This is a genomic window from Bradyrhizobium vignae (genome assembly GCF_004114425.1).
In the GTDB taxonomy this organism is placed as follows: Bacteria; Pseudomonadota; Alphaproteobacteria; order Rhizobiales; family Xanthobacteraceae; genus Bradyrhizobium; species Bradyrhizobium vignae.
Window position 1 is genome coordinate 168,491 of the sequence record NZ_RDQF01000006.1, and the last position, 56,046, is coordinate 224,536.

Annotated in this window: 56 protein-coding genes (2 of these 56 only partly in view); 41 read left to right on the plus strand and 15 right to left on the minus strand. The window is 63.6% G+C overall.

Annotation, left to right across the window (positions count from 1 at the left end; genetic code table 11):
* Positions 1 to 229, plus strand: the 3' portion of a protein-coding gene (locus EAV90_RS07570) for a tripartite tricarboxylate transporter TctB family protein (protein WP_129143034.1). The gene continues 257 nt to the left of window position 1, outside the view; only the last 229 of its 486 coding nucleotides appear in the window; the start codon falls outside the window, past its left edge; it ends in the stop codon at positions 227 to 229.
* Positions 229 to 1,728: a tripartite tricarboxylate transporter permease gene (locus EAV90_RS07575; protein ID WP_129143035.1), complete on the plus strand. Its 1,500-nt coding sequence runs from the start codon at positions 229 to 231 to the stop codon at positions 1,726 to 1,728. Before EAV90_RS07570 ends, EAV90_RS07575 begins: the two co-directional genes overlap by 1 nt.
* A 22-nt stretch (positions 1,729 to 1,750) precedes the next feature.
* Here EAV90_RS07575 and EAV90_RS07580 read toward each other — a convergent pair whose 3' ends face one another.
* Together EAV90_RS07580 and EAV90_RS07585 are read right to left on the minus strand one after the other, a co-directional pair.
* Entirely contained in the window at positions 1,751 to 2,491 is a 741-nt protein-coding gene (locus tag EAV90_RS07580; protein WP_430644720.1) for a Crp/Fnr family transcriptional regulator, read from the minus strand.
* A gap of 108 nt (positions 2,492 to 2,599) precedes the next feature.
* Positions 2,600 to 2,866: a hypothetical protein gene (locus tag EAV90_RS07585; RefSeq protein ID WP_129143037.1), complete on the minus strand. Its 267-nt coding sequence runs from the start codon at positions 2,864 to 2,866 to the stop codon at positions 2,600 to 2,602.
* 61 nt (positions 2,867 to 2,927) lie between these two features.
* On the opposite strand from EAV90_RS07585, the gene EAV90_RS07590 reads away from it, so the two are divergent.
* The 6 genes from EAV90_RS07590 to EAV90_RS07615 all read left to right on the plus strand — a co-directional run bounded on the left by EAV90_RS07590 (position 2,928) and on the right by EAV90_RS07615 (position 9,325).
* On the plus strand, positions 2,928 to 3,161 hold the full coding sequence (locus EAV90_RS07590) for a hypothetical protein (RefSeq protein ID WP_129143038.1): 234 nt from the start codon (positions 2,928 to 2,930) through the stop codon (positions 3,159 to 3,161).
* 145 nt (positions 3,162 to 3,306) lie between these two features.
* Complete coding sequence (locus tag EAV90_RS07595) at positions 3,307 to 5,109, plus strand: adenine deaminase C-terminal domain-containing protein (RefSeq protein WP_129143039.1); 1,803 nt, start codon at positions 3,307 to 3,309, stop codon at positions 5,107 to 5,109.
* A 153-nt stretch (positions 5,110 to 5,262) separates the two neighbouring features.
* Positions 5,263 to 7,047, plus strand: coding sequence for a glyoxylate carboligase (gene gcl / locus EAV90_RS07600; RefSeq protein ID WP_129143040.1), 1,785 nt, complete (start codon positions 5,263 to 5,265; stop codon positions 7,045 to 7,047).
* A gap of 11 nt (positions 7,048 to 7,058) precedes the next feature.
* The gene (gene hyi / locus EAV90_RS07605) at positions 7,059 to 7,844 is read left to right on the plus strand and encodes a hydroxypyruvate isomerase (protein ID WP_129143041.1); all 786 of its coding nucleotides are present in this window, start codon (positions 7,059 to 7,061) and stop codon (positions 7,842 to 7,844) included.
* A gap of 57 nt (positions 7,845 to 7,901) precedes the next feature.
* Entirely contained in the window at positions 7,902 to 8,825 is a 924-nt protein-coding gene (locus EAV90_RS07610; protein WP_129143042.1) for a 2-hydroxy-3-oxopropionate reductase, read from the plus strand.
* 116 nt (positions 8,826 to 8,941) lie between these two features.
* On the plus strand, positions 8,942 to 9,325 hold the full coding sequence (locus EAV90_RS07615; protein ID WP_164936828.1) for a DUF1236 domain-containing protein: 384 nt from the start codon (positions 8,942 to 8,944) through the stop codon (positions 9,323 to 9,325).
* A 34-nt stretch (positions 9,326 to 9,359) separates the two neighbouring features.
* Here EAV90_RS07615 and EAV90_RS07620 read toward each other — a convergent pair whose 3' ends face one another.
* The 3 genes from EAV90_RS07620 to EAV90_RS07630 all read right to left on the minus strand — a co-directional run bounded on the left by EAV90_RS07620 (position 9,360) and on the right by EAV90_RS07630 (position 10,970).
* Positions 9,360 to 9,737, minus strand: coding sequence for a VanZ family protein (locus EAV90_RS07620; protein ID WP_129143044.1), 378 nt, complete (start codon positions 9,735 to 9,737; stop codon positions 9,360 to 9,362).
* 76 nt (positions 9,738 to 9,813) lie between these two features.
* Positions 9,814 to 10,410 carry a thiamine pyrophosphate-dependent enzyme gene (locus tag EAV90_RS07625; protein ID WP_164936822.1) on the minus strand — a complete coding sequence of 199 codons (597 nt, stop codon included), beginning with the start codon at positions 10,408 to 10,410 and terminating at the stop codon, positions 9,814 to 9,816.
* An 8-nt stretch (positions 10,411 to 10,418) separates the two neighbouring features.
* The gene (locus EAV90_RS07630; protein WP_164936823.1) at positions 10,419 to 10,970 is read right to left on the minus strand and encodes a thiamine pyrophosphate-binding protein; all 552 of its coding nucleotides are present in this window, start codon (positions 10,968 to 10,970) and stop codon (positions 10,419 to 10,421) included.
* 255 nt (positions 10,971 to 11,225) lie between these two features.
* Here EAV90_RS07630 and EAV90_RS07635 point away from each other — a divergent pair, with 255 nt between their 5' ends.
* The 3 genes from EAV90_RS07635 (at position 11,226) to EAV90_RS07645 (ending at position 13,323) form a co-directional block, all read left to right on the plus strand.
* Positions 11,226 to 12,275, plus strand: coding sequence for a hydroxyacid dehydrogenase (locus EAV90_RS07635; RefSeq protein ID WP_129143047.1), 1,050 nt, complete (start codon positions 11,226 to 11,228; stop codon positions 12,273 to 12,275).
* 181 nt (positions 12,276 to 12,456) lie between these two features.
* Positions 12,457 to 12,669: a hypothetical protein gene (locus EAV90_RS07640; RefSeq protein WP_122404053.1), complete on the plus strand. Its 213-nt coding sequence runs from the start codon at positions 12,457 to 12,459 to the stop codon at positions 12,667 to 12,669.
* Between the two features lie 201 nt (positions 12,670 to 12,870).
* Positions 12,871 to 13,323 carry a low affinity iron permease family protein gene (locus EAV90_RS07645; RefSeq protein ID WP_245509475.1) on the plus strand — a complete coding sequence of 151 codons (453 nt, stop codon included), beginning with the start codon at positions 12,871 to 12,873 and terminating at the stop codon, positions 13,321 to 13,323.
* 32 nt (positions 13,324 to 13,355) lie between these two features.
* On the opposite strand, the gene EAV90_RS07650 is transcribed toward EAV90_RS07645, so the two are convergent.
* The 4 genes from EAV90_RS07650 to EAV90_RS07665 form a co-directional block, all read right to left on the minus strand.
* On the minus strand, positions 13,356 to 15,545 hold the full coding sequence (locus tag EAV90_RS07650) for a xanthine dehydrogenase family protein molybdopterin-binding subunit (RefSeq protein WP_129143048.1): 2,190 nt from the start codon (positions 15,543 to 15,545) through the stop codon (positions 13,356 to 13,358).
* Between the two features lie 7 nt (positions 15,546 to 15,552).
* On the minus strand, positions 15,553 to 16,569 hold the full coding sequence (locus EAV90_RS07655; protein ID WP_129143049.1) for an FAD binding domain-containing protein: 1,017 nt from the start codon (positions 16,567 to 16,569) through the stop codon (positions 15,553 to 15,555).
* Positions 16,566 to 17,057 (minus strand): (2Fe-2S)-binding protein, encoded by a 492-nt coding sequence (locus tag EAV90_RS07660; RefSeq protein WP_129143050.1) that lies wholly within the window; start codon positions 17,055 to 17,057, stop codon positions 16,566 to 16,568. Before EAV90_RS07660 ends, EAV90_RS07655 begins: the two co-directional genes overlap by 4 nt.
* 136 nt (positions 17,058 to 17,193) lie before the next feature.
* On the minus strand, positions 17,194 to 17,670 hold the full coding sequence (locus EAV90_RS07665) for an Lrp/AsnC family transcriptional regulator (RefSeq protein ID WP_162500352.1): 477 nt from the start codon (positions 17,668 to 17,670) through the stop codon (positions 17,194 to 17,196).
* 143 nt (positions 17,671 to 17,813) lie between these two features.
* Here EAV90_RS07665 and ald point away from each other — a divergent pair, with 143 nt between their 5' ends.
* From ald to EAV90_RS07680, 3 genes are all read left to right on the plus strand, one after another.
* Positions 17,814 to 18,929: an alanine dehydrogenase gene (ald, locus tag EAV90_RS07670; RefSeq protein ID WP_129143051.1), complete on the plus strand. Its 1,116-nt coding sequence runs from the start codon at positions 17,814 to 17,816 to the stop codon at positions 18,927 to 18,929.
* A gap of 281 nt (positions 18,930 to 19,210) precedes the next feature.
* Positions 19,211 to 19,429: a hypothetical protein gene (locus EAV90_RS07675; protein WP_063195904.1), complete on the plus strand. Its 219-nt coding sequence runs from the start codon at positions 19,211 to 19,213 to the stop codon at positions 19,427 to 19,429.
* A gap of 130 nt (positions 19,430 to 19,559) precedes the next feature.
* Positions 19,560 to 20,618, plus strand: coding sequence for a YeiH family protein (locus EAV90_RS07680; RefSeq protein ID WP_129143052.1), 1,059 nt, complete (start codon positions 19,560 to 19,562; stop codon positions 20,616 to 20,618).
* A 214-nt stretch (positions 20,619 to 20,832) separates the two neighbouring features.
* Here the strand turns inward: EAV90_RS07680 and EAV90_RS07685 are convergent, their stop codons facing one another.
* The 4 genes from EAV90_RS07685 to EAV90_RS07700 form a co-directional block, all read right to left on the minus strand.
* Positions 20,833 to 21,705, minus strand: coding sequence for an ABC transporter ATP-binding protein (locus EAV90_RS07685; RefSeq protein WP_164936824.1), 873 nt, complete (start codon positions 21,703 to 21,705; stop codon positions 20,833 to 20,835).
* Positions 21,702 to 22,604, minus strand: coding sequence for an ABC transporter permease (locus EAV90_RS07690; protein ID WP_129143054.1), 903 nt, complete (start codon positions 22,602 to 22,604; stop codon positions 21,702 to 21,704). Before EAV90_RS07690 ends, EAV90_RS07685 begins: the two co-directional genes overlap by 4 nt.
* Positions 22,601 to 24,022 (minus strand): ABC transporter substrate-binding protein, encoded by a 1,422-nt coding sequence (locus EAV90_RS07695; RefSeq protein ID WP_164936825.1) that lies wholly within the window; start codon positions 24,020 to 24,022, stop codon positions 22,601 to 22,603. Before EAV90_RS07695 ends, EAV90_RS07690 begins: the two co-directional genes overlap by 4 nt.
* 183 nt (positions 24,023 to 24,205) lie before the next feature.
* Positions 24,206 to 24,979 (minus strand): Crp/Fnr family transcriptional regulator, encoded by a 774-nt coding sequence (locus EAV90_RS07700; protein WP_174221590.1) that lies wholly within the window; start codon positions 24,977 to 24,979, stop codon positions 24,206 to 24,208.
* 558 nt (positions 24,980 to 25,537) lie between these two features.
* On the opposite strand from EAV90_RS07700, the gene EAV90_RS07705 reads away from it, so the two are divergent.
* From EAV90_RS07705 to EAV90_RS07715, 3 genes are read left to right on the plus strand one after another with little or no spacing between them, the layout of a single operon-like run.
* Positions 25,538 to 26,725: a patatin-like phospholipase family protein gene (locus EAV90_RS07705; protein ID WP_122404042.1), complete on the plus strand. Its 1,188-nt coding sequence runs from the start codon at positions 25,538 to 25,540 to the stop codon at positions 26,723 to 26,725.
* 9 nt (positions 26,726 to 26,734) lie between these two features.
* Complete coding sequence (locus EAV90_RS07710; RefSeq protein WP_129143056.1) at positions 26,735 to 27,301, plus strand: hypothetical protein; 567 nt, start codon at positions 26,735 to 26,737, stop codon at positions 27,299 to 27,301.
* Positions 27,302 to 27,348: 47 nt separating this feature from the next.
* Positions 27,349 to 29,385: a tetratricopeptide repeat protein gene (locus EAV90_RS07715; RefSeq protein WP_129143057.1), complete on the plus strand. Its 2,037-nt coding sequence runs from the start codon at positions 27,349 to 27,351 to the stop codon at positions 29,383 to 29,385.
* A gap of 34 nt (positions 29,386 to 29,419) precedes the next feature.
* On the opposite strand, the gene EAV90_RS07720 is transcribed toward EAV90_RS07715, so the two are convergent.
* Positions 29,420 to 29,725 (minus strand): gamma-butyrobetaine hydroxylase-like domain-containing protein, encoded by a 306-nt coding sequence (locus EAV90_RS07720; RefSeq protein ID WP_122404039.1) that lies wholly within the window; start codon positions 29,723 to 29,725, stop codon positions 29,420 to 29,422.
* A gap of 209 nt (positions 29,726 to 29,934) precedes the next feature.
* Between EAV90_RS07720 and EAV90_RS07725 the strand changes: the two genes are divergently transcribed.
* From EAV90_RS07725 to mmsB, 16 genes are all read left to right on the plus strand, one after another.
* Positions 29,935 to 30,708 (plus strand): ferredoxin--NADP reductase, encoded by a 774-nt coding sequence (locus EAV90_RS07725; RefSeq protein ID WP_129143058.1) that lies wholly within the window; start codon positions 29,935 to 29,937, stop codon positions 30,706 to 30,708.
* A 100-nt stretch (positions 30,709 to 30,808) separates the two neighbouring features.
* Positions 30,809 to 32,551, plus strand: coding sequence for a fumarate reductase/succinate dehydrogenase flavoprotein subunit (locus tag EAV90_RS07730; protein WP_129143059.1), 1,743 nt, complete (start codon positions 30,809 to 30,811; stop codon positions 32,549 to 32,551).
* A gap of 32 nt (positions 32,552 to 32,583) precedes the next feature.
* Entirely contained in the window at positions 32,584 to 32,817 is a 234-nt protein-coding gene (locus tag EAV90_RS07735) for a 4Fe-4S dicluster domain-containing protein (RefSeq protein WP_011085981.1), read from the plus strand.
* A gap of 2 nt (positions 32,818 to 32,819) precedes the next feature.
* Complete coding sequence (locus tag EAV90_RS07740) at positions 32,820 to 33,797, plus strand: HEAT repeat domain-containing protein (protein WP_164936826.1); 978 nt, start codon at positions 32,820 to 32,822, stop codon at positions 33,795 to 33,797.
* Between the two features lie 134 nt (positions 33,798 to 33,931).
* A complete protein-coding gene (locus tag EAV90_RS07745) occupies positions 33,932 to 35,104 on the plus strand; it encodes a fumarylacetoacetate hydrolase family protein (protein WP_129143061.1) in 1,173 nt (390 codons plus the stop codon).
* 458 nt (positions 35,105 to 35,562) lie between these two features.
* Positions 35,563 to 36,528, plus strand: a complete 966-nt coding sequence (ytfQ, locus tag EAV90_RS07750) for a galactofuranose ABC transporter, galactofuranose-binding protein YtfQ (protein ID WP_129143062.1) — start codon at positions 35,563 to 35,565, stop codon at positions 36,526 to 36,528.
* A gap of 115 nt (positions 36,529 to 36,643) precedes the next feature.
* Positions 36,644 to 38,185: a sugar ABC transporter ATP-binding protein gene (locus EAV90_RS07755; RefSeq protein WP_129143063.1), complete on the plus strand. Its 1,542-nt coding sequence runs from the start codon at positions 36,644 to 36,646 to the stop codon at positions 38,183 to 38,185.
* Entirely contained in the window at positions 38,182 to 39,174 is a 993-nt protein-coding gene (locus EAV90_RS07760; protein WP_129143064.1) for an ABC transporter permease, read from the plus strand. The genes EAV90_RS07755 and EAV90_RS07760 overlap by 4 nt, the downstream gene beginning before the upstream one ends.
* Complete coding sequence (yjfF, locus tag EAV90_RS07765) at positions 39,171 to 40,151, plus strand: galactofuranose ABC transporter, permease protein YjfF (RefSeq protein ID WP_129143065.1); 981 nt, start codon at positions 39,171 to 39,173, stop codon at positions 40,149 to 40,151. Before EAV90_RS07760 ends, yjfF begins: the two co-directional genes overlap by 4 nt.
* Entirely contained in the window at positions 40,148 to 40,924 is a 777-nt protein-coding gene (locus EAV90_RS07770) for a FadR/GntR family transcriptional regulator (protein ID WP_122404032.1), read from the plus strand. The genes yjfF and EAV90_RS07770 overlap by 4 nt, the downstream gene beginning before the upstream one ends.
* Positions 40,921 to 41,847 carry a Gfo/Idh/MocA family protein gene (locus EAV90_RS07775; RefSeq protein ID WP_129143066.1) on the plus strand — a complete coding sequence of 309 codons (927 nt, stop codon included), beginning with the start codon at positions 40,921 to 40,923 and terminating at the stop codon, positions 41,845 to 41,847. The genes EAV90_RS07770 and EAV90_RS07775 overlap by 4 nt, the downstream gene beginning before the upstream one ends.
* Positions 41,848 to 41,849: 2 nt before the next feature.
* On the plus strand, positions 41,850 to 42,926 hold the full coding sequence (locus EAV90_RS07780; protein WP_129143067.1) for an aldose epimerase family protein: 1,077 nt from the start codon (positions 41,850 to 41,852) through the stop codon (positions 42,924 to 42,926).
* On the plus strand, positions 42,926 to 43,804 hold the full coding sequence (locus EAV90_RS07785) for an SMP-30/gluconolactonase/LRE family protein (RefSeq protein ID WP_164936830.1): 879 nt from the start codon (positions 42,926 to 42,928) through the stop codon (positions 43,802 to 43,804). Before EAV90_RS07780 ends, EAV90_RS07785 begins: the two co-directional genes overlap by 1 nt.
* Positions 43,805 to 43,875: 71 nt before the next feature.
* On the plus strand, positions 43,876 to 44,946 hold the full coding sequence (chvE, locus tag EAV90_RS07790; RefSeq protein WP_129143069.1) for a multiple monosaccharide ABC transporter substrate-binding protein: 1,071 nt from the start codon (positions 43,876 to 43,878) through the stop codon (positions 44,944 to 44,946).
* A gap of 238 nt (positions 44,947 to 45,184) precedes the next feature.
* Positions 45,185 to 46,762 (plus strand): multiple monosaccharide ABC transporter ATP-binding protein, encoded by a 1,578-nt coding sequence (mmsA, locus tag EAV90_RS07800; RefSeq protein WP_122404026.1) that lies wholly within the window; start codon positions 45,185 to 45,187, stop codon positions 46,760 to 46,762.
* Entirely contained in the window at positions 46,759 to 47,949 is a 1,191-nt protein-coding gene (gene mmsB, locus EAV90_RS07805) for a multiple monosaccharide ABC transporter permease (RefSeq protein WP_129143071.1), read from the plus strand. The genes mmsA and mmsB overlap by 4 nt, the downstream gene beginning before the upstream one ends.
* A gap of 114 nt (positions 47,950 to 48,063) precedes the next feature.
* Here mmsB and EAV90_RS07810 read toward each other — a convergent pair whose 3' ends face one another.
* Positions 48,064 to 48,489 (minus strand): cupin domain-containing protein, encoded by a 426-nt coding sequence (locus tag EAV90_RS07810; protein ID WP_122404024.1) that lies wholly within the window; start codon positions 48,487 to 48,489, stop codon positions 48,064 to 48,066.
* Positions 48,490 to 49,030: 541 nt separating this feature from the next.
* Here EAV90_RS07810 and EAV90_RS07820 point away from each other — a divergent pair.
* The 8 genes from EAV90_RS07820 to EAV90_RS07855 all read left to right on the plus strand — a co-directional run.
* A complete protein-coding gene (locus tag EAV90_RS07820; RefSeq protein WP_129143072.1) occupies positions 49,031 to 49,693 on the plus strand; it encodes an HAD family hydrolase in 663 nt (220 codons plus the stop codon).
* Between the two features lie 7 nt (positions 49,694 to 49,700).
* Complete coding sequence (locus EAV90_RS07825; protein ID WP_129143073.1) at positions 49,701 to 50,651, plus strand: sugar-binding transcriptional regulator; 951 nt, start codon at positions 49,701 to 49,703, stop codon at positions 50,649 to 50,651.
* Positions 50,652 to 50,966: 315 nt separating this feature from the next.
* Positions 50,967 to 52,280 carry an ABC transporter substrate-binding protein gene (locus EAV90_RS07830; RefSeq protein WP_122404021.1) on the plus strand — a complete coding sequence of 438 codons (1,314 nt, stop codon included), beginning with the start codon at positions 50,967 to 50,969 and terminating at the stop codon, positions 52,278 to 52,280.
* A 90-nt stretch (positions 52,281 to 52,370) separates the two neighbouring features.
* Complete coding sequence (locus EAV90_RS07835) at positions 52,371 to 53,243, plus strand: carbohydrate ABC transporter permease (protein WP_129143074.1); 873 nt, start codon at positions 52,371 to 52,373, stop codon at positions 53,241 to 53,243.
* Between the two features lies 1 nt (position 53,244).
* Positions 53,245 to 54,075, plus strand: a complete 831-nt coding sequence (locus EAV90_RS07840; protein WP_129143075.1) for a carbohydrate ABC transporter permease — start codon at positions 53,245 to 53,247, stop codon at positions 54,073 to 54,075.
* A gap of 9 nt (positions 54,076 to 54,084) precedes the next feature.
* Positions 54,085 to 55,092, plus strand: coding sequence for an ABC transporter ATP-binding protein (locus EAV90_RS07845; RefSeq protein WP_129143076.1), 1,008 nt, complete (start codon positions 54,085 to 54,087; stop codon positions 55,090 to 55,092).
* A gap of 31 nt (positions 55,093 to 55,123) precedes the next feature.
* Complete coding sequence (locus EAV90_RS07850; protein WP_129143077.1) at positions 55,124 to 55,897, plus strand: SDR family NAD(P)-dependent oxidoreductase; 774 nt, start codon at positions 55,124 to 55,126, stop codon at positions 55,895 to 55,897.
* Between the two features lie 37 nt (positions 55,898 to 55,934).
* A protein-coding gene (locus EAV90_RS07855) for an FGGY-family carbohydrate kinase (RefSeq protein WP_129143078.1) crosses the window boundary here: on the plus strand, positions 55,935 to 56,046 show its 5' portion. It continues 1,535 nt past the right edge of the window; only the first 112 of its 1,647 coding nucleotides appear in the window; it begins with the start codon at positions 55,935 to 55,937; its stop codon lies beyond the right edge, outside the window.

Consider the following 56,046-nt stretch of genomic DNA (forward strand, 5'->3'; position numbering starts at 1 on the left):
CTTTCTGATCCTCGTCGGCCTCGCGCTGCTGATTGCGATCATCGGCTTTGGCGGCGGCTTCATCCTGGCGACCTCGGCGCTGTTCGTGACGACGTCCGCTGCCTTCGGTCGCCGCGCGGTCCTCGTCGACAGCGCCATCGCTCTCGTGATGTCGACCCTGATCTATCTCGCCTTCGACCGGCTATTGACGCTGAGCCTGCCTGCGGGCCCGCTGGAGCGATTGCTGTGATGGATACTTTTGCCGCGCTGGCGCATGGCATGGCGGTCGCCGTCCAGCCGATGAACCTGCTTTACGCGCTGATCGGCGTGTTCCTCGGCACGGCCGTGGGCGTGCTGCCCGGCATCGGCCCGGCCCTGACGGTCGCGCTGCTGCTGCCGGTGACCTACAAGCTCGATCCCGGCGGCTCGCTGATCATGTTCGCCGGCATCTATTATGGCGGCATGTATGGCGGCTCGACCACCGCGATCCTCATCAACACGCCCGGAGAAAGCGCATCGATGGCGACCGCGCTCGAAGGCAACAAGATGGCCAAGGCCGGCCGCGGCGGGCCGGCGCTCGCGACCTCTGCGATCGGCTCCTTCGTCGCGGGCACCATCGCCACCATCGGGCTCGCTTTCCTCGCGCCCTGGCTGGTCGACTTCGCGGTGCGCTTCGGCCCCGAGGATTATTTTGCGCTGATGTGCGTCGCCTTCGTCACGGTGTCGGCCACCTTCGGCGATTCCCCGGTCCGCGGCCTGACCAGCCTGTTCGTCGGCCTGACGCTCGGCCTCGTCGGCATCGACAAGCTGACCGGCCAGGCCCGGCTTGCGTTCGGCGTGCCTGAATTGCTCGACGGGGTCGAGGTGACGACGCTCGCGGTCGGCTTGTTCGCGGTGGGCGAGGCGCTCTACGTCGCATCGCGCCGCCATCACACCGAGGAGAAGCTGGAGCCGGTGCGCGGCTCGCTGTGGATGACCAGGGAAGACTGGAAGCGGTCGTGGAAGCCGTGGCTGCGCGGCACCATGTTCGGCTTCCCGATCGGCGCGCTGCCCGCCGGCGGCGCCGAGATCCCGACCTTCCTGTCTTATTCGACCGAGAAGCGTCTCACGAAATATCCGGAAGAGTTCGGCAAGGGCGCGATCGAAGGCGTCGCGGGACCTGAGGCCGCCAACAACGCCTCCGCCGCCGGCACGCTGGTGCCGCTGTTGACGCTGGGACTTCCGACCTCGGCAACCGCCGCGATGATGTTGGCGGGCTTCCAGCAATACGGCCTCAACCCGGGCCCGCTGCTGTTCGCCGAACGGCCTGACCTCGTCTGGGGCCTGATCGCGAGCCTGTTCATCGCCAACATGATGCTGCTGGTGCTCAACTTGCCCCTGGTCGGCCTGTGGGTACGGCTGCTCGCGATCCCGCAGCCTTGGCTCTATGCCGGCATCCTCGTGTTCGCAACCATGGGCACGATCGCGGCCAAGCCCTCGGTCGTCGAATTGTCGATGCTGGCCGGCTTCGGCGTGCTCGGCTTCCTGATGCGCCGGTTCGATTTTCCGATTGCGCCGGTCGTCGTTGGCCTGATCCTCGGCCCGATCGCCGAGAGCCAGCTCCGCCGCGCACTCGCGATCAGCCTCGGCGATCCCATGACGCTGCTGCAGAGCCCGATCTCGGCGACGCTGCTCGGTATCGCGCTGATCGCGCTGCTGGCGCCGTTCGTGCTCAAGGGGCTGGGGCGGTTCAAGGCGAACGAGGACTAGCTAGGAGCATCGCCCGTTTCATCTACCGGATCGGCAGATCGAAAGCGCGAGATGGCGCTGTACTCATAGAGAAGATCTTCTCGAGTTCGAGCCGCATGGTGTCGCGGCATTCGCACGCCACCGCAGCGAGCCGCGATGAGTCGATCTCGATTTCGCCCCGCCGCTCAGATCTGATCGCTCCGGAAGCGCGCAGATTGCGCATCAGGAGCGTCACCGTCGTTCGTCGCACACCCAACATCTGCGAAAGCGCGTCCTGCGTGAGAGGCAGGACGTCTTGGTTGATGCGATCGTGAAGTTGAAGCAGCCAGCGTGCCATGCGGGCTTGGACCGGATGCAGTGCATTGCAAGCCCCGCCCAATTGAAACTGTATCAGCACCGCCTTGAAGTGAAGCTGGACTACGTGCCGGATCGCAGGACTCCGGCTGAAAGCGGCATGGAATCGCGCTGCGGGGATCCGCGAGGCCGTCCCCGCGGCACGAACGATGGTCGTAACGGCCGCAGGGGATGGTCCCAGCACGGACAGAGTGCCCACTGCCCCTTCGCGCCCTATTGCGGCGCTGGCGACCGTCTGCCCATTCGCCATATCGACCATCACCGAAACGGCGCCGCTGTGAGGGAAGAGGACGTGTTCGGTATGATCCCCCACTCGCGAGACGACCTCTTCCCGATCGAGAGTGACCGTCTGTAGATCGGGTGCCAAAAGATCGAGATCCGCGGTCGGCAGTGCTGACAGAAGCCGGTTACCAACTCCGCTTACAAGCATCACTGCAGCCCGATGCGGACAATCCGCCCCATCGCATTTCGAGCGGCAAACGACGACAACCTCAAACTTTGTTTGAACTCACATATGCTTTTCGCCTCGAAATCCAATTCAGATGCGAAAGCTCTCAACCGCAAAAGTGAAACTCCAAGCACATGCGAAGGCGAATTCTGCTGTTTCAATTAGATCCGAGCGCCGCGCGCAGACAATTGCAAAATGGGTATGGGTAACATCATAAGGGTTCCAATTTCGGCGCGTGGCAAACGCCACAACGAGTTGCGTAAATTGGTGCGACTGCGCCGCAAGCCGGTTCCCGATCTGAACGCGCTGTTCGTAATGGAACGACGATTTTCTGCATTGGTGTTCGCTCATCGTCACGAAACCAATCTCGAGCCCGATCGTTGGCCCAATGCTCCGTCACTTGCGAGAGGAGTGCCAAATGAAGCGAATGATCCTCGCGCTCGCCGCAGTGGCTGCTCTAGCTGCGGGAGCGGTAACAACAGCAAACGCTGTTGAGTTTGGCATCGGTTCCGGCGGCGTCTATGTTGGCCCGGACCGATACTACCGTGACTACGACGGTGACCAATACTACGGCGGTTGCCGCACCATCGTACAACACCGGGTCAACCGGTTCGGTGAGGATGTTGTGGTTCGCCGCCGCATCTGCGACTGACCTCAGTGGTAGTTTGGGCCCCGATGCCTCGATACGTCGGGGTCCTCTGCCCAATGCGTAAGCACGGGTGCTGTATTATTTGAGTTGCCCTCGCCGCCAACCGCGGCAACCATCGCGGGCTATCCATTCCCACGCGAGAGCCCCGATGAACAAGCTCACCCGCTTCTCCGTCGCGCCGCTGCACAGCATGACGCGACGTCTCGCCGATGTCGCATCCGCACGCGCCGCGCCGGATCTCGTCGTCACCGGGGCGCGGGTGCTCTCGACCTATTCGGAGCGGCTCCATCCGGGGCGGGAGGTCTGGATCACAGGCGGCCGTATCGCGGCGGTGAAGCCTTCCGGAACAGCACGGAAGGTATGGCGCGACGTCACGACCTACGACGCGGCTGGCGGCATCATCGCGCCGGGCCTGGTCGATCCGCACATCCACATCGAATCCTCGATGGTGACGGCCTGCGCGTATGCCGAGGCCGCGCTGCTCAACGGCACCACAACGATCTTCTGCGACAGCCACGAGATCGGCAATGTCATGGACGTTGCCGGTGTCGAGGCGATGCTGGAGGACGCGCGCGAGGCGCCGCTCTCGATCTTCCTGACGGTGCCGAGCACGGTGCCGGCGACATCGGCCGAGCTGGAGACTGCAGGCGGCGATCTGACGCCGGACAAGATCGCCGGCCTGTTCGACCGCTGGCCAGAAGCGGTCGCGCTCGGCGAGAAGATGGATTTCGTGCCGGTGACCATGGGCGACGATCGCAGTCATGCGATCCTCGCGGCTGCTTTGAAACGGGGACGTCCGGTATCCGGCCACGTCTATGGCCGCGAATTCGTCGCGGCCTATGCGGCATCCGGCATCACCGACACCCACGAGGCAATCGACCGCGACATCGCCGACGATCTGCTCGACGCCGGCGTCTGGGTGTTTTTGCGCGGCGGCCCGCCAACGACGCCCTGGCATTCGCTGCCGCAGGCGATCCGGACCATCACCGAGCTCGGGGCCTCGCACAAGCGCACCGCCGTGTGCACCGATGATCGCGACGCCGACGATCTGCTGCTGTTCGGTCTCGACTGGGTGGTCCGTGAAGCCGTGAAAGCAGGGATGTCGCCGGAGCAGGCCTGGTCGATGGGCTCGCTGCATGGCGCGACGCGCTTCAACATGGAGGGCGAAATCGGCGGCCTCGGCGGCGGCCGTCGCGCCGATCTCGTGCTGATGGACGACCAGCTCAAGCCGCAATGCACGTGGTATGGCGGCGAGCTCGTGGTCGAGCACGGCAAGATCACTGATAGCCTCGATCGGGTGTTGTCGCAGCGCTATCAATATCCGAAGGCGGCTTATGCCACCGTGAAGCTGCCGGAGAAGATGAAGTTGACGCCGGAACTGCCCGCGAAGGCCTGCACCATCAACGCCATCAAGACAGCATTGCCGGGCATCACCTTGATCCACGAGAAGGTGGCGATCGAGCCCGCAAAGGACTGGCCGTCGCTGTTCGCGCGTTACGGCCTCTGTTTCGTCACGGTGGTCGAGCGCCACGGCAAATCGGCCGGCAACGTCGCCTACGGCCTTTTGAAGGATTTCGGCCTGAAGCGCGGCGCGGTCGCCTCCAGTGTCGGGCACGACAGCCACAACATCATCGTCGCCGGCACCAACGAGGGCGATATGCAGGTCGCCATCGCCGCCATCAAGGACCGGCAGGGCGGCGTCTGCGTCGTGGCCGACGGCAAGGTGAGGGCGCTGGTCCCGCTGCCGATCGCAGGCCTGCTCTCGGACAAGCGCGTTACAGAAGTGGCCGAACAGGTCAAAGCGCTGAAGAAAGAGTGGGCCGAGGCCGGCTGCACCATCCCCTACATGGGCTTCAATTTGATTCCCCTATCGGTCATTCCGGAAATTCGCATCACCGACAAGGGCCTCGTGCTGGTGCCGCAGATGGAACTGGCGCCGCTGTTCGAGTGAAGCGGCTTTCACACATATCTCGATCTAACTGATTGAGACCGCCACGATTTTTCCGTGGCTGCCGCATCGTGGAAAATAAAATCGATCTCGTTGAGATCGGCTTGCGCGCATCTGATGATCTCGCTCGCTGACTTAACCTGAGCGAGGTCCGATATGGCGAAGATGCGAGCTGTCGATGCGGCCGTGCGTATCCTGGAGAAGGAAGGCATCTCGACTGCCTTTGGTGTTCCCGGGGCTGCGATCAATCCGCTCTATTCGGCGCTGAAGAAGCGCGGCTCGATCCGCCACATCCTGGCGCGGCATGTCGAGGGCGCCTCGCACATGGCCGAGGGCTATACAAGGGCAAAGGCTGGCAATATCGGCGTCTGCATAGGAACGTCAGGGCCGGCCGGCACCGACATGATCACCGGGCTCTATTCGGCGATCGCCGATTCCATCCCGATCCTCTGCATCACCGGGCAGGCGCCGCGGGCGCGGCTTTATAAGGAAGACTTCCAGGCCGTCGACATCGAGTCGATCGCAAAACCCGTGACCAAATGGGCGGTGACGGTGCGCGAGCCGGCATTGGTGCCGCGCGTATTCAGCCAGGCGTTTCATGTGATGCGGTCGGGCCGGCCGGGACCGGTGCTGATCGACATGCCGCTCGACGTGCAACTTGCCGAGATCGAGTTCGACGACGAGACCTATGAGCCGCTGCCGGTCTACAAGCCGACCGCGACGCGCAAGCAGGTCGAGAAGGCGCTGGAGATGCTCAACGCCGCCGAGCGGCCGCTGATCGTCGCCGGCGGCGGCATCATCAATGCCGATGCCTCCGAGCTTCTGGTCGAATTCGCCGAGATCGCCAACGTGCCTGTTGTCCCGACGCTGATGGGTTGGGGCGCGATCCCCGACGACCACGTGCTGATGGCCGGCATGGTCGGCCTTCAGACCAGCCACCGCTACGGCAACGCCACGCTGCTGGAATCCGACTTCGTCCTCGGCATCGGCAACCGCTGGGCCAACCGCCACACCGGTTCGGTCGAGACCTACACCAAGGGCCGCAAATTCGTCCACGTGGACATCGAGCCGACCCAGATCGGGCGTGTGTTCAATCCCGATCTCGGCATCGTCTCGGACGCCAAGGCCGCGCTCGAGCTCTTCGTCACCGTCGCCAGGGAGTGGCGGCGGTCAGGCAGGCTCCGCGAGCGCCAGGCGTGGCCTGCGGCCTGCCGCGATCGCAAGAAGACGATGCTGCGCAAGAGCCATTTCGACAACGTCCCGATCAAGCCGCAGCGCGTCTATGAAGAGATGAACAAGGCGTTCGGTCGTGATACCACCTATGTCACCGTGATCGGCCTGTCGCAGATTGCCGGCGCGCAATTTTTGGGCGTCTACAAGCCGCGCAACTGGATCAACGCCGGGCAGGCGGGTCCGCTCGGTTGGACGCTGCCGGCCGCGCTCGGCGTGCGCGCGGCGTGCCCGGATCGCGACATCGTCGCGCTCTCCGGAGACTACGACTTCCAGTTCCTGATCGAGGAGCTCGCGGTCGGCGCGCAGTTCAATCTGCCCTACATCCACGTCGTCGTGAACAATTCCTATCTCGGCCTGATCCGCCAGGCCCAGCGCGGCTTCGATATGGACTACCACGTCCAGCTCTCCTTCGAGAACATCAACGCGCCCGAGATCGGCGTCTACGGCGTCGACCACGTTGCGGTCGCCGAAGGTCTCGGCTGCAAGGCGATCCGCGTGACTGATCCGAAGGACACGCAGGCGGCGTTCGCCACCGCACGTGAACTGATGGCGAAGCACCGTGTGCCCGTGGTGGTCGAGTTCATTCTCGAACGCGTCACCAACATCGCGATGGGCACGGAGATCGACAACATCGTCGAGTTCGAGGAAGTGCTGGATCTTCCGCTCGACGAAGTCGGCGCCACCCGCGTGTTGCAGCCGGCGGAATAGGGAAGAGCATCATGCCGAAGTTTGCTGCCAACCTCACCATGCTCTTCAACGAGATGCCGTTCCTCGACCGCTTCGCCGCAGCGAAGGCGGCGGGCTTCTCCGGAGTCGAATATCTCTTCCCCTATGATTTCGACAAGGCGCAGCTGCGTGAGCAGCTCGAGGCCCATGGCCTCACGCAGGTGCTGCACAATCTCCCCGCAGGCAACTGGGCAGCGGGCGAACGCGGCATCGCGATCCTGCCCGACCGCAGTGCCGAGTTTCGCGACGGCGTGTTCCGCGCCATCGACTACGCCAAGGCGCTCGATTGCGACCAGCTCAACTGTCTCGTCGGTATTGCGCCTGTCGACGCTGATCCCCGCGAACTTCAGGAAACGTTGATCGGAAACCTGCGCTTCGCGGCCTCGACGCTGGCGCGCGAGAACATCAAGCTGCTGGTCGAGCCGATCAACACGCTCGACATTCCCGGCTTCTATCTCAATGGCACTGAGCAGGCGGTGCAGCTGATCTCGGAAGTGCGCTCGAACAACCTCTTCATCCAGTACGACATCTACCACATGCAGATCATGGAGGGCGATCTCGCCCGCACCATGCAGGAATATATGCCCCAGATCGCCCACATCCAGCTCGCCGACAATCCCGGCCGCCATGAGCCCGGCACCGGCGAGATCAACTATCCCTTCCTGTTCCGCCATCTCGACGCGGTCGGTTATCGCGGCTGGATCGGCTGCGAATACAAGCCGCGCACAACGACGCTGGAAGGCCTTTCGTGGCACGCGGCGCAGACGTTTGAGACCTGAGATTGAGGTCCAGATGCGGCCGCGATGACGGTGCGCTCCCGCGTGCGGGAAGCGTCGATGAACTTTGCTACTCCAACTGTGAGAAATCAAACCATGACCAATATCGGCTTCATCGGACTTGGCACCATGGGACGGCCGATGGCCGGCCATCTTCTGGCTGCGGGCCATCGCGTTCTCCTGCATGATCTCGCGCCGATCGCGCCGGAGCTGATTTCCGCCGGCGGTATCGCCTGCAAATCGGCCAAGCAGGTCGCGGAGGGGGCGGATGCCGTCATCATCATGGTGCCGGATACGCCGCATGTCGAAGCAGTGCTGTTCGGCAAGGACGGCGTCGCAAGCGGCATCTCCAAGGGCAAGATCGTGGTCGACATGAGCTCGATCTCCCCGCTGGCGACGAAAGAGTTCGCCAAGAAGATCGAGGCGCTCGGTGCGGACTATCTCGACGCACCTGTCTCGGGCGGAGAGGTCGGGGCGAAAGCTGCGAGCCTCACCATCATGGTCGGTGGGCCGGAGCGGGCTTTTGGCACCATGAAGCCGATCTTCGACAAGATGGGCAAGAACGTCACGCATGTCGGTGCCAATGGCGACGGTCAAACGACGAAAGTCGCCAACCAGATCATCGTCGCGCTGACGATCGAGGCGGTGAGCGAAGCGCTTCTGTTCGCATCCAAGGCTGGTGCGAACCCCGCGCTGGTGCGCAAGGCGCTGATGGGCGGCTTCGCCTCGTCGCGGATTCTCGAAGTTCATGGCGAGCGCATGGTGAAGCGCAATTTCGATCCGGGATTTCGCATCGAGCTGCACCAGAAGGATCTCAACCTTGCGCTCGAAGGCGCGCGGACGCTCGGCCTCTCGCTGCCGAGCACCGCAGTGGCGCAGCAATTGTTCTCGTCCTGCGCCGCGCATGGCGGCAAGGCCTGGGATCATTCGGCGATGGTGCGCGCGTTGGAACTGATGGCAGGGTACGAGATCGCTGCGGTCTGATCTGTTACCGGGTAACACTCTCCAGATGCGTGCTGCATCTTTGTCGCAGGGGAACCGGAACAATGCTCCGGCCCCGCGGGTTGAAGGTGCATAACAATCACTGGAGGCGTAAGGACATGAAAACCCGTCTGGCGATTACGTTGGCTGCTGCGTCGTTGCTGGCGTCGAGCGCGGCCTTTGCTCAATCGACCACCGCCCAAGGCGCTGCAGAAGGCGCGCGTGCGGGCGGCGACATCGGCGGCCCGGTCGGCGCGATGGTCGGCGGCACCGTCGGCGCGGCCGTTGGCGCAGGTTTGGAAATTCCGAATGCAATTCTGGGCGGCATTCCGCGCGATGATTCCGTGGTGATCCGCGAGCGCGTCGTGGTCGGCGAGCCGTTGCCGCCTACCGTGGTGCTGCGCCCGGTGCCGAACTACACCCAGTATCGCTACGCGGTCGTGAACGACCGCCGCGTGATCGTCGAACCGCGCACGCGCCGCGTCGTCAGGATCATCGACTGATCTGCGACGCCGATAATATCGGCCCTGCGGAGTGTCACTCTGCGGGGCCTTCGCTCGTCAGGACCGAATCGGCCCGAAGCCGGGCGACGGCCCAATCTGCGGCGGCCGCGAGCACGAAGCCGAGGCAAGCGGTGAGCACGTCGACCAGAAAATCCTCGAGCCGCGCGTGGCGGCCGGGTGCCCAAAGTTGCATCAGTTCGAGCACGCCGATCAGGACCACTGCAGCCGCTGCGGTCAGCAGGCGCCGCCGCCGGTAGGCAAGGCCGAAGGCCAGCCCCACCAGGATGAAGGCGAGCGCATGTTCGCCGTCCTGACCGAGGTCGGAATGGGGCCGCAGGCCCGGTGGACTAAGGGTTGCGAATGTGACGGCGGCCGCGAGCAGCCAGGCAAAGGAACGAACCAAAAGGGGCATCCGGCTCGCTTAGCACAGATTTGCAAGGCGCCGAATAGTCCCGCCATCAGATCGACATGTAGTTGATGACAAAATGTTAAAGTGGTTCGCGCACGCCGAGACCATGCATGAAGCGTTCCCGGATCTGCACGGGGTCGCGGCGGGTGGTACCCACGCCCGGCTTATCGTCGATTCTGACGGCGATCAGGTTGGGCTCGGAGGTAGCCATCGCATCGTCGACCAGCCGCTCGAAATCCTCCTCGTCTGCGGCCCAGGCGCTGTTGGTGAGACCGGAGCCAACGGCGATTGCGACGATGTCAGCGACATTCGCGGCGGGCGTCGGCTGCGCGCCGGTGATTTGGTAGATGCCGTTATCCATCACGATCATCGTGAGATTTTTCGGCTTCAGGGCTGCGATTGTCGACAGTGCACCGAGCTGCATCAGCAGTGAGCCGTCGCCTTCGAGCGCGAAGACGCGGCGGTCGGGTTGCGCCAGCGCCACGCCGAGCCCGATCGGGAAGGCGAGGCCCATGCTGCCAAGCATGTAGAAATTCTGCGGGCGGTGGCCGGCGGCCCAGAGATCGAAATTGGTGTTGCCGATGCCGCCGATCACGGCCTCTTCGTGCTGGAGCTTCGCGATCAGGCGCGAAGTCACATCGAAGCGGTTCATTATCTTGGTGTTGCGTGCGCTCATGGCCGGCCTCACTTGTCGAAGACCTTGCCGCCCGTGAGCAGCGGGTTGAGGATCAGCGCCACCGGCGCCTGCGTCGTGACGGCCTGCTTGATCGAGCGGTCGGCAATGAATTCGAGCTCGTCCAGCCGGGTGATGGTGTGGTGCTCCAGCGCCAGCGAGTCCAGCACCGGGCGCATGGTGCGGCAGACCAGCGACTGGCCGTAGTTGAACTCGCCGAGCGTCCCGCGCTCGGACACGAACATGATCAGCGGGATCTGGTAGGGCACTGCGAGGGAAGCGAGCACGTTGGCGAGCGTGGCGAAGCCGGAGGTCTGCATCAGCACCGCGCCGCGCCGTCCGCCCATCCACGCGCCTGAGACGATGCCGACCGCTTCCTCTTCGCGGGCGGTGGCAAAGGTGGTGAAGAAGGGATCGGCGTGCAGGTTCTTGATCAGCGGCGTCAGCACGCGGTCGGGCACGTAGGGGATGAGGCTGACCGCGTTCCTCTTCAGGGTTTGCAGGACGATGCCGTGCCAGCTTCTGTCGCTGGTCCCCTCCGTCTGTTGCTCCGCAATCGCCATTGCGTTCTCCCTAGGGCCGCGCATGCTTCTTGGTCGTGACCATTGTTCTGGTCGTCGCGGCGGTGAGCCGAACTTGACGCGGGCAGCGGGATTGTCAACATGTCCGAGCCAGCACCGTGATCTGCGCCAGAAGGCCTGCCGGGGAGGGCGCCGCCATGTCATAAGTGCGGCAACGAAGGAACGGGAGGAAGCACCGGATGGAGCGCGTCGCGCCGACCTGCCAAGCTCCCCCGCGAGCGAGCCGGAAGGGGCCTGATGTCCGTCAACAACAAGCGCGTGTTCTACGTCAAATACCTAGCCAATCCGATCTATATCGACATCCTAAAGGCGCGGCCCGACGTCCGGCTCGATCGGATCGAGAACGAAAGCCCTGAAGATTTCTATGCGCCCATCCTGAGCGCGGCCCATGTCTATCAGATCGGCGCGGCGCGCGATGAGCTGGCGCCGCATTTCCACGTCGATGCCGCCTTCCTGAAGCGGACGCCGAATTTGCTGCTGGTCTCCAGCAATGGCGCGGGCTTCGACCCCGTCGACGTCGAGGCCTGCACGGAGGCGGGCGTCGTCGTCGTCAATCAGTCCGGCGGCAACGCCCATTCGGTCGCCGAGCATGCGCTGGCGATGATGCTGACGCTATCCAAGCGCATCATCCAGTCGGATCGCCGTCTGCGCCGCGAACGCGACGTCAACCGCAACGAGCTCGTCGGCAACGAGGTCGAGGGCAAGACCGTCGGCATCATCGGCCTCGGTAATGTCGGCCGCCGCATCGCCGCGCTATGCAAGGGCCTGCTCGGCATGAAGGTGCTGGCCTATGATCCATATTTGTCGGCCGAAGTGATGGCTGAGCGGGGCGGGGAGAAGGTCGAGCTCGACGAGCTGCTGCGCCGAGCCGATTTCGTCTCGATCTCCTGCCCGCTGAACAAGAGCAGCCGCAACATGATCAGCGTGCGCGAATTTGCGCTGATGCAGCCGCATGCCTATTTCATCACCACGGCGCGTGGCTTCATCCACGACGAGGACGCTTTGCTGAAGGCGCTGCGCGACAAGCGCATCGCGGGAGCCGGCCTCGACGTCTGGTCCAAGGAGCCGCCGCCGCCGGAGCATCCGCTGCTCCAGTTCGATAACGTGCTGGCGAGCCCGCACACGGCCGGCGTCACCATCGAAGCGCGCCAGAACATGGGCCGCATCGCCGCCGAACAGGTGCTGGACGTGCTCGACGGCAAGCGCCCGCCGCGCATCATCAATCCCGAAGTCTGGCCGCGCTATGCGGAACGCTTCAAGCAGGCTTTTGGCGTGACGCCGGCATAGGGAAATGCGAGGAATCGAACCCGGGATCCCGAGATTCCGGGTTCGGCCCTGCGAGCCGCCCCGAAATGACGGCGCGAAGAAAACCGCATCCTGACCTTGATCCGCATCAAAATCTCTTTCCCCAGACCGGCCTAAATGGGATTAGAGTGCCGCCGGGGCTGACGGGGGTGTAGGAGGTCCCATGTCAACTTATGTCGTCAGGTTCATGAAGGACGTGCTCGGCGACTATGGCCGACAGATCGAGGTGTGTCAGGGCACGCTCGAGATCGACGCCTCCGATGAGGACGAAGCCAGAGAGCGGGCCAAAGCGAAGTTTTGCAAGGACCAGGCCTTGCATCACTGGTCCCTGCATGCCGACCGCATCCAGGTGAGACCGGCCGATTTCCCGTCGTGAAGGCCCAGCGGACGGGCACCCAGCGACCGCTGTGCCTTGACGTGTCGGACCAGCAGCCGTGGCGCTGGCGACACCGCATGATAGGCCGGCCAGGTCCGCAGTTCGCCACGCCGAGCATACCCACCCCGATTGCTTCAACCCCAGAGGCGTTTGAAACCTCTGCCGGGGGGACGTGTTCTACTCTCGATGGCGTCCGACACGATGGAGCCGATGGCCTCGCGGCAATTCACCGCCTCCATCACCAGGATCGTCGGCGCATCGGGCGACGGTGCGAATTTGGTGCAGCGACGAAAAGAGCACTGGTTTTCCAGGTTTGCGTCCGAAATTGCAACGCGGAGCGGCCGCCCCTGGCCGTTTGCATTGGCGGTCTGCACCGTGGCAGCGTGGCTCGTTAGCGGACCAATCTTCGGCTTCTCCGACACATGGCAGCTGATCATGAATACGGTCAGCAGCATCGTCACATTCCTGATGGTGTTCCTGATACAGAACACGCAGAACAGGGACAGTGCTGCACTCCAGTTGAAACTCGATGAGCTCATTCGGGCCACCGCGCCGCGGAAAGATCTCGTCGGGATCGAGGAGATGCCGCAGTCGGAACTCGAATCCAAGCGACGCGAGTTGGAGAACGGGACGGACACATCGTCAGATGCGTAAAGCGCCGGCCTGTTGTTTCGTTTAGCCCTGATTCAGTCAATCAGCTTGTCCAGCGTGATTGGGAAGCGCCGGATGCGCTTGCCGGTGGCGTGATAGACGGCGTTCGCAATCGCCGCAGGCACGCCGACGATGCCGATCTCACCGAGACCCTTGACGCCCAGCCTGTTGATCCGTTCGTCGGGCTCATCGACGAAGATGACGTCTATGTCGTGAACGTCGGCATTCACGGGAATGTGGTACTCGGCAATGTTCGCGTTCATGATGCGGCCGAAGCGGTGATCCATCACCGTCTCCTCGTGCAGCGCCATTCCGATGCCCCAGACAACGCCGCCCATGATCTGGCTGCGGCCGGTCTTGGTGTTCAGGATGCGTCCGGCCGCGACCGCGCTCACGACCCGCGTGACGCGGATCACGCCGAGCTCCTCGTCGACCTTCACCTCGGCGAAGACGGCCGAATGCGTGTTGCGGGCGTACGATTTGTCTTCTACGAACTGGTTGAGCTTCTGTTTTTCGATCCGCTCGACCTTGCTGTGGCGCATGACATCCGCAATCGAGACGGCGGCTCCGTTGCTGGCGATCATGCCGTCGACCAACGTGACATTGACGGGGTCAGCGAGCGGCGAGCCCGGCATCGCCTTGGCGAGCCGTGCCAGCTCCTGGCGAATGTCTTCGGCCGCTCCCAGCACCGCGTGCGCGCTGGACGCCGCCATCCAGGAGCCGCCCTCGACAGGGGCTTGCGGCAAGGTCGAATCGGCGAGCCGGACGCTGATGTTGTCGATCGGCAGCCCGAGGGCATCGGCCGCTACCTGTGCCACGATGGTGTACGTACCGGTGCCAATGTCGGATGCGGCGCAGGAGACCTCGGCATGGCCGTTGGCCGTCAGCACGATGCGGGCGGCGACGGGCATCTGCAGCGCCTCCCACACCCCTGTCGCCATGCCCCAGCCGACCAGCTCCTTGCCGTCGCGCATGGAGCGCGGCGCGGGGTTCCGCCGCCCCCAGCCGAAGGCTTCGGCGCCGCGGGCGTAGCATTCGCGCAACCGCTTGCTAGTGTAGGGCAGGTCTTCGCTTTGGTCGCGATCCGAGTAGCACTTCAGCCGCAGCTCGATCGGGTCGAGCTTGAGCGCGACGGCCAATTCGTCCATGGCGCATTCGAGCGCGCAGACGCCCGATGCCGCGCCCGGCGCGCGCATGTCACAGGGGGTGGCGACGTCGAGGTGGACGAGCTTGTGGGAGAGACGGCTGTTGGGGCTCTTGTAGAGCTGCTCCGCCCAGCCGGTATCGTTGCGCGAGAAATCCTCAAAGCGCGAGGTGACGGCAATGGCCTCGTGGCTGACGGCATCGAGCGTGCCGTCGGGCTTTGCGCCGAGCGCAACGTGCTCGATGGTCATCGGACGGTAGCCCAAGCTGTACATCTGCTGCCGTGTCAGGACGACGCGGACAGACCGCTTCAGCGCGAGCGCGCCAAGCGTTGCCAAGACCACCTGGTGCTGCGGCCGCAGGCCTGAGCCGAAGGCGCCTCCGACATAGGGCGAGAGCACGCGGATGTCGTCCGGCTTCTTGCCGAAAACGCTGCAGAGAAACTTCTGGACGTTCTGGACACCCTGCGTCTTGTCATAGACGGTAATGCTGCCGTTGCCGTCCCAGACGGCCGTCGTCGCATACAGCTCCATCGGGTTGTGATGCTCGCTCGGAATGACATAGTCCGCCTCGAGACGGACGGCCGCCCGCGTCAGCGCTGCTGGCGCGTCACCGCGCGGCTTGTGCGGCTGATCCACTTTGGCAGCCTTGCCGCGCTCGGATTCGAGATCGGTCGCAAACGCCTCCTGCTCGTATTCAACGCGGACGAGGGTTGCGGCGAACTTGGCGGTTTCCCAGTCTTCGGCCACGACCAGCGCGATCGGCTGGCCGTTGAACTTGATCCTGTCATCATAGAGCGGCCGGAACGGCGAGCCCTTCTCCGGAGCCACCTCGTCCTTCCAGGCGTCGTCCTTGTCGGCGAGGGGCGGACGATGCGCGTGGGTGAGCACGTCGACCACGCCCTTCACCTTCAGCGCCTCGCTGGTGTCGAGGCGGGCGATGCGCCCGCGCGGAATGGTGGCCGCGACGACGAAACCATGGAGGAGGTGGTCTGCCGCGAATTCGCCGGCATATTTGGCTGCCCCCGTGACTTTGGCCCGGCCGTCGACGCGTGACGTTGGTGTTCCGACATAGGCGTTCATCGAGCCCTCATGCGATCTTCTTGTGAGCTTGCGATTGCGGCGTGGCGCTTGCGGCCTGCATCAGCGTACGCACAACGGCGCGGCGCGCGAGCTCGATCTTGAAGCCGTTCTGCGAACGAGCGGTTGCCCCCTGCAGCAGCAGGTCGGCGGCGCGCCCAAAATGATCCGGCGTTGCCGCCTGGCCGTGCAAAGCCGCTTCGGCCTCGAGGCTTCGCCAGGGCTTGTGGGCCACGCCGCCAAGCGCCAGGCGGGCTTCGCTGATTGCGTTGCCCTCCAGTTCGAGCGCGGCCGCGACCGAGACCAAGGCAAAGGCGTAGGACAGTCGGTCGCGGATCTTCAGATAGCTGTAGTTCCGGGCGAAGCCGCGTGGCGGCAGCTCGATTGCGGTGATGATCTCGCCGCTACCGAGATTCGTATCGAGATGGGGCTTGTCGTCCGGCAGCCGATGGAAATCGGTCAGCGCGATGGTGCGCTGACCGGTGGGGCCTGCGATGTGCACGAGCGCGCCGAGCGCGGCCAGCGCCACGCTCATGTCGGACGGGTTGGTCGCGATGCAGGACTTGCTGGTGCCGAGGATTGCGTGGTTGCGGTTGAGGCCATCGAGAGCCGAGCAGCCAGTGCCGGGGCTTCGTTTGTTGCAAGGCGTCGCCGTGTCATAGAAGTAGGCGCAGCGCGTGCGCTGCATCAGATTGCCGCCGACTGAGGCCATGTTGCGCAGTTGCGCGGAGGCGCCGGCCAGGATGGCGCTGGAGAGCAGGGGATAGCGCTTTTCGATCAGCGGATGGTAGGCGAGATCCGAATTCGGCACCAAGGCGCCGATGCGCAGGCCGCCGTCCGCGGTGTCCTCGACGTCGCGGAGCGGCAGGCGGGAGATATCGATCAGCCGGGAGGGTCGTTCGACATTCTCCTTCATCAGGTCGATCAGGTTGGTGCCGCCGGCAATCAGCTTTGCGCCTGGATCGGCGGCGAGCAGGCGGATGGCGTCGGGCACGTCGCTTGCGCGGGAATATTGGACGTTGTTCATGACCGGCCCATTGCCTGCTCGATCGCAGCCACGATGTTGGGGTAGGCGCCGCAGCGGCAGAGATTTCCGCTCATCAGCTCCCGGATCTCGTCGGCATCCCGCGCACGACCTTCGGCCAACAGGCCCGCGGCAGAGCAAATCTGTCCGGGCGTGCAATAGCCGCATTGAAAGGCATCATGCTCGATAAAGGCCTGTTGCAGGGGATGCAGTGTGCCGTCACTGGCCAAGCCTTCGATCGTCGTGATCGCAGCGCCATCCTTCATCACGGCGAGCGTCAGGCAGGAGTTGACGCGTCTTCCGTCGACCAGGACGGTGCAGGCGCCGCATTGGCCGTGATCGCAGCCCTTCTTGGTGCCGGTCAACTCCAGACGGTCACGTAGGGCATCCAGCAGCGTGGTCCACGGCGCGACCTCGAGTGTGCGCCTTGCGCCATTGACGACAAGGTTGATCGGAATGCGTTCGGGGATCTGATCCGTGATATCGGCCATGTCCTGTTTCCCTGTGGAGAGGCCGAACTGGGCAAGGATGCTGACGCGAGGATGCGTTGCCGCCGCTGGCCAATAGCGCCCAACGGATGACAGGATGCTTAGTTCCCGGCCGGTTCTCGCGATGGTTGGGATGAGATCAGCGCTTTTCGCCGAACACCACGGTCGGCACCGCGCGGTTGACGATCTCGCGCAGCGCGAAGCTCGATTGCACCCGCGCGACGCGGGGCAGGCGGGACAGCTCGGTGCGGTGGATGCGCTCGAAATCCTGGATGTCGCGGGCGAGCACGATCAAGATGTAGTCGTCGGTCCCCGACATCAGGAAGCAGCGCACGACGGACGGACACTTCACCACCTCCGCCTCGAACGCCTTCAGTGCCTCGTCGCTCTGGCTCTCCAGCGCAATGCGAACCAGCACGGTGGTGGTGAGACCAAACTGGGCGAGGTCGAGCGCTGCCTGGTAGGCCTGGATGTAGCCTTCGTCCTCCAGCGCCTTCTGCCGCCGCGCTAGCGCCGTGCTCGACAGGCCGACCTTGTTGGCAAGCTCGGTGTGGCTGGCTCGCGCATTGGTCGTGAGCTCCGCGAGGATGGCAAGGTCTTTCCGGTCGAGGGCCAAAGTTTCGTTTCCAGCGTCAAAAGACGTTTCCGCGCCGGAAACCGGCACGGGCGCCGCCAAGGTAGCGGATATTTGCACGGAACCAAACCGGCCCTCTCGCTACGATCAACAATAGAATCAAAGGATTGGCGAGGGAGATCAAGATGCGCGTTGGAGTCCCGAAGGAGATCAAGGTGCAGGAATATCGCGTCGGGCTCACCCCAGGCGCGGTCCGTGAATATGTCGCTGCCGGACACCAGGTGACGGTCGAGAGCGGCGCCGGCAGCGGCATCGGCGCGTCCGACGAGGTGTACCGGCGGGCAGGGGCCTCCATTGCCGAGACCGCCCGCGAGATCTTTGCCAAATCCGACATGATCGTGAAGGTGAAAGAACCGCAGAAGAGCGAATGGGCTCAGCTCCGCGAAAACCAGATCCTGTTCACCTATCTTCATCTTGCGCCGGATCCGGATCAAGCTAAGGGCCTGCTCGCTTCCGGTTGTACCGCGATTGCATATGAAACCGTCACCGACGCGGCCGGCCACCTCCCGCTGCTCGCGCCGATGAGCGAAGTCGCCGGCCGCCTCGCCATCGAGGCCGCCGGCGCCGCGCTCAGGCGTTCGGCCGGAGGCCGCGGTGTGCTGCTTGGAGGCGTGCCCGGCGTGCAGCCGGCACGCGTCGTCGTGCTCGGCGGGGGCGTGGTCGGTAAGCAGGCTGCGCGCATGGCCGCGGGCCTCGGTACCGAAGTCACCGTGATCGACCGCTCGATTCCGCGCTTGCGCGAACTGGACGATCTCTTTGCCGGACGCATGCGCACCCGTTTCTCAACCATCGAGTCGGTCGAGGAAGAGGTGTTCGCCGCCGACGTGGTGATCGGTGCCGTGCTGGTGCCCGGCGCCAGTGCGCCGAAGCTCGTCACGCGCGCCATGCTGAAATCGATGCGGCCGGGGGCCGTTCTGGTCGACGTCGCGATCGACCAAGGCGGCTGCTTCGAGACCTCGCATCCGACCACGCATACCGATCCGACCTACGAGGTCGATGGTGTCGTACACTATTGCGTCGCCAACATGCCCGGCGCCGTGCCGGTGACCTCGAGCCAGGCCCTGAACAACGCGACGCTGCCGTTCGGCTTGATGCTCGCGAACAAGGGATTTGCCGCGGTGTTGGAGAACCCGCATTTGCGCAGCGGCCTCAACGTGCACCGCGGGCGGATCACCAACAAGGCGGTGGCGGAGAGTCTGGGACTGGACTTTGCGCCGGTGGGGAGTGGGTTGGCGGCGTAAAGACACGGCCTGCGCTCGCTTGCGAAGCGGTGCTGGCGTTGCCGCTCCAGTTCAATCCGCCTTCGTCGACGAGAAGGCGAACGAAGCGATCCGGCGGCGTTATCTGGCCCTATAGCTCCGGGCGCCGGTGTCGTGGTAAGCCAAAAGAAGAAAACTATTGTTCCGAGGTAATCCGGCGGAAGGAGATTTCCTCCTCGAGGGCAAAAACGCCAATCGCTTCCATTGCTGTTTGGGCCCGAAACGACGACATTCCCGTCAGATTTGACGGATTGGCTACGGTCATGGAACGCACTGGATTTGAGCCCTTCGGCGAGCAGCTGGTGTCCGCAACGGACGCCCAGCCGAAGTCGCGCGCCTCAAAGCTTCTGCTGCGAGCCGGCACCACGCTGTTCTGGTCGCTGGTCGCGGGCATCGTGCTGGCGCGTGCGGCCTTCTTCGAGCCGGGCATCTATGACGGCTTCAGCCGGGTCGCCTCGCTCGCCAAGAACCTGATCTTCTAAGTCTCGCCTGATCTTCCGAGCCTGATTATTCCGGGCCGAGGACAGAACTTCCCTCGGCCCTGATATGTCGAAAACTTATTTCCCAATCGGGTGGCGCTGCGTATAAATCCTTCTCCTCCGGGAGAGATTTGTGTCGCAGAATCAAGCATCCAGCCCGGCCGATACCAAGCCGGCCACCGCCGTCAGCCGCATTGCGGCGCTGATTCCGGGCATCCTCCTCTGCATTCTCGTCGCCGGCGTCTCGGCCCTGCTGGAGCAGGCGGAACTGGGTGTGTTCGAGCATCCCTATGTCGAGGCGCTCGTGATGGCGATCCTGCTCGGCATGGCGCTGCGCAGCTTCTGGAAGCCTGGCCCACGCTGGCAGGCTGGCATCGCCTTCAGCGCCAAGCAGCTCCTTGAAGTCGCGGTCATGCTGCTTGGCGCCTCCATCAGCTTTGCCGCCATCGCTGCGTCGGGCATCGCCCTGCTGGCTTCGATCGCGGCCGTCGTCGTGGTCGCGCTCTGTGTCTCCTTCGGCCTCAGCCGGCTGCTCGGCCTCTCGACGCGTCTCTCGATCCTGATCGCTTGTGGCAACTCGATCTGCGGCAATTCCGCGATTGCGGCCGTGGCGCCGATCATCGGCGCCAACAGTGACGAGATCGCGTCCTCGATCTCCTTCACCGCGATCCTCGGTGTGATGATGGTGCTGGGCCTGCCGCTGCTGATCCCGCTGCTGCAGCTGTCCGCCACGCAATATGGGATCCTTGCGGGTCTCACCGTCTACGCCGTGCCACAGGTGCTTGCAGCGACGGTGCCGGCCGGCCTCGTCTCGACCCAGATCGGCACGCTGGTCAAGCTGATGCGCGTCCTGATGCTCGGCCCGGTCGTCGTCGGCCTCTCGCTGGTCGCCTCGCGCTGGCAGGCCGATGCCAAGAAGACCAATCTCGGCTTCTTTCGCCTAGTGCCGTGGTTCATCCTCGGCTTCCTCGCGCTCGCGACCTTGCGCTCGCTCGAGATCGTGCCGGCCACTGTGGTCGGACCGGTGACGAAGATCACGGGCTTTCTCACGGTGGTGTCGATGGCAGCGCTCGGACTCGGCGTCGACGTGCGCGTGCTCGCCAATGTCGGCGGCCGAGTGACGGCAGCCGTGACGCTCTCGCTGCTGCTGCTGCTCGGGATCAGCATCGCATTGGTGCACTGGTTCAAGTGAGACGATCCGGCCGCAAGCGCGCTGCACCCTCTCCCTTTGCGGGTCGTTGCGGGAGAGGATGGCTCGCCGCGTTAGCGGCGAGACGGGTGAGGGGTTCACTCCGCGAGCGCTTCTTTCACCGTGTCATTCGCGGATAGCCCCCCATCCGGCGCTTTGCGCCACCTTCTCCCACAAGGGGACAAGGGAAGAACAGCGCAAGCGTCGAGGGCGATCGCTAAATCACGTCCGCCAGCGAGTGCCCGTGCAGCTCGATGTTGAGTCCCTGCATGCCCATGTCGTTGATCTCGCCGCCCATCGCTTTGAGGCTTTCCTCGCGGATCAGCGACATCAGCCCGCGGCGCAGCGCCAAAAATTCCGACGACATCATCATGGATTGCTGCCGCGGCCGCTCCAGCGGGATCGGAATCTCCGCCTTGATCGAGCCGGGCCGCGCGGTCATGCAGTAAACGCGGTCGGACAGGAAGATGGCTTCATCGATGTCGTGGGTGACGAACAGCACTGAGATCTTCAGCCGCTGCCACATGTTGGTGAGGATCTGCTGCATGATGACGCGCGTCTGCGCGTCGAGCGCGCCGAACGGCTCGTCCAGCAGCAGCACCTTCGGTCCGGTCGCGAGCGCTCTTACGATGCCGACGCGCTGTTTCATGCCGCCGGAGAGCCTTTCCGGATAGTGCTTCTCGAACGCCTCCAGCCCCGCCAGCCCGAGCAGGGTGCGCGCGGCGCGCTCGCGCTGGGAGCGCGGCATGCCGCGCATCTTCAGGCCGAACTCGACATTCTCCCGCACCGTCTTCCAGGGAAACAGCGAATATTGCTGGAACACCATACCGCGCTCGGCGCTCGGGCCGTTCACGCGCTCGCCGTCGACGGTGACGGTGCCCGTCGTGGGTTTAAGGAAGCCGGCGACGGCGTTGAGCAGCGTCGATTTTCCGCAACCGGAGGGGCCGACGATCGAGACGAACTCGCCGGGTTTCACATGGATTTGCGTATCGGTGACGGCCTGAACCGATCCCTCGATGGTCTCGTAGTCGAGGGAGAAGTTCTTGACTTCGATATGGCCCTTCGACGTGTTCGCAGGCATCTCGCTCATGTCGACCTCCACGGCATCACCAATTGTCCGGCGCCGCGGATCAACAGGCTAGAACCGAGGCCGAGCACGCCGATCGCGATCATGCCGAGCGCGATGTCGGCATACTGGACCAGCGAATAGGCCTCCCAGGTGAAATAGCCGATGCCGTACTGGCCCGAGATCATTTCGGCAGCGATCAGCGACACCCAGGCGACGCCCATGCCGACAGTGAGGCCGGTGAAGATGTGCGGCAGCGACGCCGGGAAATATACCTCGCGGAAGATCGAGCGCTCGCGCGCGCCGAGACATTGCGCCGCGCGGACCAGCACCGGATCGACCAGCGACATGCCGTGCAGCGTGTTGACCAGGATCGGGAAGAACGAGCCGAGGAAGGTGATGAAGACGATGCTTTGCTCGTTGGTCGGCCACAGCATGATCGCCATCGGCACCCAGGCGATCGCCGGGATCGGCCGCAGCACCTCGGCGACCGGGAAGATCACCTCGTGCACCAGCTTGAACCGGCCCATGATCAGGCCGAGCGGCACCCCGATGATCGCCGCCAGCGAGAAACCGATGAAGATGCGCCGGCAGCTCAAGAGGATGTGCATCAGGAATTTTGGATCGTGCATCGCCTTGGTGAAGCTCGCATAGACCGCGAGCGGCGAAGGCACGTTGGTGAAACGCACGAAGAACACGACGCGGTAGGTCGTGAGCAGGTGCCAGACCAGCAGGAAGGCGAGCAGCGAAATCAGGCCGATCGCGGTCGCGCGCAGCCGGCTCTGGTTCAGCCGGTACCAGCGCAACGCGAGCGTGCCGAAGGAGGGCGGTGTTGCGGGCGGCGTGACGGCACGCACGGAGCCCGCCTCTGCAATGGCTGGCATGCTGTCCTCGGAATGTCTGAGGATGGCGGGATTGCTCACGTCTTGCCTCCGCTGACCGCCGCCTTCACCGCTTCGTCGAAGCCGAGCACCTTGCCGCCGATTTTGACCGCATAGGCTTCGGCGTCCTTCTTCAGCAGGAACGGAGTGACGTCGCCATTGCCGACCGCGAAGAAGGCCTGGTCGGCGAACAGCTTGATGCCGCGCGTGGTGTCGAAGACGTAGGCGACGTTGATCTTCTTGCCCTTGGCCTTGTAGTCGGCATAGGCACCCAGCGTGCAGGCGGCGGACGAGAACGGCAGGATGCCGGCGTCGTCCACCCAGACCTCGCCGGCCTTGCGCGGATCGGCGATCGGTTTCTTGCAGAAGGAATCTTCGCCGGAGATCTCGTAGTTCTTCGTGCTTGCAAGCTGCGCGTCGTAGTCGAGATTCATCTCGGCATAGGCCTTGCGGATGTAGCTGTCGTCGACCCACTTCTTCGGATCGAACTCCTTCATGCGGCCGAGGTTTTGCAGCACCTTCACATCGGCGGTGGCGGCATCGATCAGAGCCGGCTTGATCGTGGGATCGGTGGTCATGTTGCCGCTGGGGCCGAGGAAGATGTAGACCACTTCCTTGCTGATGCCGGTCCATTCCTGGATTTTTTCCGCAGCCAGCTTGGGGTCGTCGCGCAGCCACTGGTCGGCGGCGATCAGCGCCTTGAAATAGGCAACGACGACCTCCGGATATTTTTCGGCGAAATCGGTGCGGACGACGATGCCGTGGAAGGTCGGCAAGTTCGTCTCGACGCCGTCGAAGATCTTTCGCGCAAAGCCGCGGAACGGCAGCAACTCGGCAAAGGGGACGAAGTCGGCGTGGGCGTCGATCTTCTTTTCCTGGAGATTGGTCGAGCCGACCTCCGGGCTCTGGCTCACGAGCTGGAAGAAGTCGGATGCATAGCCGCGGTCCTGCATCGCCTTCAGCACCATGCCATGCGCGGCAGAGCCGAAGGGCACGCTGACCAGCTTGCCCTTGAGGTCGGCAAGGTCGTAGTAGGGCGAGTCCTTGTGGACGACGAGGCCGTTGCCGGAGCCCTCGAGGCTGTAGGCCGCGACGCCGACGAGGCGGCTCTTGCTCTCCGGATTGTTCTCGAAGGTGAAGCCGTTCACGATCAGCGGATAGTCGCCCATCATGCCGATCTGCAGCTTGTTCGCCATCATCGCGTTGGTGACCGGCGGCCCGGAGGTGAAGTTCTGCCACTCCAGCTCGAACTTGATGTTGGCGTATTTGCCGTCCCTCGGCAGATATTTTTCGAGCAGATGCAACTGGCGGATGACGACGCCCGCGGTCACCGTGTTGGTCGTGGTGTCCTGCGTTCCAATGCCGAGCGTGACGGTCTCCGCCGATGCCGGCTGCGTGACGAGTAGCGCCAGCGACGTCACCAGCATCGCGATCGAGAGCGTGGGAAGATGGCGGACCATTCTCATCCTCATTCGGTTGGATGTGCTGTGGTTGCCATGATTGGGTGAGGGCGCAGGCAGAGCAAATCCGGAGTGACCGCGGTAGTCGATTAGTTGCCGGGAAAAGCCGATTGCATACTCCTTGGGCAATCCTGCACTATAAAGCCGCTTGCCTGTGCACCGACCATCGTCGTCGCTGCCGCCTCAATCCGACGCCTGGCCGCGCATTTCCTCGAGAACGTCGGTCCGGCACACCACGATCTGCGACCGCTTGGTCAGGACGATTCCCTTCTCCTGCATCCGCTTCAGGCTGATCGTGACCCATTGCCTGGTGGCGCCGACCATGTGGGCGATGTCGGCATGGGTGAAGGCCGCCGCGATCACGGTGCCGTCGGCATCCTCGACGCCGTAGAGCTCGACGAGATGCAGCAAGAGATGCGCAAGGCGCTGCGTGATGGAGCGCGTTCCCAGCATCTGCGCCAGCGCCGAATAGCATTTGCCCTTGAAGGTGAGGCCTTCGATCAGGCCGATCGCGAGATTGGGGATCTCTGCGGCAAGGATGCGCAGTTCCTTTCCGGGCAGGTGCACGACGCTGCAATTGCTGGACGCAACGCCGGACCATTGGTGCACGGTGCCCTCGAACACTTCGGGACCGCCGACGAAATTGCCGACATGCCAGTAGGCCAATGTGATCTCGCGCCCGAGCGGCGAGGTGTAGAACACGCGGATGCGGCCGCTCTCGATCAGCCAGATGCCGTCATGCTTGCCGCCCTGGCTGAACAGTGTCTGGCCGCGGTTGAGCACTTTTCGCCGGCCCTGCTTCAGCACCAACTCCCGCTCGCGCGGCGAGAGCTTGTCCATCAACGGTGGTGGACCGCCGATCCATTGCTGGTTCTCGGTGAGCAGCAGCGAGGAGCTGCCGGCAGACCGCATCGCGACTGGAACAGCTCCGCGAACCGCATTCGCCGCCTGCAACATCACCTTCCTCCGGAACGTTCAAATCGTTCTAAAGAGGAGCAATGTCCGTGCCAGATGGGGGCATACCGTGAGGGTGGCGGGAAGGGCCGCCGAACGCCCGCCGAACTCGCGATCGTGACAGCGCGCCGCACATCTAGAGCTTGCGTTCACGGTGGATACACGTCAGCATGTCGGGTGTCGAACGCGATCCGTATTTCATTCGTTGGCCGGTCGTTTCTGATGAGGTTTTTTTGCTCTGAACCGAACGATTGGGAATGGCGCCGGGTCGGGCGCACATTTTGATTGAAGCAGCCCTTCCTCGCGCGACGAGGATAGTCGTCAGATTGATACCGCCGCGGAGATGGACATGGCGGAACTTTCGATTTCAAGATCATCGTTACGAAGATCGCGCGTCGGCACGATCATTGAGAGGTCGTCTGCAGTTTCTCGGCTCCAAGCCACCGGACGAGCTGATGCTGGCGATTTTGGACGAATACGACGAATACCAAGAGCACGTTGAAAAGCTGCGGCCGAAGCAGAATTGAAGTTCAGTTTATTGCGAGGAAACGGAGGGAATTTATGGCCAATTTAGTCGAAACTAAATTGACGTCTGCCGGACCAAAACGAATCCTTGCCTGCGACGGCGGCGGCATTCTCGGGCTGATGAGCGTGGAGATTCTCGCCAAGCTCGAAAGAGACCTGCGATCAGCGTCCGGCAACGACAAGCTCGTCCTCGCCGACTATTTCGATTTCGTCTGCGGCACGAGCACCGGTGCAATCATCGCGACCTGCATCTCACTCGGTATGTCCACGGATAAGATCCGCCAGTTCTACGTGGGCAGCGGTGAGCTGATGTTCGAGAAGTCCAGCATTCTCAAGCGTGCGCAGTACGCTTACAACGACGAACCGTTGGCAAAGATGCTTCGCGAGACGATCAATAAAGAGCTTGGATACGGGGCCACTGACCAGCCTGCGGAGCTCGGCGACGCGAATCTGAAGACCCTCCTCATGGTCGTGATGCGCAATCACACGACAGATTCGCCCTGGCCGGTCAGTAACAATCCGCGCGCCCACTACAACGACCGCAGCCGTCCCGACTGCAACCTCGGTTTACCGTTGTGGCAGCTCGTCCGTGCCAGCACAGCTGCGCCGACCTTCTTTCCCCCTGAGGTGGTGGTATTCGCGCAGGGGACAGCCAAGGAATACAGCTTCATCTTCGTCGACGGCGGCGTGACCACCTACAATAACCCGGCGTTTCTGGCCTTTCAGATGGCGACCGCACGAGCTTACCAGATGAACTGGGCCACCGGGCGCGACCAGCTCCTGATCGTGTCCGTCGGTACCGGCAATGCGCCACGCGAGCGGCCTGACTTGAAGGCAGGTGATCTTTGGCTGCTCGACCACGCCCGCAACATTCCGTCCGCGCTGATGAATGCGGCCAGTGCCGGCTGGGACATGGCCTGTCGGACGGTCGGCGATTGCCGATATGGCGCGCCGATAGACCGCGAGTTCGGTCACGCGATGCATATCGACCCCAAAGATCCACTGCCTTCGACCATTCCATCCCAGTTCACCTATGTCAGGTATGATCCGGACGTCACCGCGACGGGGTTGGCGGATCTGGGTCTCGCCAAGATTTCGCCCGCCGATGTGCAGGTGATGGACTCGGTCAAGCACATCAATCAGATCGGCGACGTGGGAGCGGCTTACGCCGAAAAATACGTCCTTCCCTCTACGCATTTCCCGAATTTCCCACCTCCCCGTTAAGGAGCAGTGATGCCGCAGGACCAACAGCAGAAGGCCGTTATCGCCCTGGCGGGCCGCCGCATCGACGCACCGGACGCGGAAGCGAAGCGCTTTCCGCTGGGCGCCGTGCCGTTGGTCCGCCAGCGGCTTGCCGATGTCTTTAGGCAGGAGCAGGCTGAGGCTTTGGTCTGCTCGGCCGCATGCGGGGCCGATCTCATTGCGCTCGAGGAGGCCGGACGCATGGGTATTCGGCGCCGGATCGTGCTGCCATTCGCGCCAGCCCGGTTCCGCGAGACGTCGGTAACCGATCGCCCGGGCGACTGGGGCGGACTATTCGATCGTGTGATGGGCGAGGTGGGGCAGGCGGGCGACGTCGTCGTGCTCGATGCCGGAGACGGTGACGCGGCCTACGCCGCGGCCAATGATGCGATCGTGAGGGAAGCGCTCGCGCTGTGCCGTGCCGAGACGCCGCCATGCCGGCCCGTTGCGGTCATCGTCAACGAAGGCAGCTCCCGCGGCGCGGGCGATGCCACCGAGCAGTTTCGCGTCCTCGGACTGGCGGCGGGATTTGTGGAGCGGCCGGTCAGGACGAACTGAGATTTACATCATCCGGCCTGGACCAAGGCCGGCACGGGGGGGGGAGCATGACACGCGTCTTCGTGATCCGGCCATTTGGAATCAAGCCGGATTCTGCGGGAAAGCTCATCGATTTCAATCGGGTCCACGACGGGCTGATCACACCCGCGCTGGGAACCTTCGGTATCGCCGGGGGCACCACCGGCGATATTGTCGAGCCGGGCAATATCAGGGAAGACATGTTTAAGCTCCTCGTCGAGGCGGACCTCGTCATTGCCGATCTCACGATCCATAACGCTAACGTCTTCTACGAATTGGGAATCCGGCATGCTTTACGAAAGAAGCGTTCGATTCTGATCAAGGGTAAGCCGGTCGCGGATGGCCCTGTCTTCGATCTCCTGACCGATCGCTACCTTGCCTATACCGTTGACAAGCCGGAGGAGTCGGTCGTCGAGCTCACAGAGGTCATTCGTCAGGCCTTGGCAAGCGAGCGCGACACGGACAGTCCCATCTTCAAGATGTTGCCGACCTTACCCGAAGTCGAGCCGGCCGCCGTCTCGCAGGTCATTCCCAACGAGTTGATCGAAGAAATCGACCGGGCGAGAGCCGCACACTCGATGGGTTGGTTGCGTCTGCTTGCGAAGGAAGTGGAGGGCCTCCGCTTCGAGTGGCCGGCACTTCGCATGATCGGCCAGGCGCAATGGGATCTCGAAGACTATGACGGAGCGCTGACGACCTTCGTCAAGGTCGTTGAAGTCTATCCAAACGATGTCGCTGCCAACCTCGCATTGGCCAATATCTACGAGCGACGATATCGAAAAGAACGCGCGCAAGGCCGAAATCAACCCCAGCTCTTTGCTGCATCCGATGCTGCAATCGCTCGCGTGCTGTCGCTCGGTCAGGGCGTTACGGCCGCGCAGCGCGCCGAAGCGCTCGCCTTGAAGGGGCGAAATAAGAAGACGTCGTGGCGATTGAGTTTCGAAAAGCTGCCGGATCAGGCCGAGAGACGAAGGATCGCCACCAGCGCGACGCTCAGAGAGGCATATGAAGCATATCGTGACGCCTACCTGACGGACTTGAATCATTTTTGGTCAGGCCTCGCCGCCTTTCAGCTCGGCCAAATTGCGTTGGACCTTTCCAAAGATGCGGAAGAATGGGAAGCGTCGTTTCCGAGCAATGGTGGGGCTTCATACTACCGCGAGAAGCTCCGTCAGTCAGTCGATCAGCTCAGCGCGCTCTTGCCGCTGGTCATCGATGCCGCCTTGGAGCGTTTGCCGGAAGGTCACAAGGATCGCGTTTGGGCCAAAATGGGCCCGGCCGATCTGGCTTTTTTGGTGGAGCCGAACGCCTCTCGCGTCGCTCGACTTTATCGCGATAGCGTTTCGGAATCCCACCTCTTTGCCTGGGACGCTGCCAAGGGGCAGATGAAACTGTTTGACAGCCTTGGCTTCCGCCCGAACTTGGCCGACGCGGTGATCGCGGCTGTCGAGGCGCATCTGTGCCGGCCCGCTGCGAAGGAAGACTATGAGATGGTCATTTTCTCCGGGCACTTGATCGATGAGCCGGGCCGTCCCGAGCCTCGCTTCCCTCCCGACAGGATCGATAAGGCCCGACAGCTCATCAAGGACCGGCTTCTGAGCCTTCAAAAGGAGGGAAGGAAGCTTCGCGTATTGGCATCGGCTGCGCCGGGCAGCGACATCATCTGTCACGAGGTTTGCGGAGAGATCAATGTCGACAGCACGCTGTGCCTTCCGATGCCCCGGAACGTCTATGCCAGCCAGGTTTTCACCGATGGATTTGATGCGTGGCGAACCCGGTATTTCAATCTGCTCGAGAAGCGGCCAGTGCTCGAACTGAGCGACCGTGCAGGGTTGCCGAATTGGCTGAGCACCAAGGCGGGAGTCGATGCCTGGGAGCGCGGCAACGAATGGGTGCTGAGAATGGCGTTGTCCAGCTCGGCGAAGAAAATCATGCTGCTTGCCCTGTGGAACCAGCATGAGGAACCAGGACGTGCCGGTGGGACCGGGCACAGCGTACGGATCGCACGCGGTTCTGGCAGTGTCGATGTTCACATCATCGACGCCCGGGAGCTGCTCGCGAACTGAGCCGACCGTCAATTTGAGGAGCGAGCAGCCGGCTTCACTGCCCCGCCAAGCTCAGCAAATACGGCTTCGGGTAAATCCCCCGGTTATGTCCGTCCGAGAATGAGATGTTCAGTCCGTAGCCGAGATCGCCAATCTCGGTGATCGCAATCCCCGGAAATGCTTCCGGGAAGCGGCCGTCGAAGCGGGCGCGGGTGCAGTGGGCGCATTTGCAGGAGAGGCGGAGTGTTTCGGCAGTGACGCTCAACGCATCGTTCTGCGTGGTGCGGACGAGGAGCGCCGCCAGATCGGCGCTGGCTTCATAGTCGGCTACGGTCGGTGCCAGCAATGCGGTCATGGTCATGATAAATCTCCGGCTTCTCTCTACGTCGCCGCAGGCGCCCACGAATAGCAACTAATTGCCGGTGCGGACACGTGGCGATGGCCTTCGCTGCCTCGTCTTCGGTCATCGCTCGCGAAATGTGCAACTAATCGACTGGGAATTTCACTTCCGAATTGCCGGGCTCTCCTCTCTCGGAAACCTTGAACGTCACCGATGGCGAAGGAGAGATCATGAGCGCATTTCAGAGGGAAAGGGTTTTGTCGGTCAGGCACTGGACCGATTCTCTGTTCAGCTTCACCGCAACGCGAGATCCCGGCTTCCGCTTCCAGAACGGCCAGTTCGCGATGATCGGGCTCGAAGTCGAAGGCAAGCCGCTGATGCGGGCCTACAGCATGGCCAGTGCCAATCACGAGGAGGCGCTCGAATTCTTCTCGATCAAGGTCCAGGACGGTCCGCTAACCTCGCGCCTGCAGAAGATCAGAGAAGGCGACATCATCCTGGTCGGCCGCAAGGCGACGGGCACGTTGATCACCGGCAATCTCATGCCAGGCAAGCGCCTGTTACTGCTCTCGACCGGCACGGGACTCGCGCCCTTCGCCAGCTTGATCAAGGACCCCGACGTCTACGAGAATTACGAGACGATCGTGCTCGCCCATGGCTGCCGCCAGATCTCGGAACTCGCCTATGGCGAGCACCTCGTCGCGGGCCTGCGCAGCCACGAATTCTTCGGCCCCGTGATCCGCGACAAGCTGGTCTACTACCCGACCGTCACCCGCGAGCCGTTCCGGAACCGCGGCCGCATCACCGACCTGATCGCCTCAAACCAACTGTTCGACGACATCGGGCGGCCAGGCCTCGACATCGAGACCGACCGCATCATGCTGTGCGGCAGCCCCGCGATGCTGGAGGAGCTGCACGCGATGTTCGCCGCACGCGGCTTCGTCGAGGGCAATCACAGCCAGCCCGGCCATTTCGTCATCGAAAAGGCCTTCGTCGAGCGCTGAGCCGCAAATCGCATCCCGGCGACAACTAATTGCTATCGCCGGGACGTCCCCTGAACAAATCTGACGCAAAGGCGCCGGATCGGCGAACCAGGAGCAAGTGATGGCACTAGATCAGATTGTCGACGGACTTTCGGAGGTTTCCTGCGATGTGCTGGTGATCGGCGGCGGCACGGCCGGCCCGATGGCGGCGCTGAAGGCGAAGCTGAAGAACCCGAAAGCCAATGTCGTCCTGCTCGAAAAGGCCAACGTCAAACGCTCCGGCGCGATCTCGATGGGCATGGATGGACTGAACAATGCCGTTATCCCCGGCTACGCGACGCCGGAGCAGTACACCAAGGAAATCACCATCGCCAACGACGGCATCGTCGACCAGAAGGCGGTCTATAAATACGCGCAGAACTGTTACAAAATCATCGAAGAGCTCGACAGCTTCGGCATCCGCTTCCTCAAGAACGAGAACGGCGACTACGCGGTCAAGAAGGTGCACCATATCGGCACCTACGTCCTGCCGATGCCGAACGGCGAGACCGTGAAGAAGGCGCTGTACCGCCAGCTTCGCCGCGCTCGCATCTTGATCTCCAACCGATACATGGCAACGCGGCTGCTGAAGTCGTCTGATGGCCGCATCGCCGGTGCGATCAGCGTCAATACGCGCACGGCGGAGATGCTGGTGATCAAGGCCAAGGCCGTGATCCTTTGCATGGGCGCGGCCGGCCGGCTCGGTTTGCCGACCTCCGGCTACATGTTCGGCACTTACGAGAACGCCGCCAATTCCGGCGACGGCTACGCCATGGCCTATCACGCCGGCGCGGCGCTCGCGAACCTCGAATGCTTCCAGATCAATCCGCTGATCAAGGACTATAACGGCCCGGCCTGCGCCTATGTCGCGGGTCCCTTCGGCGCATATACGGCGAACAACGAAGGCGCGCGCTTCATCGAATGCGACTACTGGTCCGGTCAGATGATGCTGGAGTTCTACAACGAGCTCTTATCCGGCAAGGGCCCGGTGTTCCTCCAGCTCAAGCATCTGCACCCCGACACCATCTCCGAGATCGAGTCCACGCTGCACAAGGTCGAGCGTCCGACGCGCGGCCTGTTCCAGCAGGGGCGCGGCGTCGACTATCGCAGCGAGTCGATCGAGATGCACATCTCCGAGATCGGCTTCTGCTCCGGCCACAGCGCCTCCGGCGTGTTCGTCGACGACAATGCGCGCACCACCATTCCCGGTCTTTACGCAGCCGGCGACATGGCGAGCGTGCCGCACAATTACATGCTGGGCGCCTTCACCAACGGTTCGGTCGCCGGCATCGACGCGATGGAGTTCGCCGACGGACATGATTTTGCGGAGTTCGATGCAGCCGATGTCGCGGTCGAGCGCGACCGCGTGATGGCGCCGACCAAGCGCGAGGACGGCATTCCGCCGAACCAGATCGAGTACAAGACGCGCCGCCTGGTCAACGATTATCTCCAGCCGCCGAAGGTCACGCGCAAATACGAGCTCGGCATGCGCCGTCTGGCCGAGGCGCGCGAGGACATGCAGGAGCGCATGATCGCACGCAACGCGCACGAGCTGCTCCGCGCCCTCGAAGTGCAGTCGATCATGGACTGCGCCGACATGGCCGCGCACGCCTCGCTCTATCGCGAGGAGAGCCGCTGGGGTCTCTATCACTGGCGCACGGATTTCCCGGAAAAGGACAACGAGAATTGGTTCTGTCATGCGCTGCTGAGCAAGCGCGACGGCAAGATGACCAGCGAGAAGCGCGCAGTCGAACCGTACGTCGTGCCGATCTCCGACGACGAGAAGGACCTCTACGACAAGCAGCGCATCCGCGCCTCGGCCTGATCCACCAGAAATGCAGCAACAGGAGACATCAAATGCCTCTCGCGTCCTATCAGACATCGGTTCCGGTGGTCGTCGACGACGCCAAATGCATCGCGGACAAGGGCTGCACGGTGTGCGTCGATGTCTGCCCGCTCGACGTGCTGCGCATCAGCGAGATGACGAACAAGGCTTACATGGCCTATGACGAGTGTTGGTACTGTATGCCCTGCGAGGCCGATTGCCCGACCGGCGCCGTCACCGTCAACATTCCGTATCTGTTGAGGTGATCATGTCGAGCCCGTTCGAATCTTACGACGATCTAGAGGACGCCGACGAGCGGCTTCAGGCCGCCGATCCCGCCGAGCGCCGCGTCGCCATCATCGCGCTCGGCCATTCCGGCGATCCGGCAGCGGTCGCGCATCTCGCCAACTTGGTCGCAGATCCCGATGCGGGCGTGCGCCAGCAGGTCGCGATGGCGCTCGGGGAGTTCGATGGGCCGGAGGCCGCGAGCGCACTGGTCAAGCTGCTTGTCGACCCCGAAAGGATCGTTGCGGCAGCCGCGGCCGACAGCATGGCAGAGTTCAAGGATCCCGCCTGCGCCAAGATCATCCTGCCACTGGTGAAGCATGCCCACGCCTTCGTCCGTATGGGCGCGCTGCGCGCGCTCAAGGAATTACGCTGCAAGGACACGCTTAAGCCGGCGCTGGAAGCGCTCCAGGACACTGACGCCGCCGTCCGCGTGCAAGCGATCGGCGTGATCGGCTTTCTCAAGCTGGAGGAGTCCATCCCGGCACTAACGGCGTTGATCAACGACCCTGATGCTCATGTGCGCCGTGCCGCCGTGAGCGCGCTGGCGTTCTCGCAGATGAAACCTGCGGCCGAGACCATCACGCGCGCGTTGAAGGATGCCGACTGGATGGTGCGCGAGATGGCGGCCGAAACGCTGGGCCTCAATATCAACGGTTCGCTGGCCGCCGATCAACTGACCGTCTGCCTTGCCGACGAGTTCTGGCAGGTGCGGCTGAAGGCGATCCGCAGCCTCGGCAAGATGAAGATCGAGCGCGCGGTGCGGCCGATCGGCAATTGCGTCAACCACGACCAGGCGAACTTGCGGAAAGAGGCGGCCGCGGCGCTTGGCGAGATCGCCCATCCCGACGGCGAGGCGTTCCTGGCCGTCATCGCCGACGATCCCGATCCCGATGTGCGCAAGAACGCGCGCTGGGCGCTGCAGCAGATCGCGGCGCGAAAGGCGCGAGCAGGGGCATAAGAGGCGCGGGCGGCGGCATAGCGGCTCGTCGCGGCCGCTCTGGACTTCCCGCGCCAGACGTTTATTGGTCTTCGCCAATGGGACCGGCCGCCGCAAATGCGACCGATCCCAAAGAAACAGCGAGGACGCCGGCCATGACGAGTTTGACTGTGAAAGACCTTCTCCCCGAGGACGGCACGCGGGGAACATTGGCCGGCCGCGTCTGGCTGCCGCAGGTGAATGGTCCGGCCGTGGTCGCCGTCCGGGGCGACGGCGTCTTCGATGTTACCGCACGATTTCCGACCATCAGCGCGCTGTGCGAGGAGGACGATCCGGCCAAGGCGCTCGCTGCGACCAAGGGCGAACGCATCGGCGATCTCGAAGCCATTGTTGCCAATACGGCGCCCGATCGTCGCGATTCCAAGAAGCCGTGGCTGCTCGCGCCGGTCGATCTCCAGACCTTGAAAGCTGCCGGCGTCACCTTCGCGATCTCGATGTTGGAACGCGTCATCGAGGAGCGCGCGAAGGGTAATCCGGCCTCGGCCGAGGCGATCCGCAAAGAGGTGACGCGGTTGATCGGTGACGATCTGTCAAAACTCAAGCCGGGCTCGGACCAGGCGATGCACCTGAAGCAGGTGCTGATCGATCAGAACGCCTGGAGCCAGTATCTCGAAGTCGGTATCGGCCCGGATGCCGAAGTCTTCACCAAGGCGCCGACCCTGTCCTCGGTCGGCACCGGCATGGATGCCGGGCTGCATCCGAAATCGACCTGGAACAATCCAGAGCCGGAGCTTGTGCTGTTCGTCTCGAGCCGCGGCAAGATCGTCGGCGGTGCGCTCGGCAACGACGTCAATTTGCGCGACTTCGAGGGCCGTTCGGCGCTGCTGCTCTCGAAGGCCAAGGACAACAATGCGTCCTGCTCCATCGGTCCGCTGCTGCGCCTGTTCGACGACACCTTCACGCTCGACGACGCGCGCAAGCTCGATATCAGCCTGAACGTGACGGGCACTGATGGTTTCGTCCTCGACGGCCATTCCTCGATCAGCAAGATCAGCCGCGATCCGACCGATCTCGTCGCGCAGACCATCGGCAAGATCCATCAATATCCCGATGGTTTCGTGCTGTTCCTCGGCACCATGTTCGCACCCGTGAAGGATCGCGACGCGCCGGGGCAGGGCTTCACCCACAAGCGCGACGACATCGTCACGATCGCAGCGCCCCAGCTCGGCAAGCTCGTCAACCGCATGCGCACGAGCGATGAGTGCGAGCCCTGGACCTTCGGTATCGGCGCGCTGATGAAGAACCTGGCGCAGCGCAAGCTGATTTAGTGCTGCGGCGTTCGCCTCTCCCGCGTGCGGGGAGATGCAATAGGGTGAGGGGACTCTCCACGAGTCAATCTGCTTGAGCGACCCAGAGCTCCATGAGCGCAGCGAAGCAATCCAGAATCCGTCCGTGGAACGACTCTGGATTTGCTTCGCTGCGCTCGCAATGACGAGGAGGAGAGGTCGCGGGCTCGTCTGTCACCCTCCTCGCAGAGACTCACTCATCCCAACGGCCGCACAATCTCCTTCATCTCCGCGTTGCATCCCCGGAACAAAATCGCGCTTGGCGTGTCTTAGATTCGCCTATCGTTGCGAACGCGCATTTTCCTCCAAATAGTCAAATAATATGACTAGTCGGAACCCATCTTCCATGAAATAGTGCCCTCCGTCGGCCTACAGGCTGGCCTGAGGGTGCCATGATACCAATCGGCGCCCCGGATAAAACATCTTGGGAGACACGCCTGATGACCCCTAAAGTCCTCTTTGCGGCCAGCGCCATGGCCTCCTTGCTGCTCGCGCTGCCGGCCAGTGCCGGCCAGCTCACCATCGGCTTCTCGCAGATCGGATCGGAATCCGGCTGGCGGGCGGCCGAGACGTCGGTCTCCAAGCAGGAGGCCGCCAAGCGCCAGGTCAATCTCAAGATCGCCGACGCCCAGCAGAAGCAGGAGAACCAGATCAAGGCGATCCGCTCCTTCATCGCGCAGAACGTCGATGCGATCTTCCTCGCGCCCGTCGTCTCGACGGGGTGGGATTCGGTGCTGAAGGAAGCAAAGGAGGCCAAGATCCCGGTCGTGCTGCTCGACCGCGATATCGATCCTTCCGGCAAGGACCTCTATCTCACCGCCGTCACCTCCGATAGCGTGCACGAAGGCGAGGTCGCCGGCGAGTGGCTGGCGAAGACGGTCGGCAGCAAGGCGTGCAACATCGTCGAATTGCAGGGCACGGTCGGCGCCAGCGTCGCCGCCAATCGCAAGAAGGGCTTCGACACTGCGATTGCCAAGCATGCGAACCTGAAACTGGTGCGCAGCCAGACCGGCGACTTCACCCGCGCCAAGGGCAAGGAGGTGATGGAGAGCTTCATCAAGGCGGAAGGCGGCGGCAAGTCGATCTGCGCCGTCTACGCGCACAATGACGACATGATGGTCGGCGCGATCCAGGCGATGAAGGAGGCCGGCCTCAAGCCCGGCAAGGAGATCCTCACCGTCTCGATCGACGCGGTGCCCGACATCTTCAAGGCGATGGCCGCCGGCGAAGCCAACGCCACCGTCGAGCTGACGCCGAACATGGCCGGGCCCGCGCTCGATGCCATCGCGGCGTTCAAGGACAAGGGTACGGTACCGCCGAAATGGATCCAGACCGAGTCCAAGCTCTATACCGCCGCCGACGATCCGCAGAAGATCTACGACAGCAAGAAGGGCCTCGGTTACTGAGGCGGGCAATACGCCGGACTGCTTCCAGCGGTCCGGTCCCCCTTCGAAACCGCTGCGCGAACGAATAGGCTTGGCGTCCGCATCATCAGCGGACGCCGGTGGGAGTGACGTCGCGATGGAAAACAATTCCGATCCTGCTTCGCCGCTGCTGGAGGTGCGCGGGCTCAGCAAGAGCTTTGGCGCGGTGCGCGCGTTGCAGGAGGTCGACTTCACGCTCCGCGCCGGTGAGATTCATGCGCTGCTCGGCGAGAACGGCGCCGGCAAGTCCACGCTGATCAAGGTCGTCACCGGCGTATTCCCGCGCGATGCCGGCATTGTCAGGCTCGGTGGCGAAGAGGTCGCGCCGCGCTCGGCCAAGGCGGCGCTCCAGGCCGGCATTGCTACCGTCTACCAGGAGGTCAATCTGCTGCCGAACCTCTCGGTGGCGCAGAACCTGTTCCTCGACCGCCAACCGATGCGTTTCGGCATCGTGCGCGAAGGCGAGATGCGTCGCCGCGCCAAGGCGTTGCTTGCAGATTTCGGCCTCGATATCGACGTCACCGCGCCGCTCGGCAATTATTCGGTGGCGATCCAGCATGTCACCGCGATTGCCCGCGCGGTGGATCTCTCCGCGCGCGTGCTGATCCTGGACGAGCCGACCGCGAGCCTCGACCGCCACGAGGTCGAGATCCTCTTCGGCATCATGCGCGAGCTTGCCAAGCGTGGCATCGGCATCGTCTTCGTCAGCCACTTCCTCGACCAGGTCTACGAGATCTCCGACCGCATCACGGTGCTGCGCAACGGCCGCCTCGTCGGCGAGCGCGAGACCGCCTCGCTGCCGCGGCTGGAATTGATCCGGATGATGCTCGGCCGCGAGCTGGCCGAGACCACCAGCGTGCGGGCTTCCGCCACCGAGCATGGGGCGCGCGAGATCTGCGCGAGCTTCAAGGGTTACGGCAAGGCCGGCTATATCGCGCCCTTCAATCTCGAGCTGCGCCACGGCGAGGTCGTTGGTCTTGCCGGATTGCTCGGCTCGGGTCGCACCGAGACGGCGCGGCTGGTGTTCGGTGCCGAGCGCGCCGATGGCGGAGAGGCGAGGGTGGAAGGCGCGACGGTGCGGTTGCAGTCACCGCGCGACGGCGTCCGCCATGGTTTTGGCTATTGCCCGGAGGAGCGCAAGACCGACGGCATCGTTGCCGAGCTCAGCGTGCGCGAGAACATCGTGCTCGCGCTCCAGGCCAAGCGCGGCCTGCATCGCCCGCTGTCACGCCGCGAACAGGATGAAATCGCGCGCCGCTACGTCAAGATGCTCGACATCCGCCCGTCAGATCCCGAACGCCCGGTGGGGCTCCTCTCCGGCGGCAACCAGCAAAAAGTGCTGCTGGCGCGCTGGCTCGCGACATCACCGCGGCTCCTCGTCCTGGATGAACCTACGCGCGGCATCGATGTCGGCGCGCATGCCGAAATCATCCGCCTGATCCGCGAGCTCTGCGATGATGGGCTTTCACTGCTCGTGATCTCATCGGAGCTCGATGAGATCGTGACCTATTCGGATCGCGTCGTCGTGCTGCGCGACCGGGCCCATGTCGAAGAGCTCGCGGGCGAGGCGATCGACGTCGGCAACATTCTCGCCGCCATCGCCGCCGACGACGCCGCGATGCAGGAGGCCGGAGCATGACAGCGCTGCTGCCGCGCCGCGGCCTCGCCCAGATCCTCGCGCTGATCGTCATCCTCGCAGTCGATCGCGTGGTGTCGCCGCAGTTTTTCGACCTGCGCCTCCAGGACGGCCGTCTGTTCGGCAGCCTGATCGACGTGCTCAACCGCGGCACGCCGGTAGCGCTACTCTCGCTCGGCATGGTGCTGGTGATCGCGACGCGTGGCATTGACCTCTCGGTCGGCGCGGTCATGGCGATCTGCGGTGCGATCGCGGCGAGCCTTGCCGACGGTCACGGCCTCCCGGTGGTGTTGGCGGCCACGCTCGGCGCAGGCCTCGTCTGCGGCCTCTGGAACGGCTTTCTCGTCGCGGTGCTCGGCATGCAGCCGATCGTGGCCACGCTCATCCTGATGGTCGCGGGTCGCGGCATTGCCCAGCTCATCACCGAAGGGCGGATCGTGACGTTCTCCTCGCCGGATCTTGTCTGGCTCGGCAATGGGTCGGTGCTTGGCCTGCCAGTGCCGATCGTGATTGCCTTGGGCATGCTGATCCTCACCGGTGCAGTCGTGCGCGGCTCCGCGCTCGGGCTGCTGATCGAGGCGACCGGCGGCAATGCACGGGCGAGCGAGCTCGCCGGTGTCGGCACCCGCGCGATGATCCTGGCCGTCTATGTCTGGTGCGGCGTCTGCGCCGCGCTCGCCGGCGTGATCGCGGCGGCCGATATCATGGGGGCTGATGCCAACAATGCCGGCCTCTGGCTCGAGCTGGACGCGATCCTCGCCGTGGTGATCGGCGGCACCTCGCTGTTCGGCGGCCGCTTCAGTCTCGTGCTCGCAGTGCTGGGCGCGCTGATCATCCAGACCATGAACACCGGCATCCTGTTGTCGGGCTATCCGCCGGAGTTCAACCTGCTGGTCAAGGCGGTGGTGGTGCTCGCCGTGCTGCTGCTGCAATCGCCGAAATTCTCCGGTCTCGCCGGGATCGCCGCGCGGCTGCGGAGGACCAAGGCATGAAAGGCCTGCCGCCCGTCCTTATCACCGCCATCGTGCTCGTCGCGGGCTTCGCAGCTTGCGCGGTGCAATTCCCCAACATTGCCTCCACCCGCGTCGTCGGCAATCTCCTCACCGACAATGCCTTTCTCGGCATCGTCGCGACCGGCATGACATTCGTCATCATCTCCGGCGGGATCGATCTGTCGGTCGGCTCGGTGATCGGTTTCACCACCGTGTTCGTTGCGCTGGCGATCGAGCGCTGGGGCGTGCCGCCGCTGGTCGCCGTCGTCGCCATCCTCGCGCTGTCAGCCGCTTTTGGCGCTGCGATGGGCACGGTCATCCATGTCTTCGACCTGCCGCCCTTCATCGTGACGCTGGCCGGCATGTTCCTCGCCCGCGGCGCAAGCTTCTTGCTGTCGACGGAATCGGTGCCGATCACCGCGCCGATCTATTCCACCGTGTCGGACTTCGCCTTACGGATGCCCGCGGGTGGGCGACTGACCGCCATCGCCATCATCATGCTCGCGATCGTGATCGGCGGCGCCTTGCTGTTGCATCTCACCCGGTTCGGCGCCAATGTCTATGCGCTCGGCGGTAGTCGCACGACCGCGAGCCTGATGGGCGTTGCCGTCGGCAAGATGACGATCAAGATCTACATGCTGTCGAGCCTGCTCGCAGGGATCGCCGGCATCGTCTTCTCCTTCTACACCAGCGCCGGCTACTCGCTCTCCGCCGTCGGCGTCGAGCTCGACACCATCGCCGCCGTCGTGATCGGCGGCACGCTGCTCACGGGCGGGCAGGGCTCGGTGATCGGCACCTTCCTCGGCGTGCTGATCCAGGGCCTGATCCAGACCTACATCAATTTCGACGGGACGCTGTCGAGCTGGTGGACCAAGATCGCGACCGGCGTGCTGCTGTTCGCTTTCATCGCCTTGCAGCAGGGGCTGGTCGTGCTTGCACGCCGGACGGTGAGGAAGAGCGCAGGAGCAGCCACATGACCTCACGCATCGTCGTCATCCCGACGCGGCGGGCCCACTCCAATCATGCGGAGGTGGCCCGTTCGATCGGCGTCGACATCATCGCCGGCCGCTATGCGGAAGGCACGCGCTTGCCGGGTGATGCCGAGATGATCGCGATGTTCGGGGTGTCGCGGCCGGTGCTGCGCGAAAGCGTCAAGACCCTGGTCGCCAAGGGGCTGCTCACCACCAAGGCGCGCGTCGGCACCGTCGTGCGCGAGCGCGGCGCCTGGAACATGTTCGATGCCGACGTGCTGGCCTGGCACCTGGATGCCGGCATCGACAAGCGCTTCCTCAACGACCTCGCCGAGATCCGTCTCGCGGTCGAGCCACGTGCGGCCATGCTCGCAGCGGCGCAGCGGTCCGAGGAGGATCTGGCCGAGCTCCGCCGCAGCATGGAGCGCATGCGGCATGAGGCGTCCGACTCGGTGGGCTTTGCCGATGCCGATCTCGCGCTTCATGTGGCCGTGGCGCGCGCCTCCGGCAATCTGTTCATGCGCTCGATCGGGCATGTCATCGAGGCCGCGCTGCGCGCCTCGTTCCTGCTCAGCGCCCCGGTCGAGGCGGAGGACCGCGACACCGTGCTGCTTTGGCATCAGAAGATCGTCGATGCCATCGCCGCGGGCGATGCGGACGCCGCCTCCGAGGCCATGATCTATGTCATTCATAACGGCATGCGCCGCCACGAGGGCACGGTGATCGAGACCGCACCGGCCGAGCCGCTGCCGTCGGCAGATACTGGAGAACAAGCGTGACAGACCTTCGCATCGCCATCGTCGGCTTCGGCAAGATCGCGCGCGACCAGCATGTCGGCGCGATCGCGGCGACCCCGGGCGCGACGCTCGCGGCGGTGGCGAGCCGCAATGCTTCGCTTCCGGATCTGCCGCATTTCGCTACCGTCGAGGAGCTGCTGGAAAAAGGTCCGCCGATCGACGCGGTGTCGCTCTGCACGCCGCCGCAGGTGCGCCGCGCCCAGGCCGCAGCCGCGCTCGCCGCCGGCAAGCATGTCATGCTGGAGAAGCCTCCGGGCACCGGCGTCGCCGAGCTCGATCCGCTGATCGCGATGGCGGCGGGTGCGAAGCGGACACTGTTTGCGACCTGGCATTCGCGCTATGCGCCGGCGGTCGAGCCGGCGCGGCAATGGCTCGCCGAGCGCCGCATCGCCTCCGTGCACATCAGCTGGAAGGAAGACGTCCGTGTCTGGCATCCCGGGCAGGGCTGGATCTGGGAGCCAGGCGGTCTCGGCGTGTTCGATCCCGGTATCAATGCGCTGTCGATCCTGACCAGGATTCTGCCAAAGCCGGTGTTCGTCACCGCGGCCGAGCTGGCCTTTCCGGCGAACCGCCAGGCGCCGATCGCGGCGAACCTGACACTGACGGATATCAACGGTCTGCCTGTGACCGCCGAGTTCGATTTCCGCCAGACCGGTCCGCAGAGCTGGGATATCGTTGTCGAAACCGATCAGGGCCGGCTGGCTCTGTCCACCGGTGGCGCGCGCATGACTGTCGACGGCAAGGTGCTTGCCGAGGCGCCCGATGAGGAATATCGCGCACTCTACCGGCGCTTCGTCGAGCTCGCGGCGACCGGCGCAAGCGACGTCGACCTGACGCCGCTTCGTCTCGTCGCCGACGCCTTCCTGCTTGGCAAGCGCACGATCGTCGAACCGTTTGTGGATTGAGCATGGCCGCATCAAAGGTCACGAGAGACGTTTTCGGGACGTTGCCGGATGGCCGCAGGGTCGAGCGCGTCGTGCTGCGCGGGGAGGGCGGCTTCGAGGCGCGCATCATCAGCCACGGCGCGGTGTTGCAAGCGCTGATCGCGCCGGATGCCAAAGGTGGATACGACGACGTCGTACTCGGCCATGACGCGTTTGCCGGCTACCTCGCCGAACGAAAGTTTTTCGGCGCCACGGTCGGCCGCTACGCCAACCGCATCGCCAAGGGGCAGTTTTCGCTTCATGGCGAGACGGTGCAGCTTCCCGTCAACAACGGTCCCAACGCGCTGCACGGCGGCCTGGATGGTTTCGACCGCAAGCTCTGGGAGATTGCCGCAATCGAGGAGGGCCCCGAGCCCGCGGTGACGCTCACTTATACGAGCCCGCATGGCGAAGAGAACTATCCCGGCCGGCTCGACGTGCGCGTGACCTATCGCGTCACCGGTCCAGCCGAACTGTCGCTCGTCATGGAGGCGCGGACGGACCGAACGACCATCGTCAACCTGACCAACCACAGCTTCTTCAACCTGGAGGGCGCGACGTCGGGAACGTCCATTCTCGATCACGAGCTGACCGTCGCCGCAGACCATTTCCTGGCCATTGATGCCACCGCCATTCCGCTGCCGGAGCCGGCGCGCGCGGTTGCCGGCACGCCGTTCGACTTCCGCAGGGCCCGGCCGGTCGGCGAGCGGATCCGTGAGAACGATCAGCAATTGCAAAACGGCAGGGGCTACGATCACACCTACTGCCTCGGGCGCGATGGCAAGCTTGCGCTCGCGGCGCGGCTCGAGGCGCCGCGCTCCGGGCGCATCATGGAGCTGTTCACCGATCAGCCCGGACTCCAGGTCTATTCCGGCAACTATCTCGACGGCACCATTTCGGGCAAGGGCGGCAAGCTCATCCGACAATCGGACGCGATGTGCCTGGAGCCACACATCTGGCCTGATGCGCCGAACCGGCCGGACTTCCCGAGCCCGCGCCTTGATCCCGGCGGGACGTATCGCCATCACACGGTTTATCGATTTTCGGCGAGGTCGCCATGATGGAACAGGTGCCAACCACTGTCCTGTCGCACCATCCTTGCCATCTCGGCGAAGGTCCGACCTATGACGTGACCACCGATACGGCCTGGTGGTTCGACATCCGTGAAGGGCTGCTGTTCGAGGCTCGGATCGGCAGCGGCGGCGTTCGTGTCCACGCACTCGACCGGATGGCGAGCGCGCTCGGACGCATCGATGCCGAACGCCAGTTGATCGTCGCGGAGGACGGGCTCTACATTCGAACGCTCGCCGACGGCGCGATGACACTGTTCTGTCCGCTCGAAACGGACAATCCGGCGACGCGCTCAAACGATTGCCGCGTGCATCAATCAGGCACGTTCTGGATCGGCACCATGGGCAAGAGGGCCGAGCCGCAGGCGGGCGCGATCTACGCGCTCCATCGGGGGAGGATCTCGACGCTGTTTCCGGGCATCAGCATTCCAAATTCGATCTGCTTCTCGCCTGACGGCGCCACCGGCTATTTCACCGACACTCCGCGCGACGTGCTCTATGCCGTGCCGCTCAATCCTGCGACCGGCCTGCCGCGCGGCGAGCCGGAGGTGCTGTTGCGCCACAGCGGCATCGGCGGCCTTGATGGCTCAGTGTGCGACGCTGATGGAAGGATCTGGAATGCCTGCTGGGGGGCGAGCCGGATCGACGTCTATTCTCCGCAAGGCGAGCGCCTACGCTCGTTGAGCGTGCCCGCAATACAGGCAAGCTGTCCCGCCTTCGTCGGCCCCGATCTGTCGCGCCTCCTCGTCACCTCGGCCTGGCAGGACATGGACGCGGCCGCGCGCGCCGCCGATCCGCAAGCCGGCTGCACTTTTCTACTGGAGGCATCCGCGCGCGGACGCGCGGAACCCGACGTCAAGCTCGCATAGGAGACCAGAGGCAGCCCACCACCACGTTCTCGACGCTACGAAGAAGACAGTGAAACACAAGGGAGTGAAACATGTTGAAACTGAAGACGACGTTTCTCGCGCTGGCGCTGGCCGGTGCTGCCACGATGGCCGCAGGCGCGCCCGCCTCCGCCCAGAAGGCGACGGTCGGCATCGCCATGCCGACCAAATCCTCGGCGCGCTGGATCGACGATGGCAACAACATGGTCAAGGTGCTGAAAGAGCGCGGCTACAACACCGACCTGCAATATGCCGAGGACGACATCCCGAACCAGCTCTCGCAGGTCGAGAACATGGTGACCAAGGGCGCCAAGGCGCTGGTGATCGCCGCGATCGACGGCACCACGCTGTCCGACGTGCTCAAGCAAGCCAAGGCCAAGGGCATCACCGTGATCGCCTATGACCGCCTGATCCGCGGCACGCCGAACGTCGACTATTACGCGACCTTCGACAATTTCCAGGTCGGGGTGCTCCAGGCGCAGTCGATCGAAAAGGGGCTCGGCCTCAAGGAAGGCAAGGGTCCCTTCAACATCGAGCTGTTCGGCGGCTCGCCCGACGACAACAACGCCTACTTCTTCTATAACGGCGCGATGAGCGTGCTGAAGCCGTATATCGACAGCGGCAAGCTCGTCGTCGTCTCCGGCCAGATGGGCATGGACAAGGTCGCAACCCTGCGCTGGGACGGCGCCACGGCGCAGGCCCGCATGGACAACCTGCTCAGTGCCTACTACGGCAACAAGAAGATCAACGCCGTACTGTCGCCTTATGACGGCATCTCGATCGGCATCATCTCCTCGCTGAAGGGCGTCGGCTATGGCAGTGCCGACCAGCCGATGCCTGTTATCTCGGGCCAGGACGCCGAAGTGCCCTCGATCAAGGCCATGCTGCGCGGCGACCAGTATTCGACCATCTTCAAGGACACCCGCGACCTCGCCAAGGTGACCGCCGACATGGTCGACGCCGCGCTTGCCGGCAAGGAGGTCACCGTCAACGACACCAAGACCTATGAGAACGGCGTCAAGACCGTGCCGTCCTATCTGCTCAAGCCGGTCGTGGTGTACAAGGACAATTGGGAGAAGGTGCTGGTCGACAGCGGCTACTACAAGAAGTCGCAGTTCCAGTAAGACTCTCTCTTTCCCCTCTCCCCCGCTTGCGGCCGCTTGCGGGGAGTAGGGTTTCCACACGGGCAATGGTTGCTATGCACTCCGTCATTGCGAGCGCAGCGAAGCAATCCAGTCTGCCGCCGCGGAAATAGTCTGGATTGTTTCGCTGCGCTCGCAATGACGATGTGGATGCAGTGATATCATTCAATCTCTCCCCGCGCGCGGCGAGAGGCGAAGTAAGCAAGGGACACCAAAGCCAATGACCGCCATGCTGGAGATGCGCAACGTCAGCAAGAGCTTTGCCGGTGTACAGGCGCTGCGCGACGTCAACTTCTCTGTTCATGCCGGGCAGATCCACGCCCTCGTCGGCGAGAACGGCGCCGGCAAGTCGACGCTGATGAAGGTGCTGAGCGGCGTCTATCCGCACGGCAGCTACGAGGGCACAATTGTCTTCGAGGGCGAGGAGCGCCGTTTCCGCGACATCAACGATTCCGAGGCGCTCGGCATCATCATCATCCACCAGGAACTGGCCTTGATCCCGCTGATGTCGATCGCGGAAAACATCTTCCTGTCGCATCCGCCGTCGAAGCTCGGCGTGATCGATCGTGACGAAGTGTACCGGCGCACGCGCGAGCTGCTGGCGCAGGTCGGCCTAAGGGAATCGCCTGATACACTGATCACCGATCTCGGAGTCGGCAAGCAGCAGCTCGTGGAAATCGCCAAAGCACTGTCCAAGCGCGTGCGGATGCTGATCCTGGACGAGCCGACCGCGAGCCTCAACGAGGCCGACAGCGCCGCGCTGCTCGAACGCCTGAAGGCGTTCCGCGAGCAGGGCATCGGTTCGATCCTGATCTCGCACAAGCTGAACGAGGTCGCCAAGGTCGCCGACCACATCACCGTACTGCGCGACGGCCGCACCGTCGATAGCATCGACTGCCATGCCGAGCCGATCCAGGAAGACCGCATCATCCGCAGCATGGTCAATCGCGATATGGCGCATCGTTTCCCGGAGCGCAGCGTGAAGATCGGCGAGCCCGTGCTCGATGTCGCGAGCTGGTCGGTCTATCACCCCATTCATCCCGAGCGGCAGGTGATCAAGAACGTCAATTTCAGTGTCAGGCGCGGCGAGGTCGTGGGCATCGCCGGCCTGATGGGCGCCGGCCGGACCGAATTCGCGATGAGCCTGTTCGGCCGTTCCTGGGGCACCAATATCAGCGGCAGCCTCCGCCTCGAGGGCAGGGAGATGGCCCTGCCGAGCGTCGCCGCGGCGATCGACGCCGGCCTCGCCTATGTCACCGAGGACCGCAAGCAGCTCGGCCTGATCCTCGCGGACGATGTCCGCAAGAACATCACGCTTGCGAGCCTCGACCAGGTCGCGCCCGGCCGCGTGATCGACGACATCGCCGAGCTGAAGGTCGCCAGCGACTACCGCAGCAGGATGCGGATCCGCTGCTCCGACGTCTACCAGGAGACCGGCCAGCTCTCCGGCGGCAATCAGCAGAAGGTCGTGCTGTCCAAATGGCTGATGACCGACCCCAAGGTTCTCATCCTGGACGAGCCGACGAGGGGTATCGATGTCGGTGCCAAATACGAGATTTACTGTATCATCAACGAGCTCGCGGAAGCGGGCCGCGGCGTCGTGGTGATCTCCTCGGAAATGCCCGAGCTGCTCGGCATCTGCGACCGCATCTGCGTCATGAACGACGGTGCCTTTGTTGGGGAGTTCAGGGGATCGGAGGCGACGCAGGAGAAGATCATGCGCGCCATCATGCGCAACGAACGAAGCATTGGGAACGCCGCGCCAGCGGCCGCGGAGATGGGAGGATCGCAGCCATGACCGACAAGACGGTGTCGCTGCCCGAGGAGCGCCGGCACGGCAGCTTCATCAAGAACAATTTGCGCAACTACGGCATGCTGATGTCGCTGGTCGCGATCATGCTGTTCTTCCAGGTCGTGACTGGCGGCACGCTGCTGCAGCCGCTCAACCTCACCAATCTGGTGCTCCAGAACAGCTACATCGTCATCATGGCGCTCGGCATGCTGCTGGTGATCGTCACCGGCCATATCGACCTCTCGGTCGGCTCGGTCGCGGGCTTCATCGGCGCTGTCGCCGCTGTTCTCATGGTGACCCACAAGGTCGATTACACGCTTGCCTTCATCGCCTGCCTGCTGGTCGGTGCCGCCATTGGCGCCGCACAAGGCTATTGGGTGGCCTATTTCAAGATTCCGTCCTTCATCGTCACCCTGGCGGGGATGCTGGTGTTCAAGGGGCTGGCGCTGGCGGTGTTGCAGGGCCAGTCGCTAGGCCCGTTCCCGCCGACCTTCCAGAAATTGTCCTCCGGCTTCATTCCGGAGCTGCTGCCCGAGGCCGGCACGCTACACCCGACGTCCATGCTGATGGGGGCGGTGCTCGCGCTCGGTCTCGTCTACGCCAGCACCAAGGGCAGGTCGCGCGAGCAATCGCACGGCATCGAGGTCGAGCCCTACGCTTTCTTCCTCGGCAAGAGCATCCTGCTGGCGTGCGCCGTGCTCTATTTCACGTATCTGATCGCATCGCATCGCGGCCTGCCCAACGTGCTGGTGATCATGACCGCGCTGATCGCGCTCTACGGTTTCGTGACCCGTCGCACCGTGATCGGCCGGCAGATCTATGCGGTCGGCGGCAACGCCAAGGCGGCAAGCCTGTCGGGCATCAAGACCGAGCGGCTGACCTTCCTGACCTTCGTCAACATGGGCGTGCTCGCCGCCCTCGCCGGCCTCGTCTTCGCCGCGCGCCTCAACACCGCGACGCCCAAGGCCGGCCTCGGCTTCGAGCTCGACGTCATCGCCGCCTGCTTCATCGGCGGTGCCTCGGCCTATGGCGGGGTGGGGCGGGTCGGCGGCGCCGTCGTCGGCGCCATGATCATGGGCGTGATGAACAACGGCATGTCCATCCTCGGCATCGGCATCGACTATCAACAGGTCATCAAGGGCCTGGTGCTGCTCGGTGCGGTGTGCATCGATGTCTATAACCAGCGGCGATGAGGCCGTCGTCGCCCGGATGGAGTGAAGCGCATTCCGGGTTCTGTCCGCTCGGCGAGACTGTCCCGCATTCCGCTGCGTTCCATGCGGCCAGCCCGCTACTGCGTCGTAAACAGCTCAAGACTGCAGCACTGGTACCAATCCGTAGCGCAGCATCGTCTCCTTCATCTTTGCCGGATCGGGCGTGCCGGCGGCGAGCAGGACCGCCATTTCCTTGAAATATTTAGGACCAAGCGCGCCGGGGGTGAGTATGCACAGGCAGGTCGCCGGCCGGGCTGAACGATTTGTAAAGCCGTGCACCACGCCGCGCTTGATGAACGCGGTCTCGCCCGGCGCCACGTCGACGTCCATTCCATCGATCCGCCAGGTCGAGACGCCGCTTAGTCCATAGATCGTTTCGTCCCAACGATCGTGATAGTGAGGGATCGGCATTCGCGCGTTCGGCTGGAGGGTCATCTCGAACAGATCGAGAGCGCCGGCAGTGTCGTCCTTGCTCCGGAGAAAAGTCAGCTGCAGCCCACCAAGATTGATGATCTCAGGCATAGCGAACTCATTGGGTCGTGTGCGGTAGCGAACTTTACCGCGTTACGGCGATGAGCCGAAGCGCTCTGTTGCCGGAATGGGCTGCGACGCCCGACGATTATGCGTCGTGAAGAGCACCACGGCGATGGCAACCGAAAGGCTCATCGCCGAGACCGTTGCCACCGTCGATAGCACCCCCATTCGCCGGAGCGCGATGGCGAATGCGATGATAGTGGGGGCGCGGTCATCGGCCCGATTTGTGCATCGCTCATATCGTCGCCTGGAACTCAATTGATCCACGTTAGGGCGGAAGGACCAGCGGGACGTTGCGATAGCGCAAACGCGCCTCCGGCCGGATGCATTGTTTGTGCGGCGACAAAGTCGGAACCGCACCGGTGAGATATCTGTTCGGCGTCTTTGATGTGGAAGGCAGATGTCGGCGACGGATTGCGAGCAACGAGAGGCCGGCTGGGAATCCTCGAAGATCTCCCCGGCGATCCCATGATTCAACATCGGCTTCTGAGCTATTGCTCACCTGCTGAGTATATGATCGAATGGCCGGATGGACCAAGGCCGGCCAAAACCCGATCTGATCATCTTCGATTGTGACGGCGTGCTCGTCGACAGCGAGCTCTTGAGCTGCCGCTGCCTGTCCGAGGTGCTGGCCGAGTTCGGTTTCGCGCTCAGCGAGGAGCAAGCGCTCGAACTGTTTCTTGGACGCAGCACCAAGGCGATCGAGCAGCACTACCGCGATCTCGGCCAGATCGTGCCGGATGGCTTCCTGCCGCGATTGAAGTCACATGTGCTGGAGACGTTTGCTGCCTCGCTCGAGCCGATCCCCGGGGTGGAGGCGGTGATCTCGGAGCTGACCGTGCCGTTCTGCGTGGCCTCGTCCAGCGACATCGACCGCGTATCGCTCTCGCTCGACGTCACCGGTCTTCGCGCACATTTCGGCGATCGGCTCTACACCGCGCAGATGGTCAGGCACGGTAAGCCGGCGCCCGATCTCTTTCTCCATGCGGCCGAGAACATGCGCTCGCCGCCCTCACGCACGCTGGTGATCGAGGACAGCGTCAGCGGTGTGCAGGCGGGCAAGGCGGCCGGAATGACCGTCTGGGGATTTGTCGGCGGCGGCCATTATCGCACCGGCGACGGCCACGCTATATTGTCCGCCGCCGGGGCCGATCGGGTCTTCGCGCGCATGAGCGATTTCTGGAAGGTGTGAGCCCCGCATGGCGGCCGAGAACGACAAGTCGAAACTCGACGACGCTGCGCGCGCCGGCTGGCTTTACTTCATTGCCGGCCACACTCAAGACGAGATCGCAAAGATGCTCCAGGTCTCGCGCGCTTCGGCGCAGCGGCTGGTCTCGCTGTGCCTTGCCGAACGTCTCATCACCTTCCGGCTCGAACATCCGATCGCCGCCTGCATGGAGCTGGCGGCGCGTCTGAAGGAGCGGTTCAAGCTCGTTCATTGCGAGGTGGTGCCGGCAGATCCTGTCGCGCCGCAGGCCAATGCGGGCATCGCCGAGCGCTGCGCCAATCTGCTCGATGCGACGCTGCGCTCGGAGACGCCGGTCATCGTCGCGCTCGGCACCGGCCGGGCCGTGCGCGCCGCGGTCGAGCGCGTCACGCCGATCGACCGGCCCAATCACCAGATCGTCTCGCTGGTGGGCAATATCTCCGCCGACGGCTCGGCCAGCTTCTACGATACCGTCGGCCGGCTCGCCGACCGCACCGGGGCGCGGCACTATCCGATGCCGCTGCCGTTCCTGATGTCGTCGGAGGACGAGCGCAATAGGATGGTGCGCATCGAGCCGATCGCGAAGGTGAAGGCAGTCGCGGCCAAGGCGGATTTGCGCCTCGTCGGCATCGGTCAGATGGACCAGAAGGCGCAGGTGCATATCGACGGTTTCGTCACCCGGGACGAATTGTTCGAGATGATGCGTCTGGGGGCCATCGGCGAGATCACGGGCTGGGCATATGATGCCAAGGGCCGCCTGCTCAAGGCCGGCACCAACAAGCGCCTCACCAGCATTCCGCCGGAAGTGCCGGCGAAGACCACGACGATCGGCGCCGCGGTTGGCGCCGCCAAAGTGGCGGCGATCGCTGCGGCACTGAACGGGCGGTTGATCAATGGGCTGATCACGGACGAGGCGACAGCAAGGGCGATCTTGGAGCGATAGGGCGTTTACGCCTCCGGCGTGCATACGAGGCGGGAAGTCCCTCTGCCCACACCGCTGTCATCGTCCGCGAAGGCGGACGATCCATTACGCCGCGGGCCCACTTGAGGCAAATCAATAGACGACGCGGAGTACTGGATGCGCCGCCTTCGCGGGGTATGACGGCTATGAGTGAAGCGACACCTCGTCCCTCCCGCACCGCAGCACTCATAAGTTGCTTGAACGCTCGCGCGCCTGCTTGACAACTGTCTTCCTTGGGCTGAACATACGCTCAACGCGTGGGCATATGCTCAAAACGCGACTCTTAGGGAGGTCACCGTGAAACACGTCCTGGGCGCCGTCTGCGGCGCGTCTTGCCTGCTGCTGGCCGTCCCCGCGATGGCCGAAACGACCCTGACCATCGCCACCGTCAACAATGGTGACATGATCCGCATGCAGGGGCTGACGGGGGAATTCACCAAGAAGAATCCTGATATCACCGTAAAATGGGTGACGCTGGAGGAGAACGTGCTGCGCCAGCGCGTCACCACCGACATCGCCACCAAGGGCGGCCAGTTCGACGTCCTCACCATCGGTACCTACGAGGTGCCGATCTGGGCCAAGAAGGGCTGGCTGGTGCCGCTGGCCAATCTCGGCGCCGATTACGACGTCGCCGACCTCCTGCCCAAGATCAAGGATGCGGTCTCGTTCGACGGCAAGCTCTACGCCGCGCCGTTCTACGGCGAGAGCTCGATGGTGATGTACCGCACCGATCTGTTCGAGAAGGCCGGCCTGAAGATGCCGGAAAAGCCGACCTGGGATTTCGTCGTCGACGCCGCCAAGAAGCTCACGGACAAGAGCGCTGGCGTCTACGGGATCTGCCTGCGCGGCAAGGCCGGCTGGGGTGAGAACATGGCGTTCCTGTCGGCGATGGCCAATTCCTACGGCGCGCGCTGGTTCGACGAGAAGTGGGAGCCGCAGTTCAACACGCCGGAATGGAAGGCGACGCTGACGACTTACGTCAATCTCATGAAGGAAGCCGGCCCGCCCGGCGCGAGTTCCAACGGTTTCAACGAGAATCTGGCACTGTTCAACGCCGGCAAATGCGCGATGTGGATCGACGCCACGGTCGCGGCGTCCTTCGTCACCAACCCGAAGGACTCCATGGTCGCCGACAAGGTCGGTTTCGCGCTCGCGCCCAACACCGGACTTGGCAAGAACGCCAACTGGCTGTGGGCCTGGAATCTCGCAATCCCCGCCGGCTCCAAGAAGACGGAAGCCGCCGAGAAGTTCATCGCCTGGGCAACCAGCAAGGACTACACCAAGCTTGTGGCATCGAAGGAGGGGTGGGCCAACGTGCCGCCGGGCACGCGCACCTCGCTCTACCAGAACCCCGACTATCTGAAGGTCGCGCCGTTCGCCAAGCTGACGCTGGCCTCGATCGACGCCGCTGATCCCAACAAGCCGACGGTGAAGCCCGTTCCCTACGTGGGTGTGCAATACGCCGCGATCCCAGAATTCCAGGGCATCGGCACCCAGGTGGGCCAGCAATTCTCCGCGGCGCTCGCGGGCTCCACCACCGTCGACGCGGCGCTCTCGGCCGCCCAATCCGCAACCGAGCGCGAGATGAAGCGCGCCGGCTACATCAAATGAACCCGAGCTCTTCCTCCTGAGCTCAGACTCGCGGCCATTCGTCCGTCCCCGGATGGATGGCCGCCTTCTTCCCCAAGAGGAGAAGTCAGGATGGCAACCCGGCAGACGCAGTTTCTTGCGCGCTCGCTGCTGACACCTGCGGTCGGGCTGCTCTTCATCTGGATGATCGTCCCGCTCGCCCTGACGATCTACTTCTCGACACTGCATTACAGCCTGCTCGACCCCGGCTCGGAATCGTTCGTCGGCCTGGAAAACTTCCGCTACTTCCTCACCGATCCCGCTTTCCTGGCCTCGCTCCAGAATACGCTGGTGCTCGTTGGCTCCGTGCTGGCGCTGACCATCCTGCTCGGCATTCCCCTGGCGCTGCTGATGGACCAGCCCGTGATCGGGCGCAATTTCGTGCGGCTGATGGTGATCGCCCCGTTCTTCGTGATGCCGACGGTGAGCGCGCTGGTCTGGAAGAACCTGTTGATGCATCCGGTGTCGGGATTGTTCGCCTGGCTCACTTCGCTGTTCGGCCTTACGCCGATTGATTGGTTCAACGATGTACCGCTGCTTGCCGTCATCCTGATCGTGACGTGGCAATGGCTGCCGTTCGCGACGCTCATCCTGCTGACGGCGCTGCAATCGCTCGACGAGGAGCAGAAGGAAGCCGCCGAGATGGACGGCGCCAGCGCGGTCTCGACCTTCATCTACGTCACGCTGCCGCACCTCGCGCGGCCCATCACGGTGGTGATCCTGATCGAGACGATCTTCCTGCTCACCGTATTCGCCGAGATCTTCGTCACCACCGGCGGCGGGCCGGGCTTGCAAACCACCAACATCGCGTTCCTGATCTATTCGCAGGCGTTGATCCAGTTCGACGTCGGCAGCGCCTCCGCGGGCGGCCTCGTCGCGGTGGTGATCGCCAATGTCGTCGCCTTCTTCCTGGTCCGTATCGTGGGCCGCAATTTGGAGGCCTGACATGGCACGGATGGCGACGACGCGGCGGGTGGCGATATCGACGGCGGCGGCCTGGCTGTTCGGCTTCCTGATCTTCTTCCCGATTCTGTGGATGGGGCTGGCGAGCTTCAAGACCGAACTCGAGGCATTCGCGGTACCGCCATCGTTCCTGTTCTTCCACTGGACCATGGAAAACTACGCTACCGTGCAGGAGCGCAGCGACTATCTGCACCACGCCATGAACTCGATCATCATCGCCGGCGGCTCGACGCTGATTGCACTGTTGATCGCCATTCCCGCGGCGTGGTCGATGGCGTTCTCGCCGACCAAACGTACCAAGGACGTCCTGCTCTGGATGCTCTCGACCAAGATGATGCCGCCGGTCGGCGTGCTGGTGCCGATCTACCTGATCTACAAGTCCTTCGGCCTTCTCGATTCTCGCATCGGCCTCGTCTTTATCCTGTGCCTCGGAAACCTGCCGATCGTCATCTGGATGCTGTTCACCTATTTCAAGGAGATTCCGCGCGACATTCTGGAGGCCGCACGCATGGATGGCGCCACCATCGGCCGTGAGCTCATCTACGTGTTGACCCCGATGGCGATCCCGGGACTCGCCTCAACCTTGCTGCTGAACCTGATCCTGGCCTGGAACGAGGCGTTCTGGACGCTCAATCTGTCGACCTCGAGCGCCGCGCCACTCACCACGTTCATCGCCTCCTATTCGAGCCCGGAAGGATTGTTCTGGGCCAAGCTGTCGGCGGCCTCGACGCTGGCGATCGCACCCATTCTCGTCCTCGGTTGGTTCAGTCAGAAGCAGCTCGTGCGCGGGCTCACCTTCGGCGCGGTGAAGTAGAGGGGGATCATGGGTCAGATCACACTTCAGGGCGTACAAAAATCCTTCGGCCCGGTGCACATCATCAAGGGGGCCGACCTCGATATCGCCGATGGGTCCTTCGTTGTGTTCGTCGGTCCCTCCGGCTGCGGCAAGACCACACTGCTGCGGCTGATTGCGGGGCTCGAGGACGTCAGCGGCGGCAAGATCCTGATCGACGGCAAGAACGTCGTCGACACGCCGCCGGCAAAACGGGGGCTGTCGATGGTGTTCCAGTCCTACGCGCTCTATCCGCATATGAGCGTGCGCGGCAATATCGGTTTCGGCCTCAAGATGGCCGGCCTTGCCAAGGACGAGATCAACCGCAAGGTCGAGGCCGCCGCCGCGACGCTCAACCTCACGCCCTATCTCGATCGCAAGCCACGCGAGCTATCCGGCGGCCAGCGCCAGCGGGTCGCGATCGGCCGCGCCATCGTGCGCGAGCCCAAGGCGTTTCTGTTCGACGAACCGCTCTCCAATCTCGACGCGGCGCTGCGCGTGCAGATGCGCATCGAGGTGACGCGGCTGCAGAAGCAACTCGGCACCACCGCGATCTACGTCACCCATGACCAGGTCGAAGCCATGACCATGGCCGACAAGATCGTCGTGCTCAACGGCGGCAAGATCGAACAATATGGCTCACCGTTGGAGCTTTACGAGCGGCCCGCCAATCTCTTCGTCGCCGGCTTCATCGGCTCGCCCAAGATGAATTTCGTCACCGGCGAGCCTGCTTTGCACAAGGGGGCAGCGACGATCGGCGTCCGGCCGGAGCACCTGAAAATCGAGCGCGACGGCGCTGGCGGCTGGCAGGGCACTATCGCAGTGGCCGAGCATCTCGGTAGCGACACCTTCCTTTACGTCGATGCCGGCGCGCTCGGCATGCTGACGGCGCGCTACATCGGCGAATTGAGTCTGCACGCCGGTGACCGCGTATCGCTGGTGCCGGACCCCGCGCGCATCCACCGCTTCGACGAGAACGGCAACGCTCTTCGGAGCTGACAAGAAACGGCAAGAAAACGGAAAGACGATCATGTACCTGGAAAAATTCAAGCTGAACGGCAAGACCGCGTTCATTACCGGCGGCGGGCAGGGCATCGGCCTTGGCTGCGCCGAGGCGCTGGCCGAGGCCGGCGCCCGGGTCATCATCGGCGACCGTGACGGCAAGGTCGCTGACAGCGGGAAAGCCAGCCTGAAGGCAAAGGGTCTTGACGTCGAGACCGCGGTCATGGACGTCACCGATACCAACCGTGTGGCCGAAGTCGCGAACGACCTCGTCGCCCGCCACGGCAAGGTCGACATCCTCGTCAACAATGCCGGCATCGCCCGCAGCGAGACGCCCGCGGAGACCGTCACCGACGAGCACTGGCTCAACGTCATCGACGTCAATCTCAACGGCACGTTCTGGTGCTGCCGCGAGTTCGGCAAGCACATGCTGAAGGCTGGAAGCGGCGCCATCGTCAATGTCGGCTCGATGAGCGGCTTCATCGTCAACAAGCCGCAGGAGCAGTGCTTCTACAACGCCTCCAAGGCTGCCGTGCACCATCTGACCAAGTCGCTCGCCGCCGAATGGGGCGCGCGCGGCATCCGCGTCAATGCGGTGGCCCCGACCTACATCGAGACGCCGCTCAACGCCTTCGTAAAGAGCAATCCCAAGATGTACGACGCCTGGATCGGCGGAACCCCGATGGCGCGGATGGGGCAGGTCGAGGAGATCGCTTCCGTCGTGCTGTTCCTCTCGTCGGAGGCCGCGAGCCTGATGACCGGCAGCATCGTGCTGGTGGATGGCGGCTACACTTGCTGGTAGGCTCCCGTCGAGACTGACGAAGCGACCGGGAGCGACAATGCCGCGAGCGTATATCGGCGTCGATGTAGGGACCACGAGCACGCGGGCAGGGGTATTTGACGAGGCTGGCACGCTGCTCGCGATGGCGCGTCATCCGATCCGGGTGTGGC

Coding starts and splice junctions, on each gene's coding strand:
- EAV90_RS07655 (WP_129143049.1), bottom strand. CDS start 16,569: ATGAACAACGTCCAATATTCCCGCGCAAGCGACGTGCCCGACGCCATC.
- EAV90_RS07840 (WP_129143075.1), top strand. CDS start 53,245: ATGGCACGGATGGCGACGACGCGGCGGGTGGCGATATCGACGGCGGCG.
- EAV90_RS07820 (WP_129143072.1), top strand. CDS start 49,031: ATGGACCAAGGCCGGCCAAAACCCGATCTGATCATCTTCGATTGTGAC.
- hyi (WP_129143041.1), top strand. CDS start 7,059: ATGCCGAAGTTTGCTGCCAACCTCACCATGCTCTTCAACGAGATGCCG.
- EAV90_RS07720 (WP_122404039.1), bottom strand. CDS start 29,725: ATGACCATGACCGCATTGCTGGCACCGACCGTAGCCGACTATGAAGCC.
- EAV90_RS07695 (WP_164936825.1), bottom strand. CDS start 24,022: ATGGTCCGCCATCTTCCCACGCTCTCGATCGCGATGCTGGTGACGTCG.
- EAV90_RS07645 (WP_245509475.1), top strand. CDS start 12,871: ATGGAGCCGATGGCCTCGCGGCAATTCACCGCCTCCATCACCAGGATC.
- EAV90_RS07740 (WP_164936826.1), top strand. CDS start 32,820: ATGTCGAGCCCGTTCGAATCTTACGACGATCTAGAGGACGCCGACGAG.
- EAV90_RS07810 (WP_122404024.1), bottom strand. CDS start 48,489: ATGCCTGAGATCATCAATCTTGGTGGGCTGCAGCTGACTTTTCTCCGG.
- EAV90_RS07825 (WP_129143073.1), top strand. CDS start 49,701: ATGGCGGCCGAGAACGACAAGTCGAAACTCGACGACGCTGCGCGCGCC.
- EAV90_RS07850 (WP_129143077.1), top strand. CDS start 55,124: ATGTACCTGGAAAAATTCAAGCTGAACGGCAAGACCGCGTTCATTACC.
- chvE (WP_129143069.1), top strand. CDS start 43,876: ATGTTGAAACTGAAGACGACGTTTCTCGCGCTGGCGCTGGCCGGTGCT.
- EAV90_RS07770 (WP_122404032.1), top strand. CDS start 40,148: ATGACCTCACGCATCGTCGTCATCCCGACGCGGCGGGCCCACTCCAAT.
- EAV90_RS07730 (WP_129143059.1), top strand. CDS start 30,809: ATGGCACTAGATCAGATTGTCGACGGACTTTCGGAGGTTTCCTGCGAT.
- EAV90_RS07760 (WP_129143064.1), top strand. CDS start 38,182: ATGACAGCGCTGCTGCCGCGCCGCGGCCTCGCCCAGATCCTCGCGCTG.
- EAV90_RS07640 (WP_122404053.1), top strand. CDS start 12,457: ATGTCAACTTATGTCGTCAGGTTCATGAAGGACGTGCTCGGCGACTAT.
- EAV90_RS07755 (WP_129143063.1), top strand. CDS start 36,644: ATGGAAAACAATTCCGATCCTGCTTCGCCGCTGCTGGAGGTGCGCGGG.
- EAV90_RS07620 (WP_129143044.1), bottom strand. CDS start 9,737: ATGCCCCTTTTGGTTCGTTCCTTTGCCTGGCTGCTCGCGGCCGCCGTC.
- ytfQ (WP_129143062.1), top strand. CDS start 35,563: ATGACCCCTAAAGTCCTCTTTGCGGCCAGCGCCATGGCCTCCTTGCTG.
- ald (WP_129143051.1), top strand. CDS start 17,814: ATGCGCGTTGGAGTCCCGAAGGAGATCAAGGTGCAGGAATATCGCGTC.
- EAV90_RS07610 (WP_129143042.1), top strand. CDS start 7,902: ATGAACTTTGCTACTCCAACTGTGAGAAATCAAACCATGACCAATATC.
- EAV90_RS07630 (WP_164936823.1), bottom strand. CDS start 10,970: ATGGCGATTGCGGAGCAACAGACGGAGGGGACCAGCGACAGAAGCTGG.
- mmsB (WP_129143071.1), top strand. CDS start 46,759: ATGACCGACAAGACGGTGTCGCTGCCCGAGGAGCGCCGGCACGGCAGC.
- EAV90_RS07675 (WP_063195904.1), top strand. CDS start 19,211: ATGGAACGCACTGGATTTGAGCCCTTCGGCGAGCAGCTGGTGTCCGCA.
- yjfF (WP_129143065.1), top strand. CDS start 39,171: ATGAAAGGCCTGCCGCCCGTCCTTATCACCGCCATCGTGCTCGTCGCG.
- EAV90_RS07715 (WP_129143057.1), top strand. CDS start 27,349: ATGACACGCGTCTTCGTGATCCGGCCATTTGGAATCAAGCCGGATTCT.
- mmsA (WP_122404026.1), top strand. CDS start 45,185: ATGACCGCCATGCTGGAGATGCGCAACGTCAGCAAGAGCTTTGCCGGT.
- EAV90_RS07685 (WP_164936824.1), bottom strand. CDS start 21,705: ATGAGCGAGATGCCTGCGAACACGTCGAAGGGCCATATCGAAGTCAAG.
- gcl (WP_129143040.1), top strand. CDS start 5,263: ATGGCGAAGATGCGAGCTGTCGATGCGGCCGTGCGTATCCTGGAGAAG.
- EAV90_RS07700 (WP_174221590.1), bottom strand. CDS start 24,979: ATGTTGCAGGCGGCGAATGCGGTTCGCGGAGCTGTTCCAGTCGCGATG.
- EAV90_RS07835 (WP_129143074.1), top strand. CDS start 52,371: ATGGCAACCCGGCAGACGCAGTTTCTTGCGCGCTCGCTGCTGACACCT.
- EAV90_RS07780 (WP_129143067.1), top strand. CDS start 41,850: ATGGCCGCATCAAAGGTCACGAGAGACGTTTTCGGGACGTTGCCGGAT.
- EAV90_RS07615 (WP_164936828.1), top strand. CDS start 8,942: ATGAAAACCCGTCTGGCGATTACGTTGGCTGCTGCGTCGTTGCTGGCG.
- EAV90_RS07735 (WP_011085981.1), top strand. CDS start 32,584: ATGCCTCTCGCGTCCTATCAGACATCGGTTCCGGTGGTCGTCGACGAC.
- EAV90_RS07725 (WP_129143058.1), top strand. CDS start 29,935: ATGAGCGCATTTCAGAGGGAAAGGGTTTTGTCGGTCAGGCACTGGACC.
- EAV90_RS07635 (WP_129143047.1), top strand. CDS start 11,226: ATGTCCGTCAACAACAAGCGCGTGTTCTACGTCAAATACCTAGCCAAT.
- EAV90_RS07590 (WP_129143038.1), top strand. CDS start 2,928: ATGAAGCGAATGATCCTCGCGCTCGCCGCAGTGGCTGCTCTAGCTGCG.
- EAV90_RS07785 (WP_164936830.1), top strand. CDS start 42,926: ATGGAACAGGTGCCAACCACTGTCCTGTCGCACCATCCTTGCCATCTC.
- EAV90_RS07660 (WP_129143050.1), bottom strand. CDS start 17,057: ATGGCCGATATCACGGATCAGATCCCCGAACGCATTCCGATCAACCTT.
- EAV90_RS07710 (WP_129143056.1), top strand. CDS start 26,735: ATGCCGCAGGACCAACAGCAGAAGGCCGTTATCGCCCTGGCGGGCCGC.
- EAV90_RS07625 (WP_164936822.1), bottom strand. CDS start 10,410: ATGAGCGCACGCAACACCAAGATAATGAACCGCTTCGATGTGACTTCG.
- EAV90_RS07705 (WP_122404042.1), top strand. CDS start 25,538: ATGGCCAATTTAGTCGAAACTAAATTGACGTCTGCCGGACCAAAACGA.
- EAV90_RS07595 (WP_129143039.1), top strand. CDS start 3,307: ATGAACAAGCTCACCCGCTTCTCCGTCGCGCCGCTGCACAGCATGACG.
- EAV90_RS07580 (WP_430644720.1), bottom strand. CDS start 2,491: ATGCTTGTAAGCGGAGTTGGTAACCGGCTTCTGTCAGCACTGCCGACC.
- EAV90_RS07845 (WP_129143076.1), top strand. CDS start 54,085: ATGGGTCAGATCACACTTCAGGGCGTACAAAAATCCTTCGGCCCGGTG.
- EAV90_RS07650 (WP_129143048.1), bottom strand. CDS start 15,545: ATGAACGCCTATGTCGGAACACCAACGTCACGCGTCGACGGCCGGGCC.
- EAV90_RS07745 (WP_129143061.1), top strand. CDS start 33,932: ATGACGAGTTTGACTGTGAAAGACCTTCTCCCCGAGGACGGCACGCGG.
- EAV90_RS07575 (WP_129143035.1), top strand. CDS start 229: ATGGATACTTTTGCCGCGCTGGCGCATGGCATGGCGGTCGCCGTCCAG.